The following is a 57671-nucleotide window of genomic DNA, read 5'->3' on the forward strand; positions in this document are numbered from 1 at the left end:
GCATCGCGCCCGCGCTGATGCCGGCGTCGTTGATGGCGACCATGCAGCGGACGCCGCTGATGCAGCCGATACCGGCGATCAGGGCGGCGCCGGGAATGCTGGTGGCGGGGTCCGGATCCTCGATGCCGCAGTAGCCCGCCAGGCTCATCAACTCGAGGAACGGCGTCCCGGGATCGAGCAGGTGCGCCAGCCGCTCGCGCGGCAGCAGCTTGCCGTTGTCGTGGAAGCGCTTGGCGGCGCGGGCCGAACGGACGATCGTCCGCTGCTCGAGGGCCCTCAGGTCATCCACCAGGCCCTGCATGGACGCAGCGTTTCGCTTGAAGTCCGCGCCGGCCGTGGCCACGTTCGATTGAAGAATTGCCATCGCTCTGGGGTCCTGCCCGGCCGTTGGCTCATCGAGGAGAAGCCCCCGCAAACGACCGGCCTGACCGTGTGTGATGGGCCATCATTGCATGGGGTTCGCACAGCTTCCATCAACAAATTCGGGCCGAACTGTTAAGGGTTGCTTATGTGAATACCGACCCCGAACGGGGCGGAGGAGACCGGCGCGCTGCTCGGCGGGCGCGTGCATCCCGCGGCGCTGCCGCGGGCGCATGTGCCGGTTGGCCGATCCAGCGCGGCGGATGTGTGCGACGGGGCCGTTCGGGCCGGCCCGGAGATCAGGCCTATTGCTCGAGGAAGCGCTGCGCGTCCAGCGCCGCCATGCAGCCGGTGCCGGCGCTGGTGATGGCCTGGCGGTACACATGGTCCTGCACGTCGCCGGCGGCAAACACGCCGGGCACGCTGGTCATGGTGGCGAAGCCGTTCAGGCCGGAGCGGGTGAGGATGTAGCCGTCCTTCATCTCCAGCTGGCCCTTGAAGATGTCGGTGTTGGGCTGGTGGCCGATCGCCACGAAGAAGCCCTGGGTCTTCAGGTCCTCGGTCGCGCCGGTCTGCGTGTCCTTCAGGCGCACGCCGGTGACGCCGCTGTCGTCGCCCAGCACCTCGTCCACGGTCTTGAACAGCTTGAGCTCGATCTTGCCGGCCGCGACCTTCTCCATCAGCTTGTCGACCAGGATGGGCTCGGCCCGGAACTTGTCGCGGCGGTGGATCAGGTACACCTTGCTGGCGATGTTGGACAGGTACAGCGCCTCTTCCACGGCCGTGTTGCCGCCGCCGATCACGCTGGTGACCTGCTCGCGGTAGAAGAAGCCGTCGCAGGTGGCGCAGGCGCTCACCCCCTTGCCCATGAAGTGCTGCTCGGAGGGCAGGCCGAGGTACTTGGCCGAGGCGCCGGTGGCGACGATCAGCGCATCGCAGGTGTACTCGCCGCTGTCGCCCTTGAGCGTGAACGGCCGCTTCGACAGGTCCACCGCATTGATGTGGTCGAACACGATCTCGGTCTTGAAGCGCTCGGCGTGCTCCAGGAAGCGCTGCATCAGCTCCGGGCCCTGCACGCCGTTGACGTCGGCCGGCCAGTTGTCGACCTCGGTGGTGGTCATCAGCTGGCCACCCTGGGCGATGCCGGTGATCAGCAGGGGCTTGAGGTTGGCGCGCGCGGCATAGACGGCGGCGGTGTAGCCGGCGGGGCCGGAACCGAGGATCAGGACTTGGGCGTGGCGGGTGGTCATGGTGCTTTCAGACCTGTGTGGAATGTCACAGGCCGGTGTACATTTCGGGACGAACGGCGCCTGTATCAAGCCCCGCTCGCGGCGCGGACGCCGGGCGTTTCAATCCCGTCGATTGTAAGAAGCGATGACGCAGCCACTCGTGGAGGGAACTGGATGTCGATGCTGTCCAACCTGGAGCTGATACGCCGGGTCCCGCTGTTCGCATTGCTCACATCCAACCAGGCCGAATCCGTGGCCGACGCCGTCGTCAAGCGCCGCTTCAAGCGTGGCGAAACCATCGTCGAGCAGGGCGAGAAGTCCAACACCCTCTTCATCATCCTCACCGGTCGGGTGCGCGTGGTCACCTCCGACAAGCGCGGCCGCGAGGTCATCCTGGCCACGCTCAGCCCGGGCGACTACATCGGCGAGATGAGCCTGATCGACAACGATGCCCATTCGGCCACCGTGCGGGCCGAGGTGCAGACCGACATGCTGGCGCTGGGCCGGTCCGAGTTCGCGCGCTGCCTGCCGGAGAACAGCTCGATGGCCTACGCCATCATGAAGGGCCTGGTGCAACGGCTGCGCCAGGCCGACCGCAAGATCGAGTCGCTGGCGCTCATGGACGTGTACGGCCGGGTGGCGCGCGCGCTGCTCGAGTTCGCCGTGCCCGACCGCGAGGGCAACAACGTGATCCGCGAGCGCATCTCGCGCCAGGACATCGCCAAGATGGTCGGGGCCTCGCGCGAGATGGTCAGCCGCGTGATGAAGGACCTGGAGGACCGCGGCTTCGTCGAAACGCGCGAAGACGGCTCCATGCTGGTCAAGGAAAGGCTCGGCACCCTGGGCTGAAAGTGCCTGGCGCGGCGCGTCCGCGGCGTTGCGCAACCGTCACGCGGGTTGGCGCGCCGCTGAGCCCGGCGGTAAGCTTCGCGCCGGATGACGTATTCGCTAGACACCCTCTCCAGCGGCGGCAGCGCCGCCGCCCCCCGACCCGCCGTCCGCTTCACCCACGAGATCGCCCTGGTGATCGGCGGCGCCGCCCTGCTGTTCTGGCTGCTGGCGCTGGCCAGCTACTCGCCGGGCGACCCCGCATTCTCGACTTCGGGCGACGGTTCGCCGATCGCCAACCTGGGCGGCCGGCTGGGTGCATCGCTGGCCGACGCCAGCTACTTCCTGCTCGGCTTCTCGGCCTGGTGGTGCCTGGCGGCGGGCCTGCGCGCCTGGCTGACCACGCTGGCGCGCTGGATGCGCGGCGGGGGGGAGGCGCCGCGCGGCTTCCTGGGCAGCCGGCTGGCCTTCTGGATCGGCCTGGCGGCGCTGCTGTGCGCCAGCACCGGGCTGGAGTGGTCGCGCCTGTACCGGCTGGAACAGCAACTGCCCGACCATGCCGGCGGTGCGCTCGGCTTCCTGGTCGGCCCGGCCGGCGTCCAGTGGCTGGGCTTTGCCGGCTCCGGCCTGGTGTTCGTGGCCGTCGGCGTGCTGGGCGCCGCGCTGGTGTTCCGCTTCTCGTGGGCCCACGTGGCCGAGCGCATCGGCGCGCGCATCGAATCGTTCATCGAATCGCGCCGCGAGAAGCGCGAGATCGCGCAGGACCTGGCGCTGGGCGTGCAGGCGGCGCGCGAACGGCAGGAGACGGTGCAGGAAGAGCGCACCGAGGTCGAACAGCACCATCCGACGCCGGTGCTGATCGAGCCCGTGCTGGTGGACGTGCCGCGCAGCGAACGGGTGGTCAAGGAGCGCCAGAAACCCCTGTTCAGCGAGCTGCCCGACAGCAAGCTGCCGCAGGTCGACCTGCTCGACGGTGCCCAGGCCCGGCAGGAGACGGTGTCGCCCGAGACCCTGGAGATGACCTCGCGGCTGATCGAGAAGAAGCTCAAGGACTTCGGGGTCGAGGTGCGCGTGGTGGTGGCCCAGCCCGGCCCGGTGATCACGCGCTACGAGATCGAGCCGGCCACCGGCGTGAAGGGCTCCCAGGTGGTCAACCTGGCCAAGGACCTGGCGCGCTCGCTGTCGCTGGTGTCGATCCGGGTGATCGAGACCATCCCGGGCAAGAACTACATGGCGCTGGAACTGCCCAACGCCAAGCGCCAGTCGATCCGGCTGTCGGAGATCCTCGGCTCGCAGGTCTACAACGAAGCCCGGTCGCTGCTGACGCTGGGGCTGGGCAAGGACATCGTGGGCAACCCGGTGGTGGCCGACCTGGCCAGGATGCCGCACGTGCTGGTGGCCGGCACCACCGGCTCGGGCAAGTCGGTGGGCATCAACGCGATGATCCTGTCGCTGCTGTACAAGGCCGAGGCGCGCGACGTGCGGCTGCTGATGATCGACCCCAAGATGCTGGAGATGTCGGTCTACGAGGGCATCCCGCACCTGCTGGCGCCGGTGGTCACCGACATGCGGCAGGCTGCGCACGGCCTGAACTGGTGCGTGGCCGAGATGGAGCGCCGCTACAAGCTGATGAGCAAGCTGGGCGTGCGCAACCTCGGCGGCTACAACCAGAAGATCGACGAGGCCAAGGCCAAGGAACAGTTCATCTACAACCCCTTCAGCCTCACGCCCGACAATCCCGAGCCGCTGGAGCGCCTGCCGCACATCGTGGTGGTGATCGACGAACTGGCCGACCTGATGATGGTGGTCGGCAAGAAGATCGAGGAACTGATCGCCCGGCTGGCCCAGAAGGCGCGTGCCGCCGGCATCCACCTGGTGCTGGCCACCCAGCGCCCCAGCGTGGACGTGATCACCGGCCTGATCAAGGCCAACATCCCGACCCGCATCGCCTTCCAGGTGTCCAGCAAGATCGACAGCCGCACCATCCTGGACCAGATGGGCGCCGAGGCGCTGCTGGGCATGGGCGACATGCTCTACATGGCCAGCGGCACCGGCCTGCCGGTGCGCGTGCACGGCGCCTTCGTCAGCGACGAGGAAGTGCACCGGGTGGTGGCCTACCTGAAGGAGCAGGGCGGCGAGCCCAACTACATCGAGGGCGTGCTGGAGGGCGGCACGGTCGACGACGAAGGCGGCGGCGACCTGCTGGGCGAGGGCGGCGGCGAGAAGGACCCGATGTACGACCAGGCGGTGGAGGTGGTGCTGAAGAACCGCAAGGCCAGCATCTCGCTGGTGCAGCGGCACCTGAAGATCGGCTACAACCGCGCGGCCCGATTGGTGGAGGACATGGAGAAGGCCGGACTGGTGAGTGCCATGAACGGCCAGGGCCAGCGCGAGATCCTGGTGCCCTCCCGGGCCGAGTAACGGCTGGTTGCGAACTTCCCCGCGGCTGGGCTGACCGAAGCAGGATGGCGCCTTCGCTCCACCTCCACCGACTTCGACATCGAATGCAGAAACTGCTTGCGCCCCTCGCCCTGGTGATTGCCGCCACGGCCGCCCACGCCGACGGACTGCAGGCCCTGGAGAAATTCATCAGGACCGCCCACAGCGGGCGGGCGGCCTTCACCCAGGTGGTGACCTCGCCGGCCAGGGACGGCGAGGCCGCGCGCAGCAAGACGTCCACCGGCACCTTCGCCTTCGCCCGGCCCAGCCGGTTCCGCTTCGAGTACCGCAAGCCCTTCCGCCAGACCCTGGTGGCCGATGGCCAGACGCTGTGGCTGTACGACGAGGACCTGAACCAGGTCACCGCCCGCAAGCAGCAGGCGATGCTGGGCAGTACGCCGGCGGCGCTGATCGCGGCGGCGCCCGACCTGGAGGCGCTGCGCAAGGACTTCGAACTGCAGGCCGCACCCGACCGGGACGGCCTGCGGTGGGTGCTGGCCACGCCGCGTTCGAAAGACGGCCAGCTCACGGCCGTGCGCATCGGCTTCCGCGGCGACGACCTCGCCGTGCTGGAGATCCAGGACAGCTTCGGCCAGAAATCGGTGATGAGCTTCGACCGACTGCAGCTGAACGTGCCGATCCCGGCCGGCACGTTCCAGTTCACGCCGCCCAAGGGCGCGGACGTGCTGCGGCAATAGGGCAACACGGCAACAGGGCAAGGGCAAGGGCAAGGGCAAGTCATTGCGGGCTTGACCCGCAATCCATCTCCCGGGCCCGATCTCCGCGCATGCGTGTTCGGCCGGCGGGAGATGGATCCTGGCCTTCGCCAGGATGACATGCACGGACCCGGATGACACGCACGGCCTGACCCGGGTCGCACCTCCGCCAGGCCCCCGGGGCTGCCCCTACACTCCCCCCGTGCCCGCCCCCCGTCCCGCCGATTCCACCCCCCTTGCCGAGCGACTTCGCCCGAAGTCGCTGGGCGAAGTCGTCGGCCAGCAGCACCTGCTCGGCGAAGGCATGCCGCTGCGGATCGCGTTCGAATCGGGGCAGCCGCACAGCTGCATCCTGTGGGGGCCGCCCGGCACCGGCAAGACCACCATCGCCCGCCTGATGGCGGACGCCTTCGACGCGCAGTTCATCAGCATCAGCGCGGTGCTGGGCGGCGTGAGGGACATCCGTGACGCCGTCGAGGCCGCGCAGAAGGCGCGCGACGGCCTGCAGCGGCAGCGCACCATCGTGTTCGTCGACGAGGTCCACCGTTTCAACAAGAGCCAGCAGGACGCCTTCCTGCCGCACGTCGAGTCGGGCCTGTTCACCTTCATCGGCGCCACGACGGAGAACCCTTCGTTCGAGGTCAACTCCGCGCTGCTGTCGCGCGCCGCCGTGTACGTGCTGCAGCCGCTGGGCGAAGCGGACCTCGAGCGCATCGTCGGCAAGGCGCAGGAGCTGGGCGCCATGCCGCAGCTGGAGGATGCGGCCCGCGACCGGCTGATCGCCTACGCCGACGGGGACGCGCGCCGCCTGCTCAACACGCTCGAAACCCTGGCCGTCGCGGCCGCCCGGGAACGCCTGGCGCAGGTCACCGATGCCTGGCTGCTCAAGGTGCTGGGCGAGCGCATGCGGCGCTACGACAAGGGAGGCGAGCAGTTCTACGACACCATCAGCGCGCTGCACAAGTCGGTGCGCGGCTCCGACCCCGACGCGGCGCTCTACTGGCTGGTGCGCATGCTCGATGGCGGCGCGGATCCGCGCTACGTCGCCCGCCGCATGATCCGCATGGCGGTGGAGGACATCGGCCTGGCCGATCCGCGCGCGCTGCGGCTGGCGCTGGATGCCGCCGAGACCTATGAGCGGCTCGGCTCGCCGGAAGGCGAACTGGCGCTGGCCGAGTGCGTGCTCTACCTGGCCGTGGCGCCCAAGTCCAACGCGGCGTACGCGGCCTACAAGGAGGCCGCCGCCCTGGTGCGCAAGGATGGCACCCGGCCGGTGCCGCTGCACCTGCGCAATGCGCCGACCCGGCTGATGAAGGATCTCGACTACGGCAAGGGTTACCGCTATGCCCACGACGAGGAGGGCGGATTCGCCGCCGGCGAGACCTACTTCCCGGAAGGCATGCCTGCGCCGCGGTTCTACCGTCCGGTGGAGCGCGGGCTGGAAATCCGCATTGCGGATAAGTTGCGGGAGCTGCGTGCGCTCAATGATCAGCGCCGCTGATGCCCCATGAATCGCCACAACGCCAGTGCATCAACACGGGAAAACCCGGGGCGATGCAGTCCCGGGACGCAGCGATCGCATCGCTAGAATTGTCGAGCTCTGACCCGCCCGCATGCGGGTTTTTTGCTAAATGGCGGACGTGCCCACGAGGCCGTCCCGCCTGCCATGAAGCCCGGCGCAAGAGCGGGCCCAACCGGCGCAAGACGCCCGGCCAAGAAACGGAGAACCTTTATGGAAATCCTGCTGCAGCAGATCATCAATGGTCTGGTCCTCGGCAGCATGTATGCCCTGATCGCCCTGGGTTACACCATGGTGTACGGCATCATCAACCTGATCAATTTCGCCCACGGCGAGGTGCTGATGGTGGGCGCGCTCACCAGCTGGACCATCATCGTCGCCATGCAGGAGTCCATGCCGGGGCTGCCCGGGTGGCTGATGCTGCTGGCCTCCACCCTCATCGCCTGCGTGGTCGCCGCCGCCCTGAACTACGCGATCGAGAAGATCGCCTACCGGCCGCTGCGCAACAGCCCCAAGCTCGCGCCGCTGATCACCGCCATCGGCATGTCGCTGTTGCTGCAGACGCTGGCGATGATCATCTTCAAGCCGAACTACAAGCCGTATCCCACGCTGCTGCCGGTCAAGCCGTTCGAAATCGGCGGCGCCGTGATCACCACCACCCAGATCATGATCCTGAGCCTCACCGCGATCTCGCTGGCGGTGCTCACCTACCTGGTGAACTACACCCGCCTCGGCCGGGCGATGCGCGCCACCTCGGAGAACCCGCGGGTCGCGGCCCTGATGGGGGTCAAGCCGGACATGGTGATCTCCGCCACCTTCGTCATCGGCGCGGTGCTGGCCACCATCGCCGGCGTGATGTATGCGTCCAACTACGGAACGGTGCAGCACACCATGGGCTTCCTGCCCGGGCTGAAGGCCTTCACTGCAGCGGTGTTCGGCGGAATCGGCAACCTCGCCGGCGCGGTGGTCGGCGGCATCCTGCTGGGGCTGATCGAAGCCATCGGTTCGGGCTACATCGGCGTGCTGACCGGCGGCGTGCTGGGCAGCCACTACGCCGACATCTTCGCCTTCATCGTGCTGATCGCGGTGCTGACCCTGCGGCCCTCCGGCCTGCTGGGCGAGCGCGTGGCCGACCGGGCCTGAGGAGCAGCCATGGATAAGCACAGGAAAAAGCTGCTCTGGATCGCCGGGGCCGTCGCACTGCTGGTGCTTCCGCTGCTGCTGCAGTGGATGGGCAACTTCTGGGTGCGCATCGCCGACTTCGCGCTGCTGTACGTGTTGCTGGCGCTCGGCCTGAACATCGTGGTCGGCTACGCCGGCCTGCTCGACCTGGGCTTCGTGGCGTTCTTCGCCATCGGCGCGTACATGTATGCGCTGATGGCGTCGCCGCACCTGTCGAACACCTTCGCCTGGTTCGCCGCGACGTTTCCGGAGGGGCTGCACACCTCGATGTGGCTGGTGTTGCCATTGGGCGCCCTGATCGCCGGCATCTTCGGCGCGATCCTGGGGGCGCCCACGCTGAAGCTGCGCGGGGACTACCTGGCCATCGTGACGCTCGGGTTCGGCGAGATCATCCGCGTCTTCCTGAACAACCTGGACCACCCGGTCAACCTGACCAACGGCCCCAAGGGGATCGGCCAGATCGACTCGATCACGCTGTTCAAGTTCGAATGGCTCGGCATTCCGGGTGTCAACCTCGGGCGCTTCATCGACATCGGCGACTTCCGCATCAACAGCGTCACGCTGTACTACTACATGTTCCTGGCGCTGTGCGTGATCAGCGTGGTCATCTGCCACCGGCTGGAGCTGTCGCGCATCGGCCGCGCCTGGATGGCGATCCGCGAAGACGAGATCGCCGCCAAGGCCATGGGCATCAACACCCGCAACATGAAGCTGCTGGCCTTCGCCATGGGCGCCACCTTCGGCGGCGTGTCGGGGGCCATGTTCGCCGCCTTCCAGGGCTTCGTCTCGCCCGAGTCGTTCAGCCTGATGGAGTCGGTGATGATCGTCGCCATGGTGGTGCTGGGCGGCATCGGCTACCTGCCCGGCGTGATCCTCGGGGCGGTGCTGCTGTCGGCGTTGCCCGAGGTGCTGCGCTGGGTCTCGGGCGTGATGGACCTGCAGTCCGTCACCGGCGGGCGGCTCGACCCGGCCATCCTGCGACAGTTGCTCATTGCGCTGGCCATGATCATCGTGATGCTGCTGCGCCCGCGCGGCCTGTGGCCGGCGCCGGAACACGGCAAATCGCTGCAGCAGGCGGGGCGTTGACCATGGCAGCCGATACCGTTCTCAACGTTGCCGGGATTTCCAAGCGCTTCGGCGGATTGCAGGCCCTGTCGGACGTCAGCCTGTCCATCGAGCGGGGCGAGATCTATGGCCTGATCGGCCCCAATGGCGCCGGCAAGACCACCTTCTTCAACGTGATCACCGGGCTGTACACCCCGGACAGCGGCACGTTCGAGCTTGCCGGCAAGCCCTACAAGCCCACGGCGGTGCACGAGGTCGCCAAGGCCGGCATCGCGCGCACGTTCCAGAACATCCGCCTGTTCGCGGACATGACGGCCCTGGAAAACGTGATGGTCGGGCGCCACATCCGCACCGGTTCCGGCTTGCTCGGCGCGATCTTCCGGACCCGTTCGTTCAAGGAAGAGGAGCAGGCCATCGCCAGGCGCGCGCAGGACCTGCTCGAATACGTCGGGATCGGCCGCTACGCGGACTTCAAGGCGCGCACGCTTTCCTACGGCGACCAGCGGCGCCTGGAGATCGCACGGGCCCTGGCCACCGATCCGCAGCTGATCGCGCTGGACGAGCCGGCTGCGGGCATGAATGCCACCGAGAAGGTGCAGTTGCGCGAGCTGATCGACCGCATCCGCCAGGACAACCGCACCATCCTGCTGATCGAGCATGACGTGAAGCTGGTGATGGGCCTTTGTGACCGCGTCACGGTGCTGGACTACGGCAAGCAGATCGCCGAAGGCACCCCGGCCGCCGTGCAGAAGAACGAAAAAGTGATCGAGGCCTACCTCGGAACGGGAGGCCATTGAGATGGCGGACGAAGTGCTCCTGAAAGTCAACGGCCTGAAGGTCGCCTACGGCGGAATCCAGGCCGTCAAGGGTGTCGATTTCGAGGTCCGCCAGGGCGAACTGGTCACCCTGATCGGCTCCAACGGCGCCGGCAAGACCACCACCATGAAGGCCATCACCGGGCTGCAGCCGATCAACGAGGGCGACATCCAGTACATGGGCCACAGCGTTCGCGGCCGCGGCGCCTGGGACATGGTCAAGCAGGGCCTGGCCATGGTGCCGGAGGGCCGCGGCGTGTTCATGCGCATGTCCATCACCGAGAACCTGTTGATGGGGGCGCACATCCGCAACGACAAGGCGGAGATCGCGGTCGACCTCGACAAGGTGTTCACCATCTTCCCGCGCCTGAAGGAGCGCAAGGACCAGCTCGCCGGCACCATGTCGGGCGGCGAGCAGCAGATGCTGGCCATGGGCCGCGCGCTCATGAGCCGGCCCAGGCTGCTGCTGCTGGACGAGCCCTCCATGGGCCTGTCGCCCATCATGGTCGACAAGATCTTCGAAGTGGTGCGCGAGGTGTACGCGCAGGGTGTCACCATGCTGCTGGTGGAGCAGAACGCCAGCCGCGCGCTGCAGATCGCCGACCGCGCCTACGTGATGGAGTCCGGGATCATCACCATGAGCGGCGACGCCCGCCAGATGCTCAGCGACCCCAAGGTGCGCGCCGCGTACCTGGGCGAGTAGGCCGGGCCTTCGCCCTCCGGGTGCCCCGCTCCCCTCGCGCCGTCAGTACCTGTATTGCAACCCCAGCCCCAGCGCCCGCACGGCTTCCCTCTCCCCACCGCCCAGGCGCAGCTCATGGCTGTCCAGCCCCAGCGTCGCCGACAGGCGCGGCGTGACGGCCATGCTCACCCCCGCCCCGAACGACACCCCGTAGGCGCCGTCCGGCCCGGCGGCCAGGGCCGGCGGCAGGCCGGCGCCCTGGTCCGGGTAGCCGTAGGTGGTGCCCAGCTTCCCGTACACCGAGAACCGGCTGCCGAACAGCGGCTGGCGGCCCACCAGGGCCAGGCTGAGGCCCTCGCGCCCCGAACCGGGCGCCAGGCGGTCGGTCGTGCCCAGGCGAAGCTGCGACAACTCCAGGTTCCACTGGAAGGCGGATGGCTGGCGCGCCTGCAAGGCAGCGCCCTCGGTGCCGCACGGCAGCAGCGAGGCGCCGCACCCGATGGTGAACTGGGCGCTCGACGGGTGGAGCCCGACCCGGTCCGGACCGGCGGAAGTGGGTGGTGCCCAGGGATCGGCCGAAGGCGAACGGAGCTGGGCATGGGCCGGCAGGCCGAGTGCCGCAAAGCCAAGTACCGCAGAGCCGAGGGCGAGGTATCCGGCAGCTTGCATGGCGATGCTCCTCCAGTGTTTCGCGTTGACACAATCTAGGAGCGATGTAGCTCGGCCGCTGTCAGAGAAACCGCACACGGCTTGTAGGACGTTACAGCCGCGCTGCGTTTTCCGTAGCGCCGGCGGCTGGCCGCGCGGGGCCGGCCGCGTTCAGCACGCAGCCGGCCGGCCCCGGCGGCCTGTTACCGGCAGAGACGATTGGCCGCTGGACCGTGGCCGGCGCGCGTCAGTCGACCTTGGCGCCCGAGGCCTTGACGATCTTCTCGTAGCGGGCCAGCTCCGACTTCATGAAGGCGGCGAACTGCTCGGGCGTGGTCGGCACCGGCTCGGCCATGAGGCCGGCGAAGCGGGACTTGGCCTCCGGCGATTGCAGCGCAGCGACGAACGCCTGGTTCAGGCGCTGGATGGTGTCGGCCGGCGTGCCGGCCGGCGCCACCAGCCCCCACCAGGTGTCGATGGAGAAGCCCTTGAGCGTTTCGGCCACCGGCGGCGCCTCCGGCAGGTTCGGCGAGCGCTGCAGCGTGGTGACCGCCAGCGCCTTGAGCTTGCCGGCGCGGATGTTGGGTGCCGCGGTGGCGAGGTTGTCGAAATTGAAGTCCACGTGCCCCGACAGCAGCGCCAGCTGCGCCGGATTGCCGCCGTTGTAGGGGATGTGCACCGCGAAGATGCCGGCATCGCGCTTGAACATCTCGCCGGCCAGGTGGCCGGCGCTGCCGTTGCCGCCGCTGCCGTAATTGAGCTTGGCCGGATTGGCCCTGGCGTAGCGGATCAGGTCGGCCAGCGTGTCGATCTTCAGGCGGGCCGCCGTGCCGGCGTTCATCACCAGCACGTTGGGCACGCGCACCATCTGCGTGATGGCCGCGAAGTCCCGGGCCGGATCGAACGGCATCTTGCCGAACAGCCAGGGGTTGATCGCATGGGTGGCGACCGCGGCGATGCCGATGGTGGTGCCGTCGGGCGCCGCCTTGGCGATGGCATCCGAGCCGATGTTGCCGCCGGCACCGGGCCTGTTCTCGATGATGACGGTGCCCAGCGTGTCCTTCACCCGCTCGGCCAGCACCCGCGACGTGATGTCCAGCGGGCCGCCGGGCGCATACGGCACGATCAGGCGGATCGGGCGCTGCGGCTGCGCGAAGGAGGGGAAGGCCGCGACGGCGGCGGCAGTGGAGAGGAGGAGGTGTCGGCGTTTCATGGGGCCCCTATTGTCGGCGACTCCATGGACTGCCCCGCCAAAGGAAAGCAGGAGTGGATATCTTCGGCCTAGCGTTGGCCGAACTCGATGGGCGTAAGTTCGAGCCTGCTCTCTTCGTCCTTCGTGACCAGGAAGTCGCGGGTCACATAAGGGACCGGCCGGCCCCAGAGCCGGGCCCATACCCGCGCGAGCAGGTGCGGATTCTCTACCTGCAAGGTCACGAATTCTCCCTCGCGGAGCGACTCGCGGGAACAGAGTGCGCGCCGGATTTCGGCAAGGGCAACTGGCTCTCGATGCATGGCCCTATGTTCACTCAGCTCCAGACAGTACGCTGTAGGAAAGAGCCTACGGCGGCTTGTCGTCAGGCCGGATCCGCGGGGATGTAGGGGCGCAGCGCACAGGCCAACCAGCGCGCATAGGTCTTGCGATCGTAATGGTGGTCGGCGCGACCCATCCGCTGCCAGCTGGCACGGACGACCCCGCCAGGACCGAGGCTGGCCGAACGGTCATCGAGGTGCGGTACCCCGAGGCGCGCGCACGCCGCCCCGACCTGCTCGTTGAATGCCAGAGTCAGTGCGGTGCGCTCGGCCTGGCTCTGAGTAACCTGCTTCCGGGTCGAGCCCACATCGTCCCCCGGGACGAAGTCGTCCGCCAAGGTGGGAAGCGGTGCGCCGATCACCACGAGCCGGTGGCGTGCGGCGACTCGCTCGATGAAGTCCGTATACCGCTTGGCCGCTTGCTCCATCAGCAGGCGCGGGTCCGCCTGCTGGCGGGCAGCCCGCATCCAGACGTTGTAGCCGGTGTCGACCTCGCCGAGGTTCAGGAGCACCAGGTCATGCGCTGCCGTGGCAAGGGCCTGCTCGAACCTGCTTCGCGCCTGGGTGGCGGCATTCGGGTTGGGCAACCCTGCCGCGGTGCCTCCGGGCACGTAAACGATGTCCCAGCGAACCTGCGGCAATGACCACATGAACCACCAGTGCTCGAACACGCGCACGTGCGAGTCGCCCAGCACCAGTACCGAATGCCGGGCTCGCCTGTCGCACCAGGCACGACAGACCCAGGCCAGCCGCATCCCCCAGTCACCCAGGGGTTCGACCACTCTCGGCGGGCGCCCTGTTTTCATCGGGTCCACACCTCAAGCAGGATGCGCACCTTCCGCGCCTGCCGGCGCCACCACCCGGTGCGCAGGCGCTCCAGCCTGCCACTGCCCTCCAGCGCATCGCGTTCGGCGGCGAGTTGGCGCAAGACGGCCATGCAGGTTGTGTAACCCTTGAGTTTCGGATCCCAGTAGATCGGGTATTTCAGCAATGTGCCGGCAACCAGCTCGTCCAGCGCAAGCTGCCGTCGGCGGCGTGCAAAGGCGGTGCCCTGCTCTGGCCCCAATACATCGTGGGTGAGCCCCCAGCCGGCGTAGAAGGGCTGTCCGTACACCACCACCTTCTTGCCCCGCAGCAGCGCGTCGAAGCCGGTGAGCGAGGTCATGGTGTGGACCTCGTCGCACACTTCCACGCAGCTGACCACCGACACTTGCGTTTCGACATAGTCGGCCCAGCGAAGCGCTTTTTCGAGCGCCAGGCGACCCCGCCGATTGCCGCTGGCCACGTCGGGGTGCGGCTTGTAGACGATGAAGGCGCCTGGGCAAGCCGCGCGCGTCGCCTTCAGCAAGCCGGCATTGGTGCGAACGCCGGCGCACCCCAGGCGGATCGAGGCGTCATCCTCTACCTGGCCGGGCACCAGCACGACCCGCTTCCCCGAGGTATTCCAGTGAGGCGCGCGCCGCGGCCCGAGGTTGTACTTGGTGAGGCCGTTCGCCACGATGAATTCGCGCACCGCACGGGCTTCGTCCAGCTCCTGTGCGGAGAAGCCAGCTGTGTTGAGCAAGTGCTCGAGCGAGCTGGGACGGGATGGGTCGAAGTAGATGCCCGTTCGATCCAGCACCAGGGAGCGCGGCGCGATCAGGTCGGAGCCGAGACCGACCGAGCGAACGAAGCCGTCCTCCACCCGCACGACTTCCGCCCAGCAGGCCTGCGCGAGTTCGACGCAACCAGTCGGTGGAACCGCGCCCCAGAACACCAGCCAGTCGCCGGGGCGAGGCTGCTGCCCGCGCGCGGCCTCCACATCCGGGACGAACAGAACGTCTGCCAGTGCCCCAGCCAGGATGGGCCGAAGGTTGGCCGCCTTCCAGCGACGAAACCCGATGCAGATCAGGCGCCTCGGCCCGTGCGGTCCACGCATGGACTGGGCCATCTGCTTCTGGCGGGCGAGCCACTCGATCACGTCGAAGATCGTGCCTCGCCGCCCCGTGACGGGATCCAGATAGCGGGTGTAGTCGAAGTACGCCGCTGCGAACAGCTCGGCGACCGTGCGCCGGCGGGTGCGTTGGGGGCAGGACTGGCGGTCGTCGGTGACGCCCCATCCCGCATACCACGGCAGGCCAAAGCAGGTGACCGGCTTGCCGGCTAGGAGCGCTTCGAAACCCATGGTGGAGCTGACGACGTACACGCGGTTCATGCGGCTCAGCAGGCTCAGGGGTTCTACCGCCTCGCGAAGCACGACGACGCGGCCTCCCGACTGGACCTTCTGGAAATAACCCGCCTTGCGCCCTGAGGTCACCTCGGGGTGCGTCTTGACGTACACCGTGGCGGCCGGGTTTTCCGCCAGTGCGGCTTCCAGCATGGCCGTGAACGTACGGGCGGAGGCCCGGCCCAGCGCCACGCTCATGTCGCCGGCAGTCTGGTCGACAACGAGCACCCGCTGTACGTCCTCATCTCGGACCAGGGCCTGTGCCGCGGAATCCTCCAGCCGCGGCGCGTGGTTGTACTTGCTCAAACCATGCGCCAGCACGAGCTCGCGAGCGCGCTGCACCTCGACCAGGCGGCCTTCCAGAAGGTCCGTAGCGGAGTTCAGCAGTTTCTCCAGCGCGCTCGGTCGGCTACTGTCGTAGTAGATGCCGAGTTCATCGACCACGATCGACAGTGGCGGATACAAAGCACCTGTGCCGAGCGATCGGAGAAAGCCGTCCTCGAGCGCGACGTAGGGCAGTGAACGCTCGACCGCGACCCTGCGCGCGCGATGTGTCGTCGGCCGGCATCCCCACCCCACGATGCCGGTCAGATCCCCCTCGTGCCTTGATGGAGCGCGCCAGAACCGCCAGACGGCCGGTTCGAGCCGGTGCTCCAGCAACTCCGGCAGGGTTGTCAGCTTCAGGATGCCGGCGGACGTGGTCCCCAAACGGGCATCAGGCCGCAGGCTCATCGCTATTCAGGTCATAGATCTGCAGCACGCCGACGACGGCGCCTTGTTCGTCTTTCACGACCAGGACGCTGATCTTATTGGCGCGCATCTCGGACTCGGCTTCCGAAAACCGCACGTTCGGCGCGATTGTTTTCGGGTGCCGGGTCATGATGTCCTGCGCTTGCAGCGAACGGAAGTCGCAATCCCGGTCGAATGCACGGCGCACGTCGCCGTCGGTAATGAGGCCGACGAGGTCGAAATCGCGCATCACCAGCGTCATCCCCAGTCTGCCCCGCGTAATCGCCTGCACGACGTCGCGGAACCGAGAATCGGGCCGGCAGATCGGCAGGTTTTCCTTGTGCATCACATCGGCCACCCGCGTGAGCAGTCTGCGGCCCAGGCTGCCGCCGGGGTGGAAGCGGGCGAAGTCCTCTGGCTGGAACTGCTTTTCATTCGAAAGCGCGACGGCGAGTGCATCACCCATCACGAGCGTGCACGTGGTGGAGCTTGTCGGTGCCAGGTTGTTGTTGCAGGCCTCGCGACTGACGCTGACGTCCAGGACAACGTCCGCATGCCGCCCGAGCGTGGAACCGGGCTTTCCGGTCATGGCGATGACCTTGTTGGCCTGGTGTTCCAGGAAAGGAAGAAGGCGAAGGACTTCTTCCGTTTCGCCGGAGTTGGAGATCAGCAGGACCACGTCGATGGGCCGGATCATGCCCAGGTCGCCATGGAAGGCCTCTCCGGGATGGACGAAGAAGGCCGGCGTTCCCGTGGAAGCCAAAGTGGCGGCGATCTTCTGGCCGATGATCCCGGACTTGCCCATCCCGACCACGACCACCCGGCCGCGCATGTTCAGCACGATGTCGACGGCCTCTTCGAAGCCGTCGTCCAGGCGATTGCGCATGGACTGCAGTTCGTCGACCTCGAGCGCCAGCACCTTCCGGGCGACGTCCAGTACCTTCCCCATTTTTCTTCCTCTGATCTCGTTCGGTTAGCCGCTGGCGGCGTTGAAAGTCTTACTGGGCGATGCCGCGCATCACACGGGCGAACCCCTGGGCGGATCGGAACACTTCCGACTTGCCCTGTGCGAGCAGGATCGCGTCTGCCAACTCGCGCAGCGCGCCCCCGCCCCCGCGGGCATCGAGCACGCCGGTGGCCTGCGACTTCACATAGGAGGGAGCGTCCGCTACCGCATACGACATGCCGCAGGCAGAGAAGGCCGGCAAGTCGATGCTGTCGTCACCGACGCAGACCACCTGTCGAGCCGACACCTGCGCCCGATCCATCAAAGCCCGGCAGGCGGCGCCCTTGTCCTTCACTCCGAACTGGTGAAGCGTGATGCCCAGATCGGCAACCCGTTTCCTGAGCGCTGGCGAGTCCCGTCCGGAGAGGACGGCGACACGGACGCCGTTTTCCTCGAGCAAACGAATGCCGAGTCCGTCGCGGACGTGGAAGCGCTTGAGGCATTCACCGCTCTCGTCGTAGTAGATGCCCCCATCGGTAAGCACACCGTCCACGTCGGTGATAACCAGCCTGATCCCAGCCAATCGAGGCTTCTGCCCGACCTCCTGACCGGCCATGATGGCCCGAACGTGCTGAAGGCAGGCGTCGGTGTCCACCCCTGGGCCGGTCGGCGACACCTCGAACACCCGGATGCGGATGCCCGCGGCCAGCAGGCGAAGTTGCTCCAGCTTCTCGGCCTGCTCCAGCGCGGAAGGAGCGAGGGCGGCGAACGAGGCGAGGACTTCCCTGCGATAGGCGTATATACCGACGTGCTTCAGGTACGAACGCCATTGTTCGCCGTCATCGCGCACGAAGGGAATGGCCGCCCGGCTGAAGTACAGGGCATCGCCGGAGTCCGCGAGGACCACTTTGACGGAGTTCGGATTACCGGCCTCGGCTCGGCCGATCGGGTGGCACAAGGTGCCGACCTGCAGCGACGGGTCTGCTGCAAGGCCGTCCACGAGTGTTTCGATATCTGCGGGCCGCACCAGGGGCTCATCGCCTTGCAGGTTGATGTAGACGTCCGCATCCACGTGCCGCATCACTTCAACCAGCCGGTCGGTTCCCGACGGATGCTCGGGCGAAGTCATGATGCAGGCACCCTCGAATCCGCGTACTGCAGTTGCGACGCGCTCGTCGTCAGTCGCTACCACGACGTGCTGCACATAACGAACTTGGCACGCCCGCTCATAGACGTGCTGCACCATCGGCTTGCCCAGGATGTCGGCCAGCGGCTTGCCTGGCAGGCGCGAAGAACCGTAGCGCGCGGGAATGACGATGGCCGTGCGGGGGCGGCGTTCGCTGGACATCAGAGTCAATTGCTCAATCGATCTGCAAGGGCTCGAACGACTTCACCAGATCGTCGATGGCCTTGACCTGCTTCAGGAACGGCTCCAACTGATCCAGCGGCAGCGCGCTCGGGCCATCACACTTCGCCTCGTTGGGGTTCGGATGCGCCTCCAGGAAGAGGCCCGCTAGACCGACCGCCATGCCAGCTCGGGCCAGTTCCGCCACCTGCTGGCGCCGCCCGCCCGAAGCTGCCCCCATCGGGTCGCGTTGCTGCAAGGCATGCGTCACGTCGAAGATGATGGGGAGATCGCCCGTCACCTTCTTCATGACGCCGAAGCCGAGCATGTCCACGACCAGGTTGTCGTAGCCGAAGCACGTGCCGCGGTCACAGAGAAGCAGCTTGTCGTTTCCCGCCTCCTTGAATTTCTCGACGATGTTAGCCACCTGCGAGGGGCTTAGAAACTGGGGCTTCTTGATGTTGATGACGCGACCGGTCTTCGCCATTGCGACGACCAGATCCGTCTGCCGCGCCAGAAACGCCGGGAGTTGCAGGACATCGACCACTTCGGCCAAGGGTTGCGCCTGCCACGGCTCGTGAATATCGGTGATGACCGGAACGCCGAACTCGGCTTTGACCGTTTGAAATATCCGGAGCCCTTCGTCTAGGCCGACGCCGCGGAACGAGTGGATGGAAGAGCGGTTGGCCTTGTCGAAGCTGGCCTTGAAGACGTATGGGATGCCCAGTTTGCGGGTGACGCGCACGTACTCCGCGGACGCGCGCATGGCGGAATCAAGGTCCTCGAGGACGTTGATTCCGCCGAACAGCGTGAAAGGCGAACTGTTTGAGAGCGTATATTGAAAAGCTTTGTATTGCATGGGAGCTGGCGCCGCGGTGATCCCCCGTTTAGTTCGCCGCCGCGTACTGCCTGTGTCAGTGTCGGCGTGCTGGTTCAATTAGTGAATTGCGCTTCGAGTCTTGATGCATTGGATGCTGCCAACATAGGTTCCGACTTGGTGCCGGTGCGGTTGACAAGGGACAGTCCGGCTCCGCGGATGGCAGCTTCGAACTTTTCAAGAACTTCGAGGTACCGCTCGTGAAAGTGAGCAACCGCCTCCGGGCCCAGGTGTTTCTCCAATGCGGCACGGCAGCCGATCTCCTCGAACTCCTGCAGGCTACAGGAGGGAATGCCGTGATACGAGGCGAGTTCAAGTACTCGCGCGTCGTCGTAGAGGATTAGCGCGGGGACTCCAACCTGCAGGGCCGCCACGCCGCCATGAATGCGGTCGCCTGCGAACACATCGAATCCGGTGTATGCCTGGCGCCATGCAGTCGCATCGGCGAACGAATAGTAGCGTGAGAATGGGACCGTCACCTTGAGCTTCATCTCAAGGTATTCGCTCATCACAGCATGACTAAACGTTTGAGTGGCCTCATCGTACAGCCCCTCCTGATCCAGAAGCTCCTTGTAACGCGCAACTTCCCCTTGGAAGACATAGGCTGGTGACATTCCCCGGAATCCCCGAATCAGACGATGTATCCGGCTCCGCGGGTGACTTGTCAGCGACATATGACCAGCAGTGATCACACGTGCTGGCTGCTCTGGGGATCTGACAGAAAGTACGTTTCGCGGGTAGGCGAACATGCTAGGGCAGCCCAGTGCAATTGCGTTCCGAATTCCGATGGACTCGAGCCAAGCTCGGGTTTTATCGCCTCGAACGCCGAAGATAACGGCCTTCTGGTCCAACACTTGAACGAGTTCAAGGATGTCGGTGGAAAGGGAGGAGGCGTCCCCAAGCGGCAGGTCATCCTGAAGCCCCACTCCGAAGCAGTAAATGGGTATCGACAGGTCGCGCAGGAGCTCTGCGATCCCCGGTTCTGTTGCCCCCACGCGCAAGACGTTCGACATAGTGATAACCAACCCATCGAAGCTGGCGTTGAGCATCTCCGCTGTGGGTCTGGGTCCTCCTGCCTGGGCAATCGTTCTCAGGAGATGAATCTGGCTCGAGCGCGCGCGGTCGAAGCGCAGCATCTGGATCATCGCCATCCGGTGGATCATGTTGCCCGAGTTCCCTACCAAGGCGTCGGCGGCGAGGTGATCGCGGAGAGTCGAGCCGCAGGAAACGGGGACGCCACTCTGGAACGGCAGTGGCGTCGCGGGGAGATGGACCGCCTGCGCAGCGCGATAGAAGGCCAGCCTCATCAAGAACCTCGTAGGTAAAGTTCAAGGAAGCTTCCTATTACTTGAGCGACGATGCTGTCTTTCACGTGCGCTCCGTCCTTCTTCCAGGCGAGTTCAGGCTTCGACATCGTCACTAGTTCGTAAGAAGGGAAGTAGTCGACGTTGTCGAACTTCAGCGCCACGGCTCGTGCAGCAGAGAGCAGCGTCGCCTTCGAGTAGCTGTTCGCGCATACGACGTCCATTTGCGTGTACGTGCCGCTCAGCGGAACTGGCGACACGGTCAACAGGATCTTTGCGAGGCCTTGCGTGAGGCTGCCAATTATTTGGACGATCTCTGTCAGTACGCCCTGAACGGAAGCCGCGTCTGCATTGAAAAAGCTGAATCTGTCGCCGTGACGGGCGGTCTGGCGGGCGCCGGCCGGCGAGCGATTTGTGAAGACCTGATCACGATTGTCGAACCACGCTTCGGTATACCCGAGTGTGATTACGCAGACGTCGGCCTGTGGAAGCTGCTGGTAGGTTCGCAACAACTGCTCCCGAACTGCCAGCAGCTCCTCGCGGTTGAGGTATCGTAGTCCAGCCATCAACATGTCGCACCACGACTCTCCTGCATCATCCACTTGGAGGGCCGCCACCGACTGCCAATCATTGCGCTGCGCGAACTTGATCAGGTCAAGCATCGAGTGGGGCGTATACGCATTTAAGGCGCTGTTCCGGTTATCGGGGCCTTCGGCCGTGTAAAAGCCGCCGGGGATACGGCAGACCGTATTAAGTACGTCGATACCTTGTGAAATGAGCGCCCGTTCGACGTTTCGAGCGAAGCATGACCCGATAGTGAAGAAACGGTCAGTTCTCTTCAAAGAAAACTTCGGCGTGTGCTTGATGTCCGGGAAATCATGGTTGTGTACCCGTTCATAGCCAGATTGCCCATTGTCCTTTAGGTTTGGATAGCTACGCGCCTTATTGCTGGTGATGTTTTGCCAAGCGGTCGAGAACGGTTGCATTTCGCCAATCATGGGTGTTCCTTTGGGGAGGGGAGTACTAGTCTTGCCCTGCGTTCAGATTCGCACGGAAGAAGTTCGGTGTCGCTCGCAGGATGTGGTCAAAAGACGTGGGCAAGGGATTTCAGCGGTTTGAAACGGGAATCAGCGAAGAATGCGCGCGGATTGTTCAAGAGCTTGTTCCACTTCTTCTTGGCACGCCCCGTCTGAAGGGGGGCGGATGCGACAACTGACTCTTTCCCGGACTGACTCGAAGCGGCTCCTTCCCTCAAAACGGTCCCCGCGCTCGATGCAGCTGCCGCGTAGCGATAACGATCGAAAAGGAAGGAATTCCAGGAGATCGCCGCAGTCTTGTTGTCCGAGAACTCAATGGGGGCGGAACCGGGCCAGCGAAGCTGCGTGAAGGCGATGTCCGTAGTGGCGGTCATGTTCGATCCGTCGGGAAGCTTGACGGCCTTCGTGGCGAAGCTCCCGAAGGAGTAGATTTTCGTAAGAAGATGGTTATAGAAGCGCAAGACATCTTCCTGTTCCGGTACTTTCGGCGCGCGCAGGAACTGAATCACTGCTTCTCGCGAGCTCACGACAGCGTTCAAGGTGTCATGCTGGTAGAACGCTTTGCCGGCAAGCATAGTGGGAAGGCCCCATGCCATCGCGAGCACACCTACCCCTGAGTTGAAGGTGAGTACGGCAGCCGAGATGTCAAGCAGATCTTTGATGTGAACGTCGTTTGCATAGACGCACCGCTCATCCAGATCAAAGTCCAACTCCTCTAGCGGGTGGCGCTTAACGACGATCCGCCAGCTTGGCGGTATCGACCTCGATACGTCGCGAACGAGGTCAACGAACTCGGTGTACCCGCCCAAGGCGCCCACAAAGAAGCGCGTAACGGTATCGCCTGGCCTTTGGAATGGGACGAACAGAATCTTCTCGCCCTTGCGTATGCCAAGCTTCCTGCGGGCCCAGTCGCCACCGCGGCGTTGGGCCTGTGCCTCAAGAGCGTCGTCGCTGTTCTGCAGCGATCGAATGTAGGAGATCGTGCGTGCTCGCTCGTCCTCGGTAATAGAACCCCCCCATTTGGCCCATGTGTACATGTCTCCGTCGACGAGAAAGCCTGTTGGGTCGAAGAAACAGGAGTTGGGCAAGGCGCCACGCTCGCAGATGATGTACGGGATGCCCGCAGTTCGCGCCTCGTGGTAAAGCTCGAGCATTCGATCGTCAAGGTAAGGATTATGGAATACCACGCGCTCGATTTGATGCTCCAACACGAATGACGCAAGGTCGCGTTCACCGCTGAGAAGTTGGCTGTCCGGGTCAATTACTGTTCCGAGCAACGGCTGCACATCGCGGGCGAACGTGAAGGCGTTGCGTCTAAGAAGCAGAGTTCGCCCCCGCGACATGTCGGGGAGGGCATCCGGTTCCGAGCGACTGTCGACGAACTCCTTCATCTTCCTTTCGAAAAGGCGCCGGTTGTAGTCACCCCGCTCCATGTACGTGCCCCCTTTTGAGACGGGGTGCCAAGCGTGGAAGAGCACGACGCCTTTGTAAAGGAGCATGTCTCCGAAGAGCCGGTACGGGGCCTTCCAAGTGGCGTACTCGAGAATGGAAGAAAAATTGTATTTCTGAGTTTGCCAGTCCTTCGGAGTCGGAAAAAAGTTCAGGTGTCGGATCATACGAGTGTTGCACTCGAGGTCCTCGTATCCCCAACCCTCGAAATCACGGCTATTTCCTCCTCGGGTCAGATACCAATGGCGGTTGTATAAGTTGGCCGAAGTGCCCGACGACACCTTTTCGATGGTGTCTTTGTCGTTTAGCCACGCCATATGCAGGAACTTCCTCGCACGTTTGGAGGGCTCCGTTATATGGAAAGCGCGTGTACCCTCTTGAGTTAAGAACACATACGGAACCATCAGGAACTTCTTGACGTCTTGATCAAGCCCCTGAATGTCCACTTCATCCAGAAGGGCACGGTAGAAGCCCGGATAGGGCATCAGGTCGACGTCTTGCATGAAGACGTAAGTGGACGTGGCGTACATCGCACCGTAGTTGCGGCAACGGCCAACCGAAAACTCACGCAAGGAACTTTCGATTCGGATATAACCGATCTGCAGTTCAGCACACTTCTTTCGGATAGGCTCCGCCTGCTCCTGAAGCGATCCGTCGTCGATTACAAGAAATCCAACCTCGGGGGGAACGTCGGTGTCCAGCCGGATGAACTCGAGCCGCTCGATCGCGTCTTCCCGTTCGGTGCTCAGTCGCATTGGAATGATGCACGTTAACCGCTTGTGCGCGGGTATCTTGGAAACTAGGACTCGCATAGTTGATGCCTGTGAAATTGTGTACTTCTACAGCCCGAAGACCACCCCAGCCGTGATGGCGATCTGTGAGAGGATTTTGGTGATGTCAAGCGCAAACTGCCGGTTCTTCTCATCCACCTTCGGCAACACCAGCACCTGATCGCCGGGATTTACCATGGGACCGTTGCTCAACTTTGAAGCGTCCGCCTGTAAGAAGCTGCCGTCGCGGCGTGCGACCACGACGCGCGAGTTGTCGGCGTTCTGGGTGAAGCCGCCGGCGCGTTGGATGTAGTCCTGCAGCCCGAGCGAGCTTTCGTGGGCCACCGCATTGGGAAAGAGCACTTCGCCGCTCACCAACACTAGGCCGTCCCGAGTGGGGATGCGAATGATGTCGCCGTTCTCCAGCAGCAGGTCCCCTTTGTTCGCATTCTGTGCCACCAGCACCTGTCCTAGAGGCTCGATGCTCCGGGCGCGTTCGACCCACTGCAGCGTGAGGTTCGCTTCGTCGGTGCGCAGTCGCGCCTCGTCGCTACTGCCACTGCGGGCTGTGAGCAGTGCGGTCTCCAGGCTGCGCAAGCTGGCGTCCAGCATCTCGCGCTGGCGCTGCTTTACGCTCTGGCGGAACAACTGCACGTTCTGCTGTTCCGAGCGGTCGTTGAATTCGACGCGCTTGAGCAGATCGCCCAATCTCGCGCCGTACGGCAGCACGTATTCCTGCGGGCTCTGGTGTTCGCCCTCGACCCGTACAGTGATGGTGCCGGGCTTCTTGTCCGCGGTGAATTCGAGTTCGTCGCCGTCGATCAGTGTCACCGTACTGGCCGCGCTTAGCGCGTAGTACTCGGTGTTGCGCACCGTGCCCGTGTTCCGCACCACCCGCACGTGTGTGGCGGCAGCCAGCGGCCTGGCCAGCGCGATCAGGTCCGCTACGTTGCGACTGGGACCGCTGAACTCGAAGCGCTTCGGATTGGCTGCCAGGCCGGCGACCTTGACGGTGCCCTGCCGGGCGGGAACGAAGATGACGTCCCCGGTGGCCAGCTGGATGGACGGGATGCGGCCTTGCAGCAGGAAGTCATACAGGTTGACCTTGCCGCGCAGCAGCCCATTGCGCTGCACCTGCACCTCCAGGAACGTGCCTCGCTCCGGATCGATGCCACCTGCCTGGTCCAGGTAGTGCAGCAGGCTGTCCATGCTCGTGCCGCCATAGAGGCCCGGGCGGACGACGAATCCGCTGACGAACACGCGCACGGGCTGCGCTTCAGCCAGGCTGGCATAGCTGAAGACGTTGGCCCGGTACACTCGTCGCACGGCCGTTTCCACGGCGGGCTGCAGCTGCGCATTGCGCACGCCGCGCACCTGCACAGGGCCGACGTTCGGCAGGAAGATGTTGCCCTGCGGGTCCACCACCAGCGGCGCGTTGAAGTCGAACGCGCCCCACAGCCGCACCTGCACGGTATCTCCCGTCGCGATCAGGTAGTCCGGGTTGAAGAGGGTCGGCCCTTGCTGGGCAAATGTCCCGGTGAACAGCTGCGCGCCGAATACCTCGCTGGCTGCTGCCGCCGTTGCCGCCGGCGCGGAGGTCTTGATCGTTGTCGGTTCGCTCGCTGAAGCGGGCTGGACTGGGGCCTCGTTGGAGACTCCCGGTCTACTCGAGGACGGATACAGCGACTGCGGCTGGTTGGCCGCGGCACTCGGCAGGCGTCGCGGGCTGACGGCGCTGGACGCACTGTCGCGCGTTTGCTGCTGGAGCAGGCGTTGGAGGTCTTGCGGCGAACCCTGGGCCCCTGCAGCGAAGTGCAGGAGCAGGGCCACGATCACCGGGAGGGCATTCGGTCGCATGGGTTCAGTCCTTGTGGTCGCGGACGATCGCCAGCAGCAACTGCAGCACGCCAGCGATCAGGAGCGCGGCGAGCGCATACACGAGGGCGTTGTAGAAGCGGCGAGGGCGAAGCGGGTGTTCCGGCAGGTTCGCGGACTGCAGCACCTGCACCTGCTTGAGTGTGCGCGTGGCATCCACACGTCCGCGCTCCAGCGCCACGAGCGCGGTGTTCAGCATCTGCTGGGCGAACTCCGCCTCAAGCTGCAGGCGCTGGAACTCTTCGACAGTCTTGTTCAGCGTGGCACCTTGCGGTGCGGCCAGTCGGGCCCGCTCTTGCTTGAGCTGGGTCTCGATGGCGGCGATCTGCGCGTTGACCTCGGAGACCTGAGGCGCGGTCGGCTGCAGGAACGAGAGCAAACCGGTGCGCCGGGTCTGTAATTCGGCGAGCTGGCCTTCGAGACGGGCCACGATGGCAGCGATGTTCTCCGCCGTCGCTTGTGGCGACACCATGCCCTTGCGGTTCTGGTAGGCGAGCACCGCGGAACGGGAATCCAGCACTCTCTGCCCGAGTTGCTCCGCCTGCTGCTCCAGGAACCGAAGTTGTTCCCGCGCGAGCTGGTGCCCCAGGCCATTCATGTGGCGCTCGCCTTCGGCCAGCAGGGCGGCGCTTATGTCGCGCGCCATCTCGGGCGTGTAGGCCTGGGCTCCGATCACGAGCACGCCCGAGAACTCGTCGAGTTCGATGTTGACGCGGGACTGGAAGTACTCGTGCAGCGATTCGATTGGCGCGTCGGTATCCCATAGTCGCGACAACCAGTCGCCGTGCGTTGCGTAGTGGTCACGCAGCTTCAGCTTCGCCTCCAGCTTCTTGAGCATGTCGACGGAGCGGAGGTGGTCGCGCAGCAGCAATTGGTCGGGCCGGTGGCCGCCCGTGGCGCTGCCGATCATGCTGGCGAAGTCCATGGTCTGGCCGCCGGAGAGTTCCGAGCGCTCCAGCACCACGCGCGCCTCGGACACATAGCGGTCGGCCGCGATCAACAGCCAATAGATCGTGCTGAGTACCACGAAGACCGCGGCAGGCCAAAGCACGGGAGAGCGCTGCCAGGACGGCAGCCGGTGCAGGAAACTCATTGGGAAATGCTGTGCTCGTACGCCTCGATCGCGTCGCCGATGCGGTCGAACCATTGCACCTGGCCTTCGTGCAGCCAGATGCCGGCCTGGCAGAACTTCTTCAGGGTCGACGTGTTGTGCGACACCATGATGAGGCCGGCCTTTTCGACCATGTCCCGGAATGCCTTGCCAGCCTTTGCCTTGAAGGAGGCGTCGCCGGTGGCCGTGATCTCGTCGGAGATGTAGACGTCGAACTCGAAAGCCAGCGACAGCGCGAACTGCAAGCGCGCCTTCATGCCCGAGGAATAGGTCTTCACCGGCTCGTCGAAGTAGCGGCCGAGGTCGGCGAAGGACTGGATGCGGTCCAGGGCTTCGGGAATTTGGTCGCCCTGGCCGTGCAGGCGGCAGATGAATTTGGCGTTCTGCCGCCCGGTCAGGGTGCCCTGGAGGCCGCCGCCGAAGCCCATGGGCCAAGACACCCGGCAGTTGCGGCGCACCTGGCCGCGGGTGGGCTGGTCCACGCCGCCGATCAGCCGCAGCAGCGTCGACTTTCCCGCACCGTTGCGCCCGAGCAGCCCGACGTTGGCCGTCCGCGGGATGGTCAGGTTCACCCCGCGCAGCACCCAGGGACCCACCCCATGGTCGGTCTGGTAGCGCTTGTGGAGGTCGATGACTTCGATCACAGCGCCAGCAATCGGTTGCGGAAGCGCACGTGCAGCGCCAGTCCGAAGAAGATAAGGAAGAGCGCCGATCCCAGCAAATAGGCCAGGCTCAGGCCGGGAGCATCGTGGTAATAGTTGGAGAGGCTGGATCTCAGCCCCTCGATCCCGTGCGCGAGCGGGTTGAGCATCAGCCACTCGCGCCACGGGTACGGGATGGCGGCCAACGGGAAGACCACGCCGGAAACCAGCATCAGCGGCGTCATCAGCATGTCCAGGATGTTGGCCAGTTCAGGGGCCAGCTCGCTGGCCACCGAGACGACCAGCGACCAGCCGACCGCCAGCAGCCAGATCCCCGCCACGGATGCCAGCACTTCCAGGGGCGCGTGCAGGGTCATTGGCGTTCCCAGCAGGGCGAGCGTGCCGATCATCAGCACGGCCAGCAGCGCCATGAGGAATCCTTCCAGCACGCAGCGCACCAGCACCGTGTCGGCAGGCCGGACCTGGCGGTAGGTGAAGAGCGCCAGGTTGGCGCCGATGGCGGCCGAGCCCTGACTGGCCGTCCGCTTGAACAGGAAAAAGGCGAGCATGCCGGCCGCCAGCCAGAACACCACGTCCATGCCGCCAATCACCCGGGTGCGCAGGAGCCCAAATACGAGGAGCATGAAGCCGATGTGGGCGGCGGGCTCCAGCAGCAGCCACGCGAAGGCGCCCCGCCGCGAGAAAAGCCTTGCGACGGCTTCGCGCAGCAGCAGGGCATGCCATGCCGCCAGCGTGATGCGCCAAGCGGACCTTTTTCTCACATCGGGCCCCGTTCCGCAGTCCACAGCAGCGGCTCGCTGGCTCGCCCGTACACATTGCAGTGCACCTGCGTGAGTGCGATCAGCTGCTGGAGGAAATCACGGGCGCACTCGTGGTCGGGCGGGCAGGATTCCGTCCAGAACCGATCCAGGGGGCCATCGAAGTAGAGCCCTGGCCGCTTGTAGACGGCATCGCCGAGAACCGCGACCGGCTTGTTACGTGCAAGGGCCTGCAGGCCCACCGTGCTGTTGATCAGCACGACGCCGCGGGCATGTTCGACGAGGGTCGGCGTGTGTCCCTCGACCAGGTGCACGACCCTGCCCCTGACGCCGTGCCGCGCGGCCTGCTTGGCAATCTGCTGCGAATAGGAAGGGCCGCCACGCGAATGTGGGTGGATCTTGAAGACCAGGCGAGTGCCCGTGGGCGCATGCCGAGCGAAGGAGTCGATCACCTCCGAGATGAATGCGGTGATCTGCGGATAGGGGCTGTGGTGCGTGATCTGCGAATCGCCCTCGTGCTGCAGCGGCACGAAGAAATACGGGGCTTTCCGCAGACGGCTGGCGGCTATCTTGTCGCCGAGCAGGTGCAGGTGCTTGCGGGTCCACGACCAGAGCCAATAGCGCGTGTGCTGCCAGACATCGGTGGACCGGTGATGACGGTAGGTCTTGGATAGGGGCTCGTCCCAATGCTGGGCCCAGTAGTGCCGGCAAGCGTAGCCGGCCATGTACCAGAACTGCCCCCGGGTGGAAGCGGGCCTTCTCGTCTTCACGACGGGGCCGGGGGCAAAGGGATCCCACTCATACCGGTCCAAGGTTCGCGACAACGCATTCACGCCGTCGAATTCCATGGTCACGAAGCCGGGGCGCACGTAGCCTTCTTCCAGCACGATGGCAGCGACGCCGCGCGCGCGCGCACGCTCCAGGGCGGCCGAGTGGTGTTTCCTGGACTGGCCGAAGAGCACCACGGTGTCGATCCCGAACTGATCGACCAGGGCATCGAAGAAGCCCGGCCATTCGGCGGCATTTCCCCCGAATCGGATCGGCGAGCAGGCACGGCAATCCCTGACGTCGCCAGGCTGGAAGGCCACGCGGTGCACGGCCGCGCCGCAGCCGATCAGCCAACGGGTCAGGCGATCAAAAAAAGGCCCTACGGGCCCCTGCAGGAGAAGAACGCCTCGCGCTCGGGCGAGGTGCTGCAGGGCAGGGTTGCCGGGGACCCGTGCAGGGTCGAATTGCTGTTCAGGCTCAGCCTGAAATCCACCGCTTGTAGCGGAGTTCATCCGGGCCATGCGAGCCCCTCCAATACTTATTTATTACAGACCCTCAGGCCCCGTTACGTCTTGTTTCCTGAAGAGTTTACTGCCGAGGCTGCTGCGGAGCTAGTCGACTGAATGGATGAATCAGGGGCAGCGCGGATGAGTTTGCGCAGCCGGGGCCTGGTGTGGCGAATTTGCCGCAAATTTTGTAACGATCGGCTCTACCGCACTGCCTCTGCGGCGCTCCTGCACGCAATCTAGGATGGGAAGCGATGCGTGATCTGGAAAAAGAACGTGCTCGGCCCGTCGAACCCGGGTGGCCGCCAGAGCACGTTGAAGCCCACCGGACCATTCGGGTCGGTGATCGACATCACCGGCATCACGGCCGGCACCCAGGCCATGCGCCCCGACCAGGAGCGAGACCGATAGAACATGAACACGCCGGCGCCCGCGTCGACGCGGGTTGCGCCGATCCGCATCACTTCCCTGGTGAAGGCCGAGCCGCCATACAGGCTCCAGGCACGGCGGGAGTCGCTGAAGCTGCCCAAGGTGTAGCTCGTCTGCCAGGGGTCGCCGCTGATCGATGAGCGCCACGGCAAGCCTCGCAGGCGCACCTCGAAGCCAACGCCGGGATGCTGTTCATTCCAGACCCGCCCGGGTGCGCGCGTGGGTGTATCGTGGATCGAGGCTCCGCCTAAGTGCAGATGCCACTCGCCGGCGGGCTGTAGCCAGGCGCCGCACATCACGCGCGTGGCGCGGGCCACCGGGTCCAGGCAGTCGGCGGCAGCCGCTGGAGCGGCGGCCGCAGCGACCAGCAGCAGTCCGATGCGAACGTTGCGCGCCCGATTGGCCATCGTTCTCGCTCCCTGAAGTTGACTTCAGGGTAGGAAGCGGAACGAATGGCTCAGGTAGCCGTCATTCGCCTGTTGTCGTCATCTTTCCTGGGTTCGCCTCGTGCGAAGCTCGGCCGTCCGCGTGAGAGGAAAAGGAACTGCTGAGTGGCCCTAACGGGCTGGCCCCATCAGGCCAGCCGCGCCAACTGCTCGCGCAGGCGGTCCAGCGTGGTGCCGAAATCGGCGATCCGCCTGCGCTCCTGCTCGATCACGGCGGCCGGCGCCTTGGCGACGAAGGCCTGGTTGGCCAGCTTGCCCCGGGCCTTGGCGAGCTCGCCTTCGATCCGCGCACTTTCCTTGGCCAGGCGCGCCTTCTCGGCGGCGACGTCGATTTCCATGAACAGGCACAAGCGGGCCTCGCCGACCACCGCCACGGGTGCGGCCTTGGCGGCGGCGGCCCAGGCCGCCTCCTCGTCGAACACCTTCACTTCGCTCAGGCGGGCCAGCGCCTGCAGCACGGGGGCCACCTCGCGCAGGAAGGCCGCGTCGCCGAGGCCGTAGAGGGGCAGGCGGGTGGCGGGCGAGACGTTCAGCTCGCCGCGCAGTTGCCGGCAGGCGTCGACCAGGGCCTTGAGCCGCTCGACGTAGGCGATGGCGGCCTCGTCGATCTTCTCCGGTTGCGCCTGCGGGTAGCGGGCGATGCTGACCGACTCGCCGGCCAGCCCGGCCACCGGTGCGACCTTCTGCCACAGCTCCTCGGTGATGAACGGGATGACCGGGTGCGCCAGCCGCAGGATGGCCTCCAGCGTGCGGATCAGGGTGCGGCGGGTGGCGCGCTGCTGGCTCTCGCTGCCGTGGCGCAGCTGGACCTTGGCGATCTCCAGGTACCAGTCGCAGTACTGGTTCCAGACGAAGTCGTAGATCGCGTTGGCGACGTTGTCCAGGCGGTAGTCGGCAAAGCCCTGGGCGACTTCGGCTTCCACCTTCTGCAGCGCCGAGGCGATCCAGCGGTCGGCCTGGCTGAAGCGCAGGTAGCCGTGCGCGGGGCCGCCCGGTTCGCAATCGGCCTGGGTGTGCTCCTTCAGCCCGCAGTCGTGGCCTTCGCAGTTCATCAGCACGAACAGGGAGGCGTTCCAGAGCTTGTTGCAGAAATTGCGGTAGCCCTCGCAGCGCTTCGAATCGAAGTTGATGCTGCGGCCCAGCGAGGCCATGGACGCGAAGGTGAAGCGCAGCGCGTCGGCGCCGTACGCGGGGATGCCCTCGGGGAATTCCTTCTCGGTGTTCCTGCGCACCTGCGGCGCGGTCTCGGGCTTGCGCAGGCCGGTGGTGCGCTTGTCCAGCAGCGGGCCCAGCTCGATGCCGTCGATCAGGTCGACCGGATCCAGCACGTTGCCCTCGGACTTGCTCATCTTGCGGCCGTGCGCGTCCAGCACCAGCCCGTGGATGTACACGTCGCGGAACGGCACCTGCCCGGTGAAGTGGGTGGTCATCATGATCATCCGGGCGACCCAGAAGAAGATGATGTCGTAGCCGGTCACCAGCACGCTGGAGGGCAGGTACAGCTGCAGGTCGCGCGTCCTGTCCGGCCAGCCCAGCGTCGAGAACGGCACCAGCGCCGAGGAGTACCAGGTGTCCAGCACGTCCTCGTCGCGGCGCAGCGGCCTGCCGGGCGCCTGCCGCTGCGCTTCTTCTTCGCTGCGGGCGACGTAGACCTGGCCGTCCTCGTCGTACCAGGCCGGGATCTGGTGGCCCCACCAGAGCTGGCGCGAGATGCACCAGTCCTGGATGTTGTCCATCCACTGGTTGTAGGTGTTGACCCAGTTCTCCGGCACGAAGCGCACCTGCCCGCTGCGCACGGCGTCGATCGCCTTCTGCGCGATGGACTTGCCTGTCGGGTCCTGCTCGCTGACCTTGGTCATCGCGACGAACCACTGGTCGGTCAGCATGGGCTCGATCACCTGTCCGGTGCGGGCGCAGCGCGGCACCATCAGCTTGTGCTTCTTCGTCTCGGCGAGCAGGCCCTGCGCCTCCAGGTCGGCGACGACGCGCCGGCGCGCCTCGAAGCGGTCCAGCCCGCGGTAGGCGGCCGGTGCGTTGTCGTTGATCTTCGCGTCCAGCGTCAGCACGCCGATCATCGGCAGGCCATGGCGCTGGCCGACGGCGTAGTCGTTGGTGTCGTGCGCGGGCGTGACCTTGACCACCCCGGTGCCGAATTCCCGGTCGACGTAGTCGTCGGCGATCACCGGGATGTCGCGGTCGCACAGGGGCAGCTTCACGGCCTTGCCGACGAGGTGCCGGTAGCGCTCGTCCTGCGGGTGGACCATCACGGCCACGTCGCCCAGCATGGTTTCCGGCCGGGTGGTGGCCACGGTGAGGGCTCCGCTGCCATCGGCCAGCGGGTAGCGGATGTGCCAGAGGAAGCCGTCCTCTTCCTGGCTCTCCACCTCCAGGTCGCTGACGGCGGTCTTGAGCTCCGGGTCCCAGTTGACCAGCCGCTTGCCGCGGTAGATCAGGCCCTGCTCGTACAGCCGCACGAAGGTCTCGGTGACGATGGCCGAGAGGTTCTCGTCCATCGTGAAGTACTCGTGCGACCAGTCCACGCTGTCGCCCAGCCGGCGCATCTGCGTCGTGATGGTGTTGCCCGACTGGCGCTTCCACTCCCAGACGCGCTCGACGAAGTTCCTGCGCCCGAGGTCGTGGCGGCTCTGGCCCTGCTGCTGCAACTGCCGCTCCACCACGATCTGGGTGGCGATGCCGGCGTGGTCCGTGCCCGGCACCCACAGCGTGTTGAACCCTCGCATCCGGTGGTAGCGCGTCAGGCTGTCCATGATGGTCTGGTTGAACGCATGGCCCATGTGCAGCGTGCCGGTGACATTCGGCGGCGGCAGCTGGATCGCGAACGCGGGTTCGCCTTCGCGGGCCGCACCGGTGCCCCGGTAGCCGGCCCGGCCGTAGCCGCGCTGCTCCCAGGCGGGGCCCCAGCGTGCCTCGAGGGCGGCGGGCTCGAAGGACTTGGTCAGGCTGTTCAGGCCGGGCTGGGCAGGGGTGTCGGGCATGGCGGGCGCGGTCATCAAGACGGCAAGCGCGGGCACCGTGGGCACGGCACCCGCGCATGCGCAGGAGGGGAGACCCCCGATTTTATTCGGGGGCGGTTCAGCTCGCGCCGGACGAGGGCTTGGCCGGCTGCGGCAAGGCCGCCGCCCGCACGCATTCGGCCAGCACCTGGGCGTCGCCCACCTGGTTGGCCAGCAGCAGGATCAGGCGCGCATTGAGCAGCTCGGATTCATCGCGGCCCAGGCCCTGGTGCGCATCGAGCAATTGCTCGTAGAAGGTGTCGGCGTCCTGGAAGTTGAGGACCGTTTTCATGGAGGTGGGCAGCTTCATTCTTCGCTTGCGCCGGTGCCCAGCGCACGGGCGATCGCCTGCACCAGGCTGGCATCGACGCTCTCGCCGGTGGCCGCGACGTAGCTGTCGGGCCGCACCAGGGCCCAGGCATGGCCGAACACATGGCAGGCGCCCTGCAGGTGCCCCTGCGGGTCGCGCACGTGCTCGATGGCGCCGGGCCGCTGGCCGGGCCCCAGCACCTGCACGCAGCGCAGCGGGGCCGCCGGTGACAGCTCGCGCAGGCGCGCCAGGCCGGCGCGGCCGGGATCGCCGAACACCAGCAGCAGCAACCGGCCTGCGGCCCACCGCAGCAGGTCGTTGACCGAGCCGGCCGAGCCGTCGGCCCATTCGAAGGCGACGTTCTGCACCGACAGGCCGCCGGTGCGCTCGCACACGCTGGAGCTCGTGTAGGCATTGGCCACGGCCATCCGGCCGGTGTTCACCAGCTGGCGCGCGAACGGGTACTGCCGCGCCAGTCCCACCGCCGCGGTCCGGAAGACCCGCTCGATGCCGTCGGCCGGGCGCAGGAACCGGGCGGTGCGGTTGGTGACCTGCACGTTCTGCCGGGCGGCTTCGTGCCGCTCCTCGTGGTAGCTGTCCAGCAGCGCGGCGGGGGCGCGGCCCTTGAGCACGGCCGCCAGCTTCCACGCCAGGTTGTCGGCGTCGGCGATGCCGGTGTTGCCGCCGCGCGCGCCGAACGGGCTGACCACCTTGGCGGCGTCGCCGACGAAGAACACGTGGCCGTGGCGCATCGCATCCACGCATTCGCTGCGGTACGCATAGGGTCCCACCCACACGATCTCGACCTCGCAGTCGGCGCCGAACTGGCGCTGCAGGCGCTGGCGCACCACGTCCTCGCGGCTGACTTCCTCGGGGTCGGCGTCCGGCGCCATCTGGTAGTCGATGCGCCAGACCTCGTCGCCCATCAGGTGCTGCCACACCGCCCGGTTGTCGTTGAACGGCGCCTCGATCCAGGTGTGGCGCTCCACCGGCGGGTGCCGGGTGAAGCGCACGTCGGCGATGCACCAGCGATCGTCGCCCTTCTTCGCCGTGACGCCGGCGCCCACCCAGCGGCGGAACGGGCTGTGGCAGCCGGTGCCGTCGATGACGTGGCGGGCGCGGAGGCGGTAGTCGCCGGCCGGCGTGGTGACCGACAGGGTGGCGCCGGCGGCATCCTGCTCGAAGCCCGTGACGCGGTTGTTCCAGCGCAACTGCACCACGCCCAGTTCGCGGATGCGCTCGACCAGGTAGCCCTCGATGTAGAACTGCTGGATGTTGATGAAGGGCGGCTGGATCGACAGGTTGTAGCCGCTTTGCTGGCGCAGGTCGAACGAATAGACCTCGTCCTCGCCGGCGAAGGTGCGGCCCACGCTCCACTGGATGCCCTTGCGCGCGATGCGCTCGTAGACTCCCAGGCGGTGGAAGATCTCCAGCGACTTCTGCGTGTAGCAGATGCCGCGCGAGGAGGCCCCCTTCACGCCCACCGTGTTGTCCTCGTCCAGCACCACGGCCGGGATGCCGTACGTGGCCAGCGCGCAGGCGGCCGTGAGCCCGGCCAGTCCGGCCCCGACGATGACGACCGGGTGCTCGCCGACCTGGCCCGCAGCCAGTTCGGCCGGCACCTCGAAGGGGTACTCGGGCAGCTGGTAGCCGCTGCCCTGGGTGAATTCGTAGCCGTTGGTCAGGGCCGTGTCCGCATAGCCCGTCCTCAGCTCGTCCATTGCGATGGTCTCCTCGTTGTGCTCACCGCGCCGCGGGCCCGGTGTCGCCGTCCTCCCCGCGCAGGCGGGGGCGGAAGGCGACGGCTAGCCGTTCTTCGCGAACTCCGGCCGGTCGTTCCTCGGCGGCTTGAGCGGTGCGTCGCCCTTGCCGGCGGCGCGGTCCTTGCGCCACTGTTCCTTGCGCGCGGTCCACTCATGCAATCGCGCGTGGGCGGTCCTGCTCTCCTGCAGCATCTGGAACTCGTCGGCCAGCTGGGCGGTGAGTTCCAGCCGGATGCCATTGGGGTCGAAGAAGTAGATGCTGTGGAAGATGTGGTGGTCGGTCACGCCCAGCACATCCACACCGTGCGCCTGTAGCCGCGCCTTCATGTCCTCCAGCGCCTGGACCGAGTCGACCCGGAACGAGATGTGGTTGACCCATTTGGGCGTGTTGGGCGAGGGCTCGCAGGCCTGGTCGTCGCCGAGGTCGAAGAAGGCGATGAACGAGCCGTCCTGCAGCCGGAAGAAGAAGTGGGTGTACGGGCAGTACTCGCCGGTGCTGGGCACGTAGTCGCTCTGGATGATGTGGTAGAGCGGCAGGCCCAGGATGTCTTCGTAGAAGTGGCGCGTCTCCTCGGCGTCGCGGGCGCGGTAGGCGTAGTGGTGGAGCTGCTGGATGGGCGCGGGCGCCGGCAGCGCGGCAGTGTTCGGGACGGCGGCCATGGGATCTCCGGAATTCAACATTGCGTAACGCGTTTACTTTACCGTAATGCCTCGTGCGCCCCAACGCGACCGTTCGCGGCCTCATGAATGCACCCCATGGTTCCCTTAGCCATCTTCAATGCTGCGGATTGACGCCGCCAATTAGACCCGGCACCACCGCGGCGCTACAGTCCCCGGGTCCCCGGCGTGTTCCGGGGCGCACCGCTCAACCGATCCACCACTCAAGGAGACTGCCATGGCCACCCTCAAGGGTTCCAAGACGGAAGAAAACCTGAAGGCCGCCTTTGCCGGCGAATCGCAGGCCAACCGCCGCTACCTGTACTTCGCGAACAAGGCGGACGTGGAAGGCCAGAACGACGTCGCGGCCCTGTTCCGTTCCACCGCGGAAGGCGAAACCGGCCACGCGCACGGCCACCTGGAGTGGCTGGAGCAGTGCGGCGACCCCGCCACCGGCCTGCCGATCGGCGGCACGCGCGACAACCTCAAGGCCGCCGTGGCCGGCGAGACCCACGAGTACACCGACATGTACCCGGGCATGGCCAAGACCGCGCGTGACGAAGGCTTCGACGAAGTGGCCGACTGGTTCGAGACGCTGGCCAAGGCCGAGCGCTCGCATGCCAACCGGTACACCAGGGCGCTGAACGAGCTGGTGGATTGAGCTTTGCGGCCTCTGCGGGGCCGCAAAGCAGGGCTAGGGACCGGGGACTAGGGGCTAGGGAAATACCGGGCCCAGCATGAATCCTCCACACCTGGCCCCTGCAACCCCAGCCCCAGTCCCGGCCCCTAGCCCCTAGCCCCTAGCCCCTCATGAGAGAAGGCAGCCTCGAAGCCCCCACCCGGCACCCGATCGACTGGCGCAGCCCCGACTTCTACGACGAGGGCGCCGCCTTCCAGGAGCTGGGGCGCATCTTCGACATCTGCCATGGCTGCCGACGTTGCGTCAGCCTGTGCGGCGCCTTCCCCACGCTGTTCGACCTGGTCGACGAAGGCAAGACCGGCGAGCTGGACGGGGTCGACAAGCGGGACTACTGGAAGGTGGTCGACCAGTGCTACCTGTGCGACCTGTGCTACATGACCAAGTGTCCCTACGTTCCGCCGCACCAGTGGAACGTGGACTTCCCGCACACGATGCTGCGGGCCAAGGCGATCAAGTTCAGGAAGGGCATTCCGGCCAGCGAGCGATTCCTCGCTTCGACCGACGTCCACGGCAGTTTCGCCGGCATCCCGGTCGTGGTGCAGGCGGCCAATGCCCTGAACCACACCCGGCCGGCGCGCGCCGCCATGGAGAAGGTGCTGAACGTCGACCGCGAGGCCTGGCTGCCGGACCTGGCCACGCGCAAGTTCCGCTCCGGCGCGCCCCGGTCGGAAGCTTTCCCCGTCAACGACGGCGCCAAGACGCCCGGCAAGGTCGCGATCTACGCCACCTGCTACGTCAACTACAACGAGCCGGGCATCGGCCACGACCTGCTCAAGGTGCTGGCGCACAACGAGATCCCGTACCGCCTGGTCGACAAGGAGAGGTGCTGCGGCATGCCCAAGCTGGAGCTGGGCGACCTGGAGGGCGTCGACAGGCTCAAGCAGGCCAACATCCCGGTGCTGGCGCGCTATGCGCGCGAGGGCTGGGCCATCCTGTCGGCGGTGCCCAGCTGCACCCTGATGTACAAGCAGGAACTGCCCCTGATGTACCCCGACGATGCCGACGTGCAGGCGGTCAGGGAAGCGATGTGGGATCCGTTCGAGTACCTGTCGGCGCGCAAGCGCGACGGCCTGCTGAGGACGGATTTCAGCCAGCCGCTGGGCAAGGTGAGCTACCACACGCCCTGCCATGGGCGGGTGCAGAACATCGGCAAGCGCACCGAGGAGGTGCTCAAGCTGATCCCGGGCACCGAGGTCGCCACCCACGAGCGCTGCTCCGGCCACGCCGGCACCTACGGGGTCAAGAAGCAGTACCACGCCATGGCCATGAAGATCGGCAAGCCGCTGTTCCGGCGCATGGCCGAGCACCCGGCGGGCGGGGCGCCCGACTACATCAGCTCCGACTGCCCGCTGGGCGGCCACCACATCGCGCAGGGCTTCGAAGTCAACCAGCTCGGCACGCCGACGCTGGAACACCCGCTGAGCCTGGTGCGCAAGGCCTACGGACTCTGACAGCCATGCAAACGACCGGCCGGATCACCCCCGACAACCTGATGTCGCTGGAGGCCTACGCCAGGTGGCGCAAGGCGCACAAGGGCGAGGTCATCGCGCATCGCAAGCAGCGCAGCGTCCAGCTGGGCGAGCACGTCACCGTGCAGTTCGAGAGCGAGCTGTCGATGCGCTACCAGATCCAGGAGATGCTGCGCATCGAGAAGATCTTCGAGGAGGAGGGCATCCAGGCCGAGATCGACGCCTATGCGCCGCTGGTGCCCGACGGCAGCAACTGGAAGGCCACGATGATGATCGAGTACCCCGACGAGAGCGAGCGCCGGCGCGAGCTGGCACGGCTGATCGGCGTGGAGGACCGCATGTTCGTCGAGGTCGAGGGGCACGCGCGCGTGTACGCGATCGCCGACGAGGACCTGGAGCGCGAGAACGAGGAGAAGACGTCCTCGGTGCACTTCCTGCGGTTCGAGCTCGATGCGCCCATGCGTGCGGCGGTGAAGGCGGGCGCGGCGGTCAAGCTGGGCTGCGACCACCGCAACTACCCGGCGCACCTGACGGTGCCGCCGGAGGCCCTGGCATCGCTGGCGGGGGACTTGAAGTAGGAGCGGCCTCGAGGAAGGCTGGCGCGCCTCCTTGTCATCCGGGCCCTCCCTGTCATCCCGGCGGAAGCCGGGATCCATCTCCAGCGGACTGGACACGCACGTCGGTGAGGAGCGAGCCGGAGATGGATTGCGGCTCAAGGCCGCAATGACACCGCGGGTCGCGGCTCAAGGCCGCAATGACACCGCGGGTCGCGGCTCGAGGCCGCGAGGACGCCACGGATGCGGCTCAAGGCCGCAAGGACACCATGTCGTCCGGCGCGAACAGGTCCACCCGGTCGGTGATGACGCCGTCGGTCCCGAGGTCCCACAGCCGCCGCGCGGCCCACTCGTCGTTCACGGTGTAGCTCAGGCAGCGCAAGCCGGCGCCCTTCGCCTGCGCCACGGTGCCGGGGTCCCACAGGGCGTGGTTGCACACCAGCGCCACGCATTCGAGCTGCAACGCCATCTCCAGCCAGCCCTTCCAGAGGCTGTCCAGCAGCAGCCCGCGCGGCAGCTGCGGCGCGGCTTCACGCGCGCCGGCCAGCGATTCCGGGCGGAACGAGGTCAGCAGCGGCGGCACCGCGGCATCCGCCCACAGGCGCGCGGCTTCGCGGGCCACCACCTCGCCGGTGCGTTGCTCGTGCCCGGGCGTGGGCTTGATCTCGATGTTCAGGAAGTGGCCGTTGGCGCGGCAGAACCGCGCCAGGTTCTCCAGCGTCGGCAGCGGCTCGCCGGCATGGGCGCGCGAGTGCCAGCTGCCGGCATCCAGCTGCGCGAGCTCGGACCAGGGACGCTCGCCCCCCACGCCGCTGCCATTGGTGGTGCGCTCCAGTTCCGCGTCGTGCATCAGGAACACGACGCCGTCGGCGGACAGCTTGGCGTCGCACTCGAACATGCGGTAGCCGTGCTCGGCACCGAGGCGGAACGCGGCCAGCGTGTTCTCGGGTGCCAGCTTGCCGGCGCCCCGATGCGCGATCCAGCGCGGATAGGGCCAGTCCTTCATGCTGCCAGCCGCTTGCCCGAGCCCGCGTCGAACCAGTGCAGCCGGTCCTCGCGCGGCCTGACGCGGATCACCGAGTGGGCGGCCGGAGCGGCCTGGGCCTCCTCGCTGCGCACGATGATCGGCTCGGTGCCGATGCGGCCGTAGATCAGGCGCTCGGCGCCCAGCAGTTCCACCGTCTCGACGCGCACTTCCCAGCCGTCGGAGCCCAGGTCCAGGTGCTCGGGCCGGATCCCCAGCAGGGCGCCCGCGCGGGCGCCGGGGGCGTCCTTGAGCAGGTTCATGGGCGGCGAGCCGATGAAGCTGGCGACGAACGTGGAGGCGGGCCGGTGATACACCTCTTCCGGCGTGCCGAACTGCTCCATCACGCCGGCGTTCATCACGATCATGCGCTGGGCCAGCGTCATGGCCTCGACCTGGTCGTGGGTGACGAACAGCGAGGTGATGCCCAGCTCGCGGTGCAGCTTCTGGATCTCCAGCCGGGTCTGCGCGCGCAGCTTGGCGTCCAGGTTGGACAGCGGCTCGTCGAACAGGAACACCTGCGGCTGGCGCACGATGGCGCGCCCCATGGCCACGCGCTGGCGCTGGCCGCCGGACAGCTGGCGCGGCTTGCGGTCCAGCAGGTGCGCCAGCTCCAGGATGCCGGCGGCCTTGTCGACCCGGGTCTTGATCTCCTGCGCCGGCATCTTGCGGATCTTCAGGCCGTAGGCCATGTTCTCGAACACGCTCATGTGCGGGTAGAGCGCGTAGTTCTGGAACACCATGGCGATGTCGCGCTCGGCCGGCTCCAGGTCGTTGACGACGCGGTCGCCGATGCGGATCTCGCCTTCGGAGACCTCCTCCAGCCCGGCCACCATGCGCAGCAGGGTGGACTTGCCGCAGCCGGACGGGCCGACGATGACGATGAACTCGCCCTTCTGGATGTCGGCGCTGACGCCATGGATGACCTGCAGCGCCTGCTTGCCGGTGCCGTAGCGCTTGATGATGTTGCGGAAGGAGAGAGCTGCCATTTGTCTAGTCAGTCGGGGACAGAGCAAGAGCTCGCTGCGCGATCTTTTGGTCTGTCCCGCAAAGTCATTTATTTTTCCGTGTCCACCAGTCCCTTGACGAACCACTTCTGCATCAGGATCACCACCACGGCGGGCGGGATCATGGCGAGGATGGCGGTGGCCATGACGATGTTCCAGTCGTTGGCGGCGTCGCCGCCGGAGATCATGCGCTTGATGCCCATGACCACCGGGTACATCGATTCGTCGGTGGTCACCAGCAGCGGCCAGAGGTACTGGTTCCAGCCGTAGATGAACTGGATGACGAACAGGGCCGCGATGCTGGTGGTGGACAGCGGCAGCAGCACGTCCTTGAAGAAGCGGATCGGCCCGGCGCCGTCCACGCGCGCGGCCTCCACCAGTTCGTCGGGCACCGTCAGGAAGAACTGCCGGAACAGGAAGGTGGCGGTGGCGCTGGCGATCAGCGGCACCGTCAGGCCCGCATAGCTGTTGAGCATGCCGAGGTCCGACACCACCTGGTAGGTCGGCCCGATGCGCACCTCCACCGGCAGCATCAGCGTCACGAAGATGGCCCAGAAGAAGAACATCCGGCCCGGGAAGCGGAAGTACACGATCGCGAAGGCCGACAGCAGCGAGATGGCGATCTTGCCGATGGCGATGACCAGCGCCGTCACCAGGCTGACGAACATCATCCGGCCCACCGGCGCGGTGGACGCGGCGGCGTCGCTGGTGCCCAGGATCGCCATCTTGTAGTTCTCCAGCAGGTGCGGGCCCGGCAGCATGGGCATGGGCACCTGCACGATGTCCTGCGCCGTGTGGGTGCTGGCCACGAAGGTGATGTACAGCGGAAAGGCGATGACCAGCACGCCCAGCACCAGCACCAGGTGCGAGACGAAAGTGGCCAGGGGGCGACGCTCGACCATCTAGTAGTTGACCTTCTTCTCGACGTAGCGGAACTGGATCACGGTCAGCGCGATGACGATGGCCATCAGCACCACCGACTGGGCGGCCGAGCTGCCCAGGTCCAGCGCCTTGAAGCCGTCGTAGTAGACCTTGTAGACCAGGATGGCGGTGTCCTTGCCGGGACCGCCCTCGGTGGCGGCGTCGACGATGGCGAAGGTGTCGAAGAACGCGTAGACGATGTTGATCACCAGCAGGAAGAAGGTGGTGGGCGACAGCAGCGGGAACACCACGCTCCAGAAGCGGCGCCAGGGGCCGGCGCCGTCGATGGCGGCGGCCTCGATCAGGCTGCGCGGGATCGACTGCAGGCCGGCCAGGAAGAACAGGAAGTTGTAGGAGATGTGCTTCCAGACGGCGGCGAACACGATCAGCGCCATCGCCTGCCCGCTGTCGAGCAGGTGGTTCCACTCGAAGCCCATCTTGCGCAGCCAGTAGCTGACCAGGCCGATCGAGGGCGCGAACATGAACAGCCACAGCACGCCGGCCACGGCGGGGGCCACCGCGTACGGCCAGATCAGCAGCGTCTTGTAGATGGCGGCGCCGCGGATCACCCGGTCGGCGAACACCGCCAGCGCCAGCGAGATCGCCAGCCCCAGCCCGGCCACCAGCACCGAGAACTGCACGGTGATCTTGAACGAGGCGAGGTAGCCCTCGTCATCGAACAGGCGGCGGAAGTTGTCCAGCCCCACCCACTGCACGGACGCGCCGAAGGCGTCCTGCTGCTGCAGCGATTGCAGCAGCGCCTGCCAGGCCGGCCAGAAGAAGAAGACGGCGATGACCGCCACCTGCGGTGCGAGCAGCACCCAGGGCAGCCACCAGCTCTTGAAACGGACACGCTTTTCTACGGCCAAGGTCGAACCTGTTGTCTGGAACGAATGAAGGCCACTCGCCTGTGCGAATGGCCCTGAGCGCCCTGCGCCCTCCCCTGCTCGGCGGGGGAGGGCTGGGGAGGGGGTGCCGTCATCCTGTCGCGATCAGCGGAGCGCGACAGGAAGGCGGCAAGTCCGTCAGGACTTGTTCGCCTTCTCGAAGCGCTCCAACTGCTCGTTGCCGCGCTTGACGGCGGCGTCCAGCGCTTCCTTGGCCGTCTTCTTGCCGGCCCAGACCTGCTCGAGTTCCTCGTCCATGATCGCGCGGATCTGGTTGAAGTTGCCCAGGCGCACGCCACGCGACTTGTCGGTGGTCTTGCGGATCATCTGGTTCACGGCCGTGTCGGTGCCGGGGTTCTGCTTGTAGAAGCCCGACTCCTCGGTCAGCTTGAACGAGGCCAGGGTGATCGGCAGGTAGCCGGTGCGCTGGTGGCTCTTGGCCTGGATTTCGGCGTTGGTCAGGTAGTTGAAGAACGCGGCCACGCCCTTGTACTCCTGCGGCTTCTTGCCGGCCATGGTCCACAGCGAGGCGCCGCCGATGATGGTGTTCTGCGGGGCGCCCGGCACGTCCGGGTAGTACGGCAGCGGCGCGATGCCGAAGTCGAACTTGGCGTTCTTCTTGATGCTGGCGTAGGTCGACGAGCTGGCCGTGGCCATCGCGCACTCGCCCGAGTAGAACGGCGCGTCGCCCTTGTTGCCGCGGCCGCGGTAGTGGAACAGGCCGCTCTTGGCCATGTTGGCCAGGTTCTCGATGTGGCGCACGTGCAGCGGGCTGTTGAAGGCCAGCCGGGCCTTGGTGCCGCCGAAGCCGTTGTTGTGGGTGGCGAACAGGGTGTTGTGCCAGGTGGAGAAGCTCTCCAGCTGGGTCCAGCCCTGCCAGCTGGTGGTGAACGGGCAGGACACGCCGGAAGCCTTCAGCTTGGCGGCGGCCAGGGCCAGCTCGGGCCAGGTCTGCGGCGGCTTGTTCGGGTCCAGGCCGGCCTTCCTGAACAGGTCCTTGTTGTAGTTCAGCACCGTGGTGGAGCTGTTGAACGGGAAGCTGAGCATCTGCCCGCTGGGCGCCGTGTAGTAGCCGACCACCGCCGGGATGTACAGCTTGGGGTCGAACTTGTAGCCGGCGTCGGCCAGCACCTTGCCCACCGGCACGACGGCGCCCTTGGCCGACATCATGGTGGCGGTGCCCACTTCGTAGACCTGCAGGATGTGCGGGGCGTTGCCGGCGCGGAAGGCCGCGATCGAGGCCGTCATCGACTCGTCGTAGCTGCCCTTGTAGGTGGGCACGACCTTGTACTCCTTCTGGCTGGCATTGAAGCCGTTGGCCAGGTCCACGACCCAGTCATTCAGGCCGCCGGTCATGGAATGCCACCACTGGATTTCGGTCTGGGCCGCCGCGGGGAGGGTGACGGCGGCGGCGATCGCCACGGCACAAAGCTTCAGTTTCATGAGAGCTCCTGAGAGGGGTTGAGTCACGAGGGCGTGACTCTACAGTCGATTTGTGACAGGGATTAGAGCCGGGCCCCGTGGTCGTGCCTACCGGACTTTCCATGAGCACCGCAGGCGCCCGCCTGCTGCCGCGTTTGTTGCGCTGCGGTAACATCCCCTCTCAGCCGCCAAGCCAATCGTTCCGGCTGACAGGCACCCCGCCGGCCGCGGGGCACCAACCGCAACGATGAACGCACCCAACAAGCTCGACCAGCTGCTGGCGGCAGCCGCAGGCGACGCGCCGCGCCTGCGCGAGATCCCCTACAACTACACCTCGTTCTCGGACCGCGAGATCGTCATCCGGCTGCTCGGCGCGCGCGCCTGGGAGGTGCTCGACCGGCTGCGCGGCGAGCGCCACACCGGCCGCTCCGCCCGCATGCTGTACGAGGTGCTGGGCGACATCTGGGTGGTGCAGCGCAACCCGTACCTGCAGGACGACCTGCTGGACAACCCCAAGCGCCGGCGCCTGCTGGTGGAGGCGCTGGAACACCGGCTGGCCGAGATCGGCAAGCGCCGCACGCCGGCCGACGACGCCGGCCGCGACGCCCTGGTCGGCGAGTTGCTGGAGTCCGCGCAACGGGCGGTGCGCGCCTTCGACGCGACCTTCCGCGAGACGGCCGAGCTGCGCCGGCTGGTGCACAGGACCCTGCGCCGGCACACCGCCCGCGACAACATCAAGTTCGACGGCCTGTCGCGCGTGTCGCATGTCACCGACGCGACCGACTGGCGCGTCGAGTACCCGTTCGTGGTCCTCACCCCCGACACCGAAGCCGAGATGGCCGGCCTGGTCAGGGGCTGCATCGAGCTGGGACTGACCATCATCCCGCGCGGCGGCGGCACCGGCTACACCGGCGGCGCCGTGCCGCTGACCTGGAAGAGCGCGGTGATCAACACCGAAAAGCTCGAGGCCATGACCGAGGTCGAGCACGTCGCGATCCCGGGCCATTCGCAGCCGGTGCCGACGGTCTGGACCGAGGCCGGCGTGGTCACGCAGCGCGTGTCCGACGCGGCCGAGCGCGCCGGCTACGTGTTCGCGGTGGACCCGACCTCGGCCGAGGCCTCCTGCATCGGCGGCAACGTCGCCATGAACGCGGGCGGCAAGAAGGCGGTGCTGTGGGGCACGGCGCTGGACAACCTGGTGTCCTGGCGCATGGTCACGCCGCAGGCCGAGTGGCTGGAGGTCACCCGGCTGGACCACAACCTGGGCAAGATCCACGACGCGCCGGTCGCCACCTTCGAGCTGCAGTACTTCGCGGCCGACGGCAGGACGCCCCTGCGCCGCGAGACGCTGGCCGTGCCCGGCCCCGCCTTCCGCAAGGAGGGTCTGGGCAAGGACGTCACCGACAAGTTCCTGTCCGGCCTGCCCGGCATCCAGAAGGAGGGCTGCGACGGCCTGGTCACCAGCGCCCGCTGGGTGGTGCACCGCATGCCGGCGCACACCCGCACGGTGTGCCTGGAGTTCTTCGGCAACGCCAAGGATGCGGTGCCCAGCATCGTCGAGATCAAGGACTTCATGTTCGCCGAGAAGGACCGCAGCGGCGTCCTGCTGGCCGGCCTGGAGCACCTGGACGACCGCTACCTGCGGGCGGTGGGCTACACCACCAAGTCGCGCCGCGGCGGCCTGCCCAAGATGGTGCTGGTCGGCGACATCGTGGGCGACGATCCGGATGCGGTGGCGCGCGCCACCTCCGAGGTGGTGCGCATCGCCAACTCGCGCAGCGGCGAAGGCTTCGTGGCGATCAGCCCGGAGGCGCGCAAGAAGTTCTGGCTGGACCGCAAGCGCACCGCGGCCATCAGCCGCCACACCAACGCCTTCAAGATCAACGAGGACGTGGTGATCCCGCTGCCGCGCATGGCGGAGTACACCGACGGCATCGAGCGCATCAACATCGAGCTGTCGCTGCGCAACAAGATCCGGCTGGCCGACGAGCTGGAGGCGTTCTTCCGGCGCGGCAGCCTGCCCCTGGGCAAGCTGGACGACGCCCACGAGATTCCCTCGGCCGAACTGCTGGAGGACCGGGTGGCGCAGGCCCTCGCCCTGATCCAGGCGGTGCGCGCGCAATGGCAGGGCTGGCTGGACGATGTCGACCGGCTGTTCCCGCGGCTGCAGGACCACACCCTGCGCGCCAGCTGGAAGGTGCAGGTCCGCGCGCCGCTGCAGCAGGTCTTCTCCGGCCAGCCGTTCCGGCCGCTGCTGGACGAGGTCGACGCCATCCACCAGCGCGTGCTCAAGGGCCGGGTGTGGGTGGCGCTGCACATGCATGCCGGCGACGGCAACGTGCACACCAACATCCCGGTCAACAGCGACGACTACGTGATGCTGCAGGCCGCGCACGCGGCGGTGAAGCGCATCATGGCGCTGGCGCGCTCGCTGGGCGGCGTGATCTCCGGCGAGCACGGCATCGGCATCACCAAGCTGGAGTTCCTGAGCGACGAGGAGATCGCGCCGTTCGCCGACTACAAGGCCAAGGTCGATCCCGAGGGCCGCTTCAACAAGGGCAAGCTGCTGCGCCCGTCCACCCAGCAGGGCGAGACCTCGGTCTATTCGGACCTGACCAACGCCTACACCCCCAGCTTCGGGCTGATGGGGCACGAGTCGCTGATCATGCAGCAGTCGGACATCGGCGCGATCTCCGACTCCATCAAGGACTGCCTGCGCTGCGGCAAGTGCAAGCCGGTGTGCGCCACCCATGTGCCGCGCGCCAACCTGCTGTACAGCCCGCGCAACAAGATCCTGGCGACCTCGCTGCTGGTGGAGGCCTTCCTGTACGAGGAGCAGACCCGCCGCGGGGTGTCGATCAAGCACTGGCAGGAGTTCGAGGACGTGTCGGACCACTGCACGGTCTGCCACAAGTGCGCCAATCCCTGCCCGGTCAAGATCGACTTCGGCGACGTGTCCATGAACATGCGCAACCTGCTGCGCAAGATGGGCCAGAAGAGCTTCCGGCCGGCCAACGCGGCCGCCATGTTCATGCTCAACGCCACCAACCCGGACACCATCAAGCTGGTGCGCGCCGGCATGGTCGGGGTCGGCTTCAAGGCCCAGCGCCTGGCCAGCGACCTGCTGCGCGGTTTCGCGCGCAAGCAGGTGGCCCTGCCGCCGTCGACCCACGCGCCCGCTCCGATCAAGGAGCAGGTGATCCACTTCGTCAACAAGAAGCTGCCGGGCGGGCTGCCGAAGAAGACGGCGCGGGCGCTGCTGGACATCGAGGACAAGGACTACGTCCCGATCATCCGCAACCCCGGCGGCACCACGGCCGAAACCGAAGCGGTGTTCTACTTCCCGGGCTGCGGCTCCGAGCGCCTGTTCTCGCAGGTGGGCCTGGCGACGCAGGCCATGCTGTGGCACGCCGGCGTGCAGACCGTGCTGCCGCCCGGCTACCTGTGCTGCGGCTATCCGCAGCGCGGCGCCGGCCAGTACGACAAGGCGGAAAAGATCATCACCGACAACCGGGTGCTGTTCCACCGCGTGGCGACCACGCTGAACTACCTGGACATCAAGACCGTGGTGGTCAGCTGCGGCACCTGCTACGACCAGCTGCAGGGCTACGAATTCGACAAGATCTTCCCGGGCAGCCGCATCATCGACATCCACGAGTACCTGCTGGAAAAGGGCATCACGCTGCCGGGCGGCCGCGGCTACCTGTTCCACGATCCCTGCCACACGCCGATGAAGCAGCAGGAGCCGATGAAGACGGTCAAGGCGCTGCTGGGCGAGAACGTGCGCAAGACCGAGCGCTGCTGCGGCGAGTCGGGCACCTTCGGGATCTCCCGGCCGGACATCGCCACCCAGGTGCGCTTCCGCAAGGAGGAGCAGCTGCGCATGGACGAGGCCGCGCTGCGGGCCTCCGGCGCCGTGGGGCCGCAGGACAACATCAAGGTGCTCACCAGCTGCCCGAGCTGCCTGCAGGGCCTGACGCGCTACGGGAACGACCTGCAGAACGGGCTGCTCGAGGCCGACTACATCGTGATCGAGATGGCTCGCCACATCCTGGGCGAGGACTGGCTGCCGCAGTACGTCAAGGCCGCCAACGCCGGCGGCATCGAGCGCGTGCTGGTCTGAGCGGGGGCGGCCACCCGGGCGTGGCATCCGCACGGCGGCAACGCCGCCCGGCCGGCCTGCGCGCGTGACGGGCAGCTCAGCAAGCGGTTAACATCCGGATACAGATTGCGGGCAAGCATCCGGAGGTCGCCATGCGGGGGCAGGACATCGACAAGGCAGTGGCCAGGCTGGCGGCGGGGGCGCTGCTGGCGCTGGGCGCCGGCGCCGTGCTGGCGCAGGCGGCCGGCGAGGTGGAATTCGCGCGCGGCGTCGGTTTCGCGCAGGCGCCCGGCCAGACCCCGCGCACGCTGGGCAAGGGGCTGCCGCTGCAGCAGGGCGACCGCCTCACCACCTCGGAAGGCGCTTCGGCCATCGTGCGGCTGGCCGACGGCACGCGCATGACGGTGCGGCCCAACTCCGAGCTGGTGCTGTCGCGGTACCAGTTCCGGGAGAACGCGCCGGACAACGGCATGCTGCTGCAGATGATCCGCGGCGGCTTCCGCGCGGTGACCGGCCTGATCGCCAAGGGCTCGCCCGACGCCGCCCGGGTGCAGACCAGCACCGCCACCATCGGCATCCGCGGCACCGACTTCGACGCCCGCCTGTGCGCGCGCGACTGCGGCGCCGAATCCAGCAGGGTCGCCGAGAGGGCACGCCCGAACGCCGTGCTGGCCAGCGCCAAGGTCGTGCAGTCGCAGGGCGAGGTGCATGCGGTGGATGCCCACAGCCAGCGCCGCCGGCTGGTCGACGGCGGCAGCATCTATCCGGGCGACGTGATCGAGACCGGCGCCGGCACGCGCGCCGTGATCGCGTTCCGCGACGACACCCGCATCACGCTGGGCTCGTCCACCCGTTTCCGGGTCGACAACTTCGTCTACGACGAGCAGAACGCGGGCGAAGGCCGCTTCCTGGCCTCGGTGCTGCGCGGCACCGTCCGCGCGCTGACCGGCCTGATCGCCAAGGCCAACAACCGCAACGTGGGCTTCGCCACCGCCACCGCCACCATCGGCATCCGCGGCACCGGGCTGGACATCGGCTGCACCGGCGCCTGCGCCGGCGAACCTTTCGTCGGCAGCGACTCGGGGCTGACCCTGTACACCTGGCTGGGCTCGATCGCCGTCACCCCCCAGGGCCAGACCGCGCTGCAGGTGCTGCAGGCCGGCCAGGGCCTGTTCATCTCCCCCAGCGCCGGCATCGTGCCGATCAGCAACCCGCCGGCGATCGAAGGGCCGCGGCCCGACAGCGTGGTGGTGCCGCCCAAGCTGTTCGCGAAGGAAGACGTGTCGGACGCCCAGGAAGGCCTGTTCGTGTTCGTGCGCGACGGCCACATCGAGGTGGCCACCGCCGGCGAAGTGCTGCACCTGGGCAAGGGCGAAGCCGGCTTCGCCGGCGAGAACGGCACCACCGCGCGGCCGGTGAACATCCCGAAGTTCATCGACTTCGACAGCCTGCCGCTGCCCACCAGCAGGAACCCGCTGCTGCAATCGGTGCTGCAGGACAACAACGTGAAGACGAAGAACACCTGCAGCTGACCGCGCAGGGGCAGGAACGCCGCGGCGTCGGTCGCCCGGGCATACGAGGACGAGAGGGGCCACAGGATCATGATCAAGGGCAATTGCGCGCCGGCGCACCGTCGCAGCGGACGGGCCGCACCGGCCGTCCTGGCACTGGCACTGTCGGCGGCGTGCGCCGCATGGGCGCAGGCCCCCGCCGCGGCCGCGCCGCTGGCGCCGGCGCCCGAGCCGGTGTTCGCGATCAAGGGATTCCAGGTCACCGGCGACAACCCGCTCGACCCGGCCGAGACCGGCCGTGTCCTGGCGCCGTTCGTGCGGCCCGACGCCACCCTGTCCAGCCTGCAGCAGGCCACCAGCGCGCTGGAGGCGGCGCTGCGGGCCCGGGGCTACGGCCTGCACCGCGTCGCGCTGCCGGCGCAGGACGTGGGCGACACGGTGCGGCTGGAGGTCGTGACCTTCGCCGTCGGCAAGGTGGCGATCGAAGGCGCCAAGCTCTACGGCGACGACAACATCCGCCGCACGCTGCCCGAACTGCAGGAGGGCCGCACGCCCAATTTCAAGCGGCTGGCGGTGCAGACCGCCATGGCCAACGAGAACCCCAACAAGCAGGTGCAGGTCGGCCTGCGCGAGGCCGACGAGCCGGACCGGATCGACGCCACCATCACCGTCAAGGAGAGCCGGCCCTGGACCTTCGCCGTCAACGCGTCCAACACCGGCTCCGACAGCACCGGCCGCGACCGGCTGACGGTGGCGGGCGGCCACACCAACCTGTTCGACCGCGACCACCAGTTCACCGGCGCCTACACCACCTCGCTGGAGGAGATGTCCGAGGTCAGGCAGCTCGGCCTGGCCTACCGGGTGCCGCTGTACGCGTTCGGCGGCGTGCTCGGGGCCAGCTACACCCGCTCCGACGTGGTCGGCAATTTCGGCGCCTTCACCAGCACCGGTGCCGGCCACACCCTGGGCCTGAACCACACCTGGCACCTGGCGCCCGAGGGCGGTCGCCGTAGCTACGTGGTGCTGGGCCTGGAGGACAAGGTGTTCAAGGCCGCGCGCATCAACGACATCGTGGTGCCCGGCGCGCTGGACCGCCGCAGCCGGCCGCTGGTGCTCGGCTACAACGCCCGCACCGAAACCGACACGGCCGCCTGGGGCTACGACGCGTATCTCGCGGTCAACACCGGCAGCGGGCGCGCCAGCGACCTGGCGTCCTACCGGAGCGAGGATCCGCGCGTCGCCACCACGAACTGGAAGGCGCTGCGCGGCACGTTGCACTACACCGCGCCGGTGGCCGGCCGCTGGCTGGTGTCGGCGCGCGCCCAGTACCAGTACAGCCCCGACGTGCTGATCTCGGGCGAGCAGTTCGGCCTGGGCGGCTCCGGCTCGGTGCGCGGCACGGCCATCGAGCGCCCGGTTTCGGCCGACAAGGGCCTGGCCGGCTCGCTCGAGCTCGGCACGCCCGAGCTGGCCCCCGGGCTGCGCCTGTTCGGCTTCGCGGATGCCGGCTGGCTGTGGAACAACGGCCCCACGGGCGCCACCAAGCCGTCCAGCGACCGGCTGGCCAGCCTGGGCATCGGTGCGCGCTACAGCAACGGCCCGCTGGTCGCGTCGATCGAGTACGGACGGCTGGTCGCAGGCAGCCGCGTGCCGATGGCGGCCAACGCGTCGTCCCCGCAGCAGGGCGATGACAAGCTGTACGTGAACGTCGGCCTGCGCTTCTGATCCAATCGCCCCATGGCAGGCCTGAAACCCGGCGCCCCGGCGCCCCAGTCGATCACGGTGCACGGGCAGTCGCGCGTGCTGGAAGTCGGTTTTTCCGACGGCGCGGTGTTCCGCATCCCGTTCGAGCTCATGCGCATCTACTCGCCCTCCGCCGAGGTCCAGGGCCACGGCGCGGGGCAGGAGGTGCTGCAGACCGGCAAGCGCGAGGTCGAGCTGCTCGGGCTGGAGCCGATCGGCAACTACGCCGTGCAGCCGCGCTTCTCGGACGGCCACGACAGCGGCATCTACTCCTGGGAGTACCTGTACTTCCTGGGTTCGCAGCAGGAGCAGTTGTGGGCCGAGTACGAGCGCCGGCTGGCGGCGGCCGGCGTCGACCGCGACGCGCCCATGGTGACGCGCGGCGGCCACGGCCGCGGCCACCGCTGACGCCCGGGCGGGGCATCCGCGCTCGCGCGCGGCGCGATTGCCCCTAACATCGGGGCATGGGCAGCACGCATTTCGGCTTCGAATCGGTCGAGGAACGCGACAAGGCACGGCGGGTGCGCGGCGTGTTCGACTCGGTCGCGCACCGCTACGACCTGATGAACGACCTGATGTCGTTCGGCCTGCACCGCGCCTGGAAGGCCTACACGATGCTGGTGGCCAACGTGCAGCCGGGCCAGCAGGTGCTCGACATCGCCGGCGGCACCGGCGACCTGGCACGGGCCTTCGCCCGCAAGGTCGGGCCCGGCGGCCGGGTGGTCCACACCGACATCAACGAGGCCATGCTGCGCACCGGCCGCGACCGGCTGCTGGACGAGGGCGTGGTCCTGCCCACGTTGGTGTGCGATGCCGAGAAGCTGCCATTCGCCGACGGCCGCTTCGACCTGGTCAGCGTGGCCTTCGGGCTGCGCAACATGACGCGCAAGGACGCGGCCCTGGCCGAGATGGCCCGGGTGCTCAAGCCCGGCGGCAAGCTGCTGGTGCTGGAGTTCTCGCAGGTGGCGCAGCCGCTGGCCCGCGCCTACGACTGGTATTCGTTCCAGGTGCTGCCGCGGCTGGGGCAACTGGTGGCGGGGGATTCGGCCAGCTACCGTTACCTGGCCGAGTCCATCCGGATGCACCCCGGCCAGGAGGAACTCAAGGGGCTGATGAAGAAAGCCGGATTCGGGCACGTGGACTATCACAACCTGACCGCCGGCGTCGTCGCCCTGCATGTTGGAATCAAGTGCTGAACCCCCATCTGCCCCTGGACACCCGCAACTGATCAGGAAGGATCGATCATGAAGCTGTCGACTGCCGTACTCGTGGGCGTGCTGGCGCTGTCCACCAGCCTGGAAGCCGACGCCCGCCGCCTGGGCGGCGGCGGCTCCTTCGGCCGCCAGTCCCCCAACGTCACCCAGCGCGAGGCTCCGCCGCGCCAGGCCCCCGCGCAGAACACCACCAGCCAGCAGCAGGCCGGCCAGCAGCCGGCCCCGGCCAACCAGGCCGCCGCCCGGCCGGGCACCCCGAACACGGCGGCGGCCGCGCCGTCGCGCTTCGGCGGCATCCTGGGCGGGCTGGCCGCCGGCCTCGGGCTGGCCTGGCTGGCCCATGCGCTGGGCTTCGGGCCGGCGCTCGCGCAGTTCATGCTGTTCGCGCTGCTGGCGCTGCTCGTCATGGTGGCGGTCGGTTTCGTGATGCGCCGTCGCGGCGCAGCCCCGGCGGGGCGGACCGCGGGCTGGCAGGGTGGCCCCGAACTGGCGACCGCGCCGCGCCAGTACAGCCCCGACAAGGTCGGCAACGACGCCTCGGCGCGGCCGTGGGAGCGCGGCAGCATGGCCTTCGATGCCGGCCGGTCCACCGGCGGCGTGCAGATCGGCTCGGCCCTGGGCGGCTCGCAGAACTGGGGCGTGCCGGCCGGCTTCGATGCCGAGGGCTTCGTCAACGCGGCCAAGCGCAACTTCCTGACGCTGCAGGACGCCTGGGACCGCTCGGACATCGCCACGCTGCGCTCCATGATGTCCGACGAGATGCTCGCCGAGATCCGCCAGCAGCTGGCCGAGCGCGAGAAGCAGGCGGGCGGCCAGCCGAACAAGACAGAGGTCGTGATGCTGCAGGCGCAGCTGCTGGGTATCGAGGAACTGGCCGACGCCTACATGGCGAGCGTCGAGTTCTCCGGGATGATCCGCGAGCAGCCCTCCGCCGGCCCCAGCCCGTTCCGCGAGGTCTGGAACATGACCAAGCCGCGCAACGGCGGCAGCGGGTGGCTGGTGGCCGGGGTGCAGGCGCTGCAGTAATGCATGACGAATGACGGATGACGAATGACAGAGGGGTCCGACGGCCCCTTCGTCATCCGTCATCACGGCAGTGACTCGCGGTGTGGCCGCGAGTTACTGCCGCGATAATCCGGGGCCATGCCCACACGGTCCCCCTTTCCCTTCGTGGACAGCCTGCTGGATGCGGTCAGCCAGCGGCTGGCGCCGCCGCCCTGGGCGGTGCACGAGGCGCAGCGGCGCCTCGTGCTGCTGCTCAACCACGTGCTGATGCAGGAGCCGCAGGCCATGGAGCGGCTGCGCCGGCAGGTCGGCCGCACCCTCGAGGGGCGCTGGCGCGTGTTCACCGTCCGGCTGGTCGCCACCCCCGCCGGCCTGCTCGACCTGGCGGCTCCCGCGGCGGCGCCCGACCTCACGCTCACGGTCACCGACGACTCCCCCTGGCGGCTGACCCAGGCTGCCCTGCGCGGCGAGAAGCCGCCGGTGCGCATCGAGGGCGACGTGCAGTTCGCCGCCGAGGTCAACTGGCTGGTCGACCATGTGCGCTGGGACCTGGAAGAGGACCTGTCGCGCCTGATCGGTGATGCGCCGGCCCATGCCGTGGGGCGGGGCGCCCGTGCCATGGCGGAGGCGCTGCGCCGCTTCGTGCCGCCGCGCACCGGCGACGACCCGGCGGCGCCCGCGCCCACGGCTGCGCCGCCGGCCGCAGGCGCGCCCGGCCGCCCGCCGGGACCGGGTGGCCCGGCGCTGCGGTGACCGGCATGACGCGCTACCTGCGCGGCGCCTACATCATCTGGGTGGCGCTGCGGTACGGGCTGGACGAGCTCGTCCTCAGCAGCTTCCAGCGTCCCTGGCTGCACCGGCTGGCGCGCATCGTCAGCTTCGGCCGCCGCCTGCATGCGCCGCGCGGCCAGCGCCTGCGCGAGGCACTCGAGCGGCTGGGCCCCATCTTCGTCAAGTTCGGCCAGGTGCTCTCGACCCGGCGCGACCTGCTCCCCGGGGACGTGGCCGACGAACTGGCGCGCCTGCAGGACCGGGTGCCGCCGTTCGACCCGGCCATCGCCATCGCCACCATTGAGCGCGCGTTTCGCCGGCCGGTGGGCACGATCTTCGCCAGCTTCGAGCGCGAGCCGGTGGCCAGCGCCTCGATCGCCCAGGTGCATTTCGCCACCCTGGTCGACCGCGAGGGGTGCACGCGCGAGGTCGCGGTCAAGGTGCTGCGCCCCGGCATGCTGCCGGTGATCGAGAACGACCTGGCGCTGATGCGGATGATGGCCGGCTGGGTGGAGCGCCTGTCGTACGACGCCAAGCGCCTGAAGCCGCGCGAGGTGGTCGCCGAGTTCGACAAGTACCTGCACGACGAACTGGACCTGCTGCGCGAAGCGGCCAATGCCGCGCAGCTGCGCCGCAACATGGACGGCCTGGACCTGGTGCTGATCCCCGAGATGATCTGGGACTGGTGCCACTCCGAGGTGATCGTGATGGAGCGCATGTACGGCGTGCCGATCAGCCAGGCCGAACGGCTGGTCCAGGCGGGCGTCGACCTGCGGCGGCTGGCGCGGGACGGCGTCACCATCTTCTTCACCCAGGTGTTCCGCGACGGCTTCTTCCACGCCGACATGCACCCGGGCAACATCCAGGTCAGCCTGGACCCGGCCACCTTCGGGCGCTACATCTCGCTGGATTTCGGGATCATCGGCACCCTCACCGAGTTCGACAAGGAATACCTGGCGCAGAACTTCAACGCCTTCTTCCGGCGCGACTACAAGCGGGTGGCCGAGCTGCACATCGAATCGGGCTGGGTGCCGCCGGGCACCCGCGTCGACGAGCTGGAGTCGGCGATCCGGGCCGTCTGCGAACCCTACTTCGACCGCCCGCTCAAGGAGATCTCGCTGGGCATGGTGCTGATGCGGCTGTTCCAGACCTCGCGCCGCTTCCAGGTCGAGATCCAGCCGCAGCTGGTGCTGCTGCAGAAGACGCTGCTGAACATCGAGGGGCTGGGCCGCCAGCTCGACCCCGAGCTGGACCTGTGGGCCACGGCCAAGCCGTTCCTGGAGCGCTGGATGCTGGAGCAGGTCGGACCGCAGCGGCTGCTGGACGAACTGCGCGACCAGGCGCCGCGCTACGCCAAGATGTTCCCCGAGCTGCCGCGGCTGATCTACGACTACCTGCGCAAGCGGCCCGACGGCCACGGGCGCGGACTGGAGGCGCTGCTGGAGGAGCAGCGGCGCACCAACCGGCTGTTGCAGGCTTTCCTGTACGGCGGCATCGGTTTCACGCTCGGCCTGCTGGCGATGCAGGTGCTGGTCCGGGGCCACTTGTTTTAGCGCGACCGTTGACCATAATGCCGGCCCAGGTCGCACAGACGGCCGCACCGCCACCGAAAGACACCCCGGAGACCCCATGCTGATCACCTTCGTCGTGCTCTACCTGCTGCTGTCCGTCGCCATCGGGCTGCTGGCCGCCCGGCGCGTCCAGAACACCGCCGACTACGCACTGGCCGGGCGCAAGCTGCCGCTGGCGATCGTGGTCGCCACCACCTTCGCCACCTGGTTCGGCTCGGAGACGGTGCTGGGAGTGCCGGCGCGTTTCGTCTCGGGCAACCTGGGCGAAGTGGTGGAGGACCCGTTCGGTGCCTCCATGTGCCTGATCCTGGTGGGCCTGTTCTTCGCCTACAAGCTGTACCAGCGCAACCTGATCACGCTGGGCGACTACTACCGCCAGCGCTTCGGCCGGCTGATCGAGGTGCTGTGCTCGATCATGATCATCATCAGCTACCTGGGCTGGGTGGCGGCGCAGATCACGGCGCTGGGGCTGGTGTTCCACGTGCTGCTGCCCGACACGGTGTCGGTGGCCGGGGGCATGGCGATCGGCACGGCCATCGTGCTGGTCTACACCCTGTTCGGCGGCATGTGGTCGGTGGCCCTGACCGACTTCATGCAGATGATCGTGATCGCCGCCGGGCTGCTGGCGATCGCCTGGTTCGCCGCCGAGCTGGCCGGCGGCGCCGGCGCCGTGTTCGAGTACGCGGCCAGCAACGGCAAGTTCCGGTTCTTCCCCGAGGACGGCGACGCGAAGACCTGGACCTTCTTCTTCGCCGCCGCCATCACCATGATGCTCGGCTCGATCCCGCAGCAGGACGTGTTCCAGCGGGTGATGTCGGCCAAGGACGCGAAGACGGCCAAGCGCGGCCCCATCATCGGCGGCTCGCTGTACCTGCTGTTCGCCTTCGTGCCGATGTTCGTGGTGACGGCCGCCGTCATGGTGCTGGGCGCGGACGGCGCGAAGCTGCTGGCCGACGACCCGCAGAAGGTGCTGCCCACGCTGGTGATGCAGAAGATGCCGGTGCTGCTGCAGGTGGCGTTCTTCGGCGCGCTGCTCTCGGCCGTGATGTCCACCGCCTCGGCCACGCTGCTGGCCCCGGCCACCACCTTCGTGGAGAACATCCTGCGCAACATCGTGCCCGGCATGGGCGACCAGGCCACGCTCAAGGCGATGCGCCTGTCGGTGCTGGCCTTCACCGCGATCGTGCTGACCTATTCGATCGTGATGCAGGGGACCTCGATCTACGACCTGGTGTCCGGCGCCTACCAGGTGCCGCTGGTCGGTGCGTTCGTGCCGCTGGTGATGGGCCTGTACTGGCGACGGGCCACCACCCAGGGCGCGCTGTTCTCGGTGACGGCGGGCCTGGGCACCTGGTTGTTCTTCGTGGTCAGCCCGCCGCTGGCCGAGCAGTTCCCGCAGCAGCTGGCCGGCCTGGTCGCGGCATTCGCCGGCATGGTCTTCGGCTCGCTGGCGCCGCAGTGGATCGCCAACCACAAGGGCCACGTCCACCACTTCGAGGCGCGCGACGCGGCGGCCTGAGCGCAGCGGCGCGGGGCAGGGCGGCGGGGGTTGAGATCCGGGCCCCCGCCTATAATTGAAGGCTTTGCCGCCCCTTGCGTGCGCGGCCCACTTGCTGCCATGCCCATCTACGCCTACCGATGCGGGTCCTGCGGCCATGCCAAGGACGTCCTGCAGAAACTCTCCGATGCCCCGCTGACCACCTGCCCGGCCTGCGGCGCCGCGACGTTCACCAAGCAACTGACCGCCGCCGGCTTCCAGCTCAAGGGCACCGGCTGGTACGCCACCGACTTCCGC

At 67.2% G+C, this 57671-nt stretch carries 49 protein-coding genes (2 of these 49 cut by a window edge); 21 read left to right on the forward strand and 28 right to left on the reverse strand.

Annotation, left to right across the window (positions count from 1 at the left end; all coding sequences use genetic code 11):
* Both V6M57_RS03005 and trxB read right to left on the reverse strand, forming a co-directional pair.
* Nucleotides 1–364, reverse strand: partial view of an acyl-CoA carboxylase subunit beta gene (locus V6M57_RS03005; protein ID WP_332813489.1) — the 5' portion only. It extends 1253 nt beyond the left edge of the window; only the first 364 of its 1617 coding nucleotides appear in the window; the start codon lies at nucleotides 362–364; its stop codon lies beyond the left edge, outside the window.
* A gap of 301 nt (nucleotides 365–665) precedes the next feature.
* Nucleotides 666–1610, reverse strand: a complete 945-nt coding sequence (gene trxB, locus V6M57_RS03010; protein ID WP_332813490.1) for a thioredoxin-disulfide reductase — start codon at nucleotides 1608–1610, stop codon at nucleotides 666–668.
* Between the two features lie 153 nt (nucleotides 1611–1763).
* Here trxB and V6M57_RS03015 point away from each other — a divergent pair, with 153 nt between their 5' ends.
* The 8 genes from V6M57_RS03015 to V6M57_RS03050 all read left to right on the forward strand — a co-directional run bounded on the left by V6M57_RS03015 (nucleotide 1764) and on the right by V6M57_RS03050 (nucleotide 10856).
* Nucleotides 1764–2438: a Crp/Fnr family transcriptional regulator gene (locus V6M57_RS03015; RefSeq protein WP_332813491.1), complete on the forward strand. Its 675-nt coding sequence runs from the start codon at nucleotides 1764–1766 to the stop codon at nucleotides 2436–2438.
* An 87-nt stretch (nucleotides 2439–2525) separates the two neighbouring features.
* A complete protein-coding gene (locus tag V6M57_RS03020; RefSeq protein WP_332813492.1) occupies nucleotides 2526–4838 on the forward strand; it encodes a DNA translocase FtsK in 2313 nt (770 codons plus the stop codon).
* An 83-nt stretch (nucleotides 4839–4921) separates the two neighbouring features.
* Nucleotides 4922–5554 (forward strand): outer membrane lipoprotein chaperone LolA, encoded by a 633-nt coding sequence (gene lolA / locus V6M57_RS03025; RefSeq protein WP_332813493.1) that lies wholly within the window; start codon nucleotides 4922–4924, stop codon nucleotides 5552–5554.
* A 220-nt stretch (nucleotides 5555–5774) separates the two neighbouring features.
* Nucleotides 5775–7073, forward strand: a complete 1299-nt coding sequence (locus tag V6M57_RS03030; protein WP_332813494.1) for a replication-associated recombination protein A — start codon at nucleotides 5775–5777, stop codon at nucleotides 7071–7073.
* A gap of 231 nt (nucleotides 7074–7304) precedes the next feature.
* The gene (locus V6M57_RS03035) at nucleotides 7305–8234 is read left to right on the forward strand and encodes a branched-chain amino acid ABC transporter permease (RefSeq protein WP_332813495.1); all 930 of its coding nucleotides are present in this window, start codon (nucleotides 7305–7307) and stop codon (nucleotides 8232–8234) included.
* Between the two features lie 9 nt (nucleotides 8235–8243).
* Complete coding sequence (locus V6M57_RS03040) at nucleotides 8244–9359, forward strand: branched-chain amino acid ABC transporter permease (protein WP_332813496.1); 1116 nt, start codon at nucleotides 8244–8246, stop codon at nucleotides 9357–9359.
* Nucleotides 9360–9361: 2 nt separating this feature from the next.
* Nucleotides 9362–10135, forward strand: a complete 774-nt coding sequence (locus V6M57_RS03045; RefSeq protein ID WP_332813497.1) for an ABC transporter ATP-binding protein — start codon at nucleotides 9362–9364, stop codon at nucleotides 10133–10135.
* A 1-nt stretch (nucleotide 10136) separates the two neighbouring features.
* Entirely contained in the window at nucleotides 10137–10856 is a 720-nt protein-coding gene (locus tag V6M57_RS03050) for an ABC transporter ATP-binding protein (protein WP_332813498.1), read from the forward strand.
* 42 nt (nucleotides 10857–10898) lie between these two features.
* Here the strand turns inward: V6M57_RS03050 and V6M57_RS03055 are convergent, their stop codons facing one another.
* The 21 genes from V6M57_RS03055 to V6M57_RS03155 all read right to left on the reverse strand — a co-directional run bounded on the left by V6M57_RS03055 (nucleotide 10899) and on the right by V6M57_RS03155 (nucleotide 35978).
* Nucleotides 10899–11504: an outer membrane protein gene (locus tag V6M57_RS03055; RefSeq protein ID WP_332813499.1), complete on the reverse strand. Its 606-nt coding sequence runs from the start codon at nucleotides 11502–11504 to the stop codon at nucleotides 10899–10901.
* Nucleotides 11505–11730: 226 nt separating this feature from the next.
* Complete coding sequence (locus V6M57_RS03060; protein ID WP_332813500.1) at nucleotides 11731–12696, reverse strand: Bug family tripartite tricarboxylate transporter substrate binding protein; 966 nt, start codon at nucleotides 12694–12696, stop codon at nucleotides 11731–11733.
* Nucleotides 12697–12764: 68 nt separating this feature from the next.
* On the reverse strand, nucleotides 12765–12917 hold the full coding sequence (locus tag V6M57_RS03065; RefSeq protein ID WP_332813501.1) for a hypothetical protein: 153 nt from the start codon (nucleotides 12915–12917) through the stop codon (nucleotides 12765–12767).
* Nucleotides 12918–13057: 140 nt separating this feature from the next.
* A complete protein-coding gene (locus V6M57_RS03070) occupies nucleotides 13058–13795 on the reverse strand; it encodes an SGNH/GDSL hydrolase family protein (protein ID WP_332813502.1) in 738 nt (245 codons plus the stop codon).
* 20 nt (nucleotides 13796–13815) lie between these two features.
* On the reverse strand, nucleotides 13816–15951 hold the full coding sequence (locus V6M57_RS03075) for a capsular polysaccharide biosynthesis protein (protein WP_332813503.1): 2136 nt from the start codon (nucleotides 15949–15951) through the stop codon (nucleotides 13816–13818).
* The gene (locus V6M57_RS03080) at nucleotides 15935–16897 is read right to left on the reverse strand and encodes a KpsF/GutQ family sugar-phosphate isomerase (protein WP_332813504.1); all 963 of its coding nucleotides are present in this window, start codon (nucleotides 16895–16897) and stop codon (nucleotides 15935–15937) included. The genes V6M57_RS03075 and V6M57_RS03080 overlap by 17 nt, the downstream gene beginning before the upstream one ends.
* A gap of 49 nt (nucleotides 16898–16946) precedes the next feature.
* Nucleotides 16947–18242 carry a 3-deoxy-manno-octulosonate cytidylyltransferase gene (kdsB, locus tag V6M57_RS03085; RefSeq protein ID WP_332813505.1) on the reverse strand — a complete coding sequence of 432 codons (1296 nt, stop codon included), beginning with the start codon at nucleotides 18240–18242 and terminating at the stop codon, nucleotides 16947–16949.
* A gap of 13 nt (nucleotides 18243–18255) precedes the next feature.
* Nucleotides 18256–19098 carry a 3-deoxy-8-phosphooctulonate synthase gene (gene kdsA / locus V6M57_RS03090; protein WP_332813506.1) on the reverse strand — a complete coding sequence of 281 codons (843 nt, stop codon included), beginning with the start codon at nucleotides 19096–19098 and terminating at the stop codon, nucleotides 18256–18258.
* Nucleotides 19099–19172: 74 nt separating this feature from the next.
* Nucleotides 19173–20423 carry a polysaccharide pyruvyl transferase family protein gene (locus V6M57_RS03095; protein ID WP_332813507.1) on the reverse strand — a complete coding sequence of 417 codons (1251 nt, stop codon included), beginning with the start codon at nucleotides 20421–20423 and terminating at the stop codon, nucleotides 19173–19175.
* Nucleotides 20423–21418, reverse strand: coding sequence for a GSCFA domain-containing protein (locus V6M57_RS03100; RefSeq protein WP_332813508.1), 996 nt, complete (start codon nucleotides 21416–21418; stop codon nucleotides 20423–20425). Before V6M57_RS03100 ends, V6M57_RS03095 begins: the two co-directional genes overlap by 1 nt.
* A gap of 86 nt (nucleotides 21419–21504) precedes the next feature.
* Nucleotides 21505–23718 (reverse strand): capsular polysaccharide export protein, LipB/KpsS family, encoded by a 2214-nt coding sequence (locus V6M57_RS03105; protein WP_332813509.1) that lies wholly within the window; start codon nucleotides 23716–23718, stop codon nucleotides 21505–21507.
* 27 nt (nucleotides 23719–23745) lie between these two features.
* A complete protein-coding gene (locus V6M57_RS03110; protein WP_332813510.1) occupies nucleotides 23746–25533 on the reverse strand; it encodes a polysaccharide biosynthesis/export family protein in 1788 nt (595 codons plus the stop codon).
* 4 nt (nucleotides 25534–25537) lie between these two features.
* Nucleotides 25538–26644: a chain-length determining protein gene (locus V6M57_RS03115; protein ID WP_332813511.1), complete on the reverse strand. Its 1107-nt coding sequence runs from the start codon at nucleotides 26642–26644 to the stop codon at nucleotides 25538–25540.
* Nucleotides 26641–27306, reverse strand: a complete 666-nt coding sequence (locus V6M57_RS03120; RefSeq protein WP_332813512.1) for an ABC transporter ATP-binding protein — start codon at nucleotides 27304–27306, stop codon at nucleotides 26641–26643. The genes V6M57_RS03115 and V6M57_RS03120 overlap by 4 nt, the downstream gene beginning before the upstream one ends.
* On the reverse strand, nucleotides 27303–28085 hold the full coding sequence (locus V6M57_RS03125; RefSeq protein ID WP_332813513.1) for an ABC transporter permease: 783 nt from the start codon (nucleotides 28083–28085) through the stop codon (nucleotides 27303–27305). Before V6M57_RS03125 ends, V6M57_RS03120 begins: the two co-directional genes overlap by 4 nt.
* Nucleotides 28082–29371, reverse strand: a complete 1290-nt coding sequence (locus tag V6M57_RS03130; RefSeq protein WP_332813514.1) for a capsular biosynthesis protein — start codon at nucleotides 29369–29371, stop codon at nucleotides 28082–28084. The genes V6M57_RS03125 and V6M57_RS03130 overlap by 4 nt, the downstream gene beginning before the upstream one ends.
* Before the next feature lie 224 nt (nucleotides 29372–29595).
* A complete protein-coding gene (locus V6M57_RS03135) occupies nucleotides 29596–30192 on the reverse strand; it encodes a hypothetical protein (protein WP_332813515.1) in 597 nt (198 codons plus the stop codon).
* A 167-nt stretch (nucleotides 30193–30359) separates the two neighbouring features.
* Entirely contained in the window at nucleotides 30360–33227 is a 2868-nt protein-coding gene (locus V6M57_RS03140; RefSeq protein WP_332813516.1) for a valine--tRNA ligase, read from the reverse strand.
* 97 nt (nucleotides 33228–33324) lie between these two features.
* A complete protein-coding gene (locus tag V6M57_RS03145) occupies nucleotides 33325–33537 on the reverse strand; it encodes a DUF2783 domain-containing protein (RefSeq protein ID WP_332813517.1) in 213 nt (70 codons plus the stop codon).
* A 14-nt stretch (nucleotides 33538–33551) separates the two neighbouring features.
* The gene (locus V6M57_RS03150) at nucleotides 33552–35276 is read right to left on the reverse strand and encodes an FAD-dependent monooxygenase (RefSeq protein WP_332813518.1); all 1725 of its coding nucleotides are present in this window, start codon (nucleotides 35274–35276) and stop codon (nucleotides 33552–33554) included.
* 84 nt (nucleotides 35277–35360) lie between these two features.
* Nucleotides 35361–35978, reverse strand: coding sequence for a VOC family protein (locus V6M57_RS03155; protein ID WP_332813519.1), 618 nt, complete (start codon nucleotides 35976–35978; stop codon nucleotides 35361–35363).
* A gap of 235 nt (nucleotides 35979–36213) precedes the next feature.
* Between V6M57_RS03155 and V6M57_RS03160 the strand changes: the two genes are divergently transcribed.
* The 3 genes from V6M57_RS03160 to V6M57_RS03170 all read left to right on the forward strand — a co-directional run bounded on the left by V6M57_RS03160 (nucleotide 36214) and on the right by V6M57_RS03170 (nucleotide 38722).
* Complete coding sequence (locus tag V6M57_RS03160; RefSeq protein ID WP_271235987.1) at nucleotides 36214–36636, forward strand: rubrerythrin family protein; 423 nt, start codon at nucleotides 36214–36216, stop codon at nucleotides 36634–36636.
* A 149-nt stretch (nucleotides 36637–36785) separates the two neighbouring features.
* Entirely contained in the window at nucleotides 36786–38126 is a 1341-nt protein-coding gene (locus V6M57_RS03165) for a heterodisulfide reductase-related iron-sulfur binding cluster (RefSeq protein ID WP_332813520.1), read from the forward strand.
* Between the two features lie 5 nt (nucleotides 38127–38131).
* The gene (locus tag V6M57_RS03170; RefSeq protein ID WP_332813521.1) at nucleotides 38132–38722 is read left to right on the forward strand and encodes a DUF3501 family protein; all 591 of its coding nucleotides are present in this window, start codon (nucleotides 38132–38134) and stop codon (nucleotides 38720–38722) included.
* A 226-nt stretch (nucleotides 38723–38948) separates the two neighbouring features.
* Here V6M57_RS03170 and ugpQ read toward each other — a convergent pair whose 3' ends face one another.
* The 5 genes from ugpQ to ugpB all read right to left on the reverse strand — a co-directional run bounded on the left by ugpQ (nucleotide 38949) and on the right by ugpB (nucleotide 43980).
* A complete protein-coding gene (gene ugpQ / locus V6M57_RS03175) occupies nucleotides 38949–39704 on the reverse strand; it encodes a glycerophosphodiester phosphodiesterase (RefSeq protein WP_332813522.1) in 756 nt (251 codons plus the stop codon).
* Nucleotides 39701–40711, reverse strand: coding sequence for a sn-glycerol-3-phosphate ABC transporter ATP-binding protein UgpC (gene ugpC, locus V6M57_RS03180; RefSeq protein WP_332813523.1), 1011 nt, complete (start codon nucleotides 40709–40711; stop codon nucleotides 39701–39703). The genes ugpQ and ugpC overlap by 4 nt, the downstream gene beginning before the upstream one ends.
* Nucleotides 40712–40779: 68 nt before the next feature.
* Nucleotides 40780–41631, reverse strand: coding sequence for a sn-glycerol-3-phosphate ABC transporter permease UgpE (gene ugpE / locus V6M57_RS03185; protein WP_332813524.1), 852 nt, complete (start codon nucleotides 41629–41631; stop codon nucleotides 40780–40782).
* The gene (gene ugpA / locus V6M57_RS03190) at nucleotides 41632–42519 is read right to left on the reverse strand and encodes a sn-glycerol-3-phosphate ABC transporter permease UgpA (protein WP_332813525.1); all 888 of its coding nucleotides are present in this window, start codon (nucleotides 42517–42519) and stop codon (nucleotides 41632–41634) included.
* Between the two features lie 156 nt (nucleotides 42520–42675).
* Nucleotides 42676–43980 carry a sn-glycerol-3-phosphate ABC transporter substrate-binding protein UgpB gene (ugpB, locus tag V6M57_RS03195; protein WP_332813526.1) on the reverse strand — a complete coding sequence of 435 codons (1305 nt, stop codon included), beginning with the start codon at nucleotides 43978–43980 and terminating at the stop codon, nucleotides 42676–42678.
* Between the two features lie 226 nt (nucleotides 43981–44206).
* On the opposite strand from ugpB, the gene V6M57_RS03200 reads away from it, so the two are divergent.
* The 10 genes from V6M57_RS03200 to V6M57_RS03245 all read left to right on the forward strand — a co-directional run.
* A complete protein-coding gene (locus V6M57_RS03200) occupies nucleotides 44207–48082 on the forward strand; it encodes an FAD/FMN-binding oxidoreductase (RefSeq protein ID WP_332813527.1) in 3876 nt (1291 codons plus the stop codon).
* Between the two features lie 131 nt (nucleotides 48083–48213).
* Nucleotides 48214–49593, forward strand: coding sequence for a FecR family protein (locus tag V6M57_RS03205; RefSeq protein ID WP_332813528.1), 1380 nt, complete (start codon nucleotides 48214–48216; stop codon nucleotides 49591–49593).
* 69 nt (nucleotides 49594–49662) lie between these two features.
* The gene (locus tag V6M57_RS03210; RefSeq protein ID WP_332813529.1) at nucleotides 49663–51297 is read left to right on the forward strand and encodes a ShlB/FhaC/HecB family hemolysin secretion/activation protein; all 1635 of its coding nucleotides are present in this window, start codon (nucleotides 49663–49665) and stop codon (nucleotides 51295–51297) included.
* Between the two features lie 12 nt (nucleotides 51298–51309).
* Nucleotides 51310–51723 (forward strand): DUF971 domain-containing protein, encoded by a 414-nt coding sequence (locus tag V6M57_RS03215; protein WP_332813530.1) that lies wholly within the window; start codon nucleotides 51310–51312, stop codon nucleotides 51721–51723.
* Nucleotides 51724–51779: 56 nt separating this feature from the next.
* Nucleotides 51780–52511 carry a bifunctional demethylmenaquinone methyltransferase/2-methoxy-6-polyprenyl-1,4-benzoquinol methylase UbiE gene (gene ubiE, locus V6M57_RS03220; RefSeq protein WP_332813531.1) on the forward strand — a complete coding sequence of 244 codons (732 nt, stop codon included), beginning with the start codon at nucleotides 51780–51782 and terminating at the stop codon, nucleotides 52509–52511.
* Between the two features lie 45 nt (nucleotides 52512–52556).
* The gene (locus V6M57_RS03225) at nucleotides 52557–53555 is read left to right on the forward strand and encodes a Tim44 domain-containing protein (RefSeq protein ID WP_332813546.1); all 999 of its coding nucleotides are present in this window, start codon (nucleotides 52557–52559) and stop codon (nucleotides 53553–53555) included.
* Nucleotides 53556–53672: 117 nt separating this feature from the next.
* Nucleotides 53673–54287 (forward strand): hypothetical protein, encoded by a 615-nt coding sequence (locus V6M57_RS03230; protein WP_332813532.1) that lies wholly within the window; start codon nucleotides 53673–53675, stop codon nucleotides 54285–54287.
* Between the two features lie 5 nt (nucleotides 54288–54292).
* Nucleotides 54293–55858, forward strand: a complete 1566-nt coding sequence (ubiB, locus tag V6M57_RS03235) for a ubiquinone biosynthesis regulatory protein kinase UbiB (RefSeq protein ID WP_332813533.1) — start codon at nucleotides 54293–54295, stop codon at nucleotides 55856–55858.
* Nucleotides 55859–55934: 76 nt separating this feature from the next.
* Nucleotides 55935–57395 carry a sodium:solute symporter family protein gene (locus V6M57_RS03240; protein ID WP_332813534.1) on the forward strand — a complete coding sequence of 487 codons (1461 nt, stop codon included), beginning with the start codon at nucleotides 55935–55937 and terminating at the stop codon, nucleotides 57393–57395.
* A gap of 99 nt (nucleotides 57396–57494) precedes the next feature.
* Nucleotides 57495–57671: the 5' portion of an FmdB family zinc ribbon protein gene (locus tag V6M57_RS03245; RefSeq protein ID WP_332813535.1), read on the forward strand. The gene runs 168 nt beyond the window's last position; the window shows 177 of its 345 coding nt (coding positions 1–177); it begins with the start codon at nucleotides 57495–57497; the stop codon falls past the right edge of the window.

Source organism: Ramlibacter sp., assembly GCF_036676645.1.
Classification (GTDB): Bacteria; Pseudomonadota; Gammaproteobacteria; order Burkholderiales; family Burkholderiaceae_C; genus Ramlibacter.

Bases quoted from the DNA above. Each gene is read 5' to 3' on its own strand.
- V6M57_RS03240 (WP_332813534.1), top strand. From the start codon at position 55,935: ATGCTGATCACCTTCGTCGTGCTCTACCTGCTGCTGTCCGTCGCCATC.
- V6M57_RS03130 (WP_332813514.1), bottom strand. From the start codon at position 29,371: ATGGCCCGGATGAACTCCGCTACAAGCGGTGGATTTCAGGCTGAGCCT.
- V6M57_RS03035 (WP_332813495.1), top strand. From the start codon at position 7,305: ATGGAAATCCTGCTGCAGCAGATCATCAATGGTCTGGTCCTCGGCAGC.
- V6M57_RS03015 (WP_332813491.1), top strand. From the start codon at position 1,764: ATGTCGATGCTGTCCAACCTGGAGCTGATACGCCGGGTCCCGCTGTTC.
- V6M57_RS03230 (WP_332813532.1), top strand. From the start codon at position 53,673: ATGCCCACACGGTCCCCCTTTCCCTTCGTGGACAGCCTGCTGGATGCG.
- V6M57_RS03115 (WP_332813511.1), bottom strand. From the start codon at position 26,644: ATGAGTTTCCTGCACCGGCTGCCGTCCTGGCAGCGCTCTCCCGTGCTT.
- V6M57_RS03155 (WP_332813519.1), bottom strand. From the start codon at position 35,978: ATGGCCGCCGTCCCGAACACTGCCGCGCTGCCGGCGCCCGCGCCCATC.
- V6M57_RS03080 (WP_332813504.1), bottom strand. From the start codon at position 16,897: ATGGGGAAGGTACTGGACGTCGCCCGGAAGGTGCTGGCGCTCGAGGTC.
- kdsB (WP_332813505.1), bottom strand. From the start codon at position 18,242: ATGTCCAGCGAACGCCGCCCCCGCACGGCCATCGTCATTCCCGCGCGC.
- V6M57_RS03050 (WP_332813498.1), top strand. From the start codon at position 10,137: ATGGCGGACGAAGTGCTCCTGAAAGTCAACGGCCTGAAGGTCGCCTAC.
- ugpC (WP_332813523.1), bottom strand. From the start codon at position 40,711: ATGGCAGCTCTCTCCTTCCGCAACATCATCAAGCGCTACGGCACCGGC.
- V6M57_RS03135 (WP_332813515.1), bottom strand. From the start codon at position 30,192: ATGGCCAATCGGGCGCGCAACGTTCGCATCGGACTGCTGCTGGTCGCT.
- ubiB (WP_332813533.1), top strand. From the start codon at position 54,293: ATGACGCGCTACCTGCGCGGCGCCTACATCATCTGGGTGGCGCTGCGG.
- kdsA (WP_332813506.1), bottom strand. From the start codon at position 19,098: ATGCAATACAAAGCTTTTCAATATACGCTCTCAAACAGTTCGCCTTTC.
- V6M57_RS03040 (WP_332813496.1), top strand. From the start codon at position 8,244: ATGGATAAGCACAGGAAAAAGCTGCTCTGGATCGCCGGGGCCGTCGCA.
- V6M57_RS03215 (WP_332813530.1), top strand. From the start codon at position 51,310: ATGGCAGGCCTGAAACCCGGCGCCCCGGCGCCCCAGTCGATCACGGTG.
- trxB (WP_332813490.1), bottom strand. From the start codon at position 1,610: ATGACCACCCGCCACGCCCAAGTCCTGATCCTCGGTTCCGGCCCCGCC.
- V6M57_RS03095 (WP_332813507.1), bottom strand. From the start codon at position 20,423: ATGAGGCTGGCCTTCTATCGCGCTGCGCAGGCGGTCCATCTCCCCGCG.
- V6M57_RS03210 (WP_332813529.1), top strand. From the start codon at position 49,663: ATGATCAAGGGCAATTGCGCGCCGGCGCACCGTCGCAGCGGACGGGCC.
- V6M57_RS03110 (WP_332813510.1), bottom strand. From the start codon at position 25,533: ATGCGACCGAATGCCCTCCCGGTGATCGTGGCCCTGCTCCTGCACTTC.
- V6M57_RS03045 (WP_332813497.1), top strand. From the start codon at position 9,362: ATGGCAGCCGATACCGTTCTCAACGTTGCCGGGATTTCCAAGCGCTTC.
- V6M57_RS03170 (WP_332813521.1), top strand. From the start codon at position 38,132: ATGCAAACGACCGGCCGGATCACCCCCGACAACCTGATGTCGCTGGAG.
- V6M57_RS03055 (WP_332813499.1), bottom strand. From the start codon at position 11,504: ATGCAAGCTGCCGGATACCTCGCCCTCGGCTCTGCGGTACTTGGCTTT.
- V6M57_RS03165 (WP_332813520.1), top strand. From the start codon at position 36,786: ATGAGAGAAGGCAGCCTCGAAGCCCCCACCCGGCACCCGATCGACTGG.
- V6M57_RS03075 (WP_332813503.1), bottom strand. From the start codon at position 15,951: ATGAGCCTGCGGCCTGATGCCCGTTTGGGGACCACGTCCGCCGGCATC.
- V6M57_RS03060 (WP_332813500.1), bottom strand. From the start codon at position 12,696: ATGAAACGCCGACACCTCCTCCTCTCCACTGCCGCCGCCGTCGCGGCC.
- V6M57_RS03105 (WP_332813509.1), bottom strand. From the start codon at position 23,718: ATGCGAGTCCTAGTTTCCAAGATACCCGCGCACAAGCGGTTAACGTGC.
- V6M57_RS03200 (WP_332813527.1), top strand. From the start codon at position 44,207: ATGAACGCACCCAACAAGCTCGACCAGCTGCTGGCGGCAGCCGCAGGC.
- V6M57_RS03100 (WP_332813508.1), bottom strand. From the start codon at position 21,418: ATGATTGGCGAAATGCAACCGTTCTCGACCGCTTGGCAAAACATCACC.
- lolA (WP_332813493.1), top strand. From the start codon at position 4,922: ATGCAGAAACTGCTTGCGCCCCTCGCCCTGGTGATTGCCGCCACGGCC.
- ugpE (WP_332813524.1), bottom strand. From the start codon at position 41,631: ATGGTCGAGCGTCGCCCCCTGGCCACTTTCGTCTCGCACCTGGTGCTG.
- V6M57_RS03160 (WP_271235987.1), top strand. From the start codon at position 36,214: ATGGCCACCCTCAAGGGTTCCAAGACGGAAGAAAACCTGAAGGCCGCC.
- ubiE (WP_332813531.1), top strand. From the start codon at position 51,780: ATGGGCAGCACGCATTTCGGCTTCGAATCGGTCGAGGAACGCGACAAG.
- ugpQ (WP_332813522.1), bottom strand. From the start codon at position 39,704: ATGAAGGACTGGCCCTATCCGCGCTGGATCGCGCATCGGGGCGCCGGC.
- V6M57_RS03150 (WP_332813518.1), bottom strand. From the start codon at position 35,276: ATGGACGAGCTGAGGACGGGCTATGCGGACACGGCCCTGACCAACGGC.
- V6M57_RS03140 (WP_332813516.1), bottom strand. From the start codon at position 33,227: ATGCCCGACACCCCTGCCCAGCCCGGCCTGAACAGCCTGACCAAGTCC.
- V6M57_RS03145 (WP_332813517.1), bottom strand. From the start codon at position 33,537: ATGAAAACGGTCCTCAACTTCCAGGACGCCGACACCTTCTACGAGCAA.
- V6M57_RS03205 (WP_332813528.1), top strand. From the start codon at position 48,214: ATGCGGGGGCAGGACATCGACAAGGCAGTGGCCAGGCTGGCGGCGGGG.
- ugpB (WP_332813526.1), bottom strand. From the start codon at position 43,980: ATGAAACTGAAGCTTTGTGCCGTGGCGATCGCCGCCGCCGTCACCCTC.
- V6M57_RS03020 (WP_332813492.1), top strand. From the start codon at position 2,526: ATGACGTATTCGCTAGACACCCTCTCCAGCGGCGGCAGCGCCGCCGCC.